Below are 56,757 nucleotides of genomic sequence, written 5' to 3'. Positions count from 1 at the left end.
GGTCATGGGCCTGCACCTGCCGGGCGCCAGCTTCGTCGCCCCGAACACGCCGCTGCGCGAGGCGCTCACCGACGAGGCCGGGCGCCGGATCGTGCAGGGCGTGCCGCCGGTCGCCGAGATCCTCGACGAGAAGGCATTCGTGAACGGCGTCGTGGCCCTGTTGGCCACCGGAGGCTCCACCAACCACACCCTGCACCTGCCCGCGATGGCCGCCGCCGCCGGAATCGAGCTGACCTGGGACGACTTCGCCGAGCTGTCCTCGGCGACCCCGCTGCTCACCCGGATCTACCCCAACGGCGGCGCCGACGTGAACCACTTCCACGCCGCGGGCGGCACCGGATTCCTCATCTCCGAGCTGCTGGACGCCGGGCTGCTGCACGAGGACGTCACGACCGTCACCGGCGAGGGGCTGGACGCCTACACCACGGTGCCCGTCCTCACCGAGACCGAGGGCCTGCTGTGGAAGCCCGCCCCGGAGGCCTCGGGGGACGAGGACGTGCTGCGGCCCGCCGCCCGCCCGTTCTCCGCCGACGGGGGCCTGCGCATGGTCGAGGGCAACCTCGGCCGGGGCGTGGTCAAGGTCTCCGCGGTCAAGCCCGAGCACCGGGTCGTGGAGGCCCCCGCCCGGGTCTTCTCCACCCAGGAGCAGATCCTCGCGGCCTTCGACGCCGGCGAGTTCGACTCCGACGTGGTCGTCGTCCTGCGCTACCAGGGCCCGCGCGCCACCGGCATGCCCGAGCTGCACAAGCTCACCCCGCCGCTGTCGGTGCTGCAGGACCGCGGCATCAAGGTCGCGCTGGTCACCGACGGGCGCATGTCCGGGGCGTCCGGGGCGGTCCCCGCCGCCATCCACCTGACGCCCGAGGCCGCGGCGGGCGGACCGCTCGCCCGGATCGCCGACGGCGACGTGGTGCGCTTCGACGCCGACTCCGGCAAGCTCGAGGTCCAGGCCGACCTCGACGGCCGTCCCGCCGTCGGCGCCGCGCCCTCCCGCCGGGAGTGGAGCGGCACCGGCCGCGACCTCTTCGCCGCCTTCCGCGCCTCGGTGGGCCCGGCGGAGCGGGGCGCGTCCGTCTTCTGACCAACTGGTGACTTCCCCGCGGGCCCGGCGAAAGCGGAGGGGCTCAGCCGGTTCCGCGGGGAGAGGCATCCTCGCGGGGCGGCCGTGGCGGAGGGGCCGCGACCGTCCCGCGAGGAGACAATTCGCTGTGAGCGCCGTGAGCGCGCCGCCGTGGCAGAGGGGCCACGGGGAAGGCGTGCCGCGGGCTCCGACACGCAGACCCGAGGAATGAACATGCGGACCCTGGACCTGATGAAGCTCGCACCCGTGGTGCCGGTCGTCGTGCTCGACGACGTGGACAGCGCGGTACCGCTGGCCCGCGCGCTGGTCGCGGGCGGCCTGCCGGTGATCGAGGTGACCCTGCGCACCGGGGCCGCGCTGGAGGGCATCCGCCGGATCGCCGCCGAGGTCCCCGACGCCGTGGTCGGCGCGGGCACCGTCGTCACGCCCTGGCAGGTGGAGGAGGCCGCGGGAGCGGGCTCCCGCTTCCTGGTCAGCCCCGGCTGCACCGACGCCCTGCGCGCCGCGATGACCGGCAGCGGGCTGCCCTTCCTCCCCGGGGTCTCCACCGTCTCGGAGGCCATGGCACTGCTGGAGCACGGCGTCACCGAGCTCAAGTTCTTCCCCGCGAAGGCGGCGGGCGGCGCGCCCTTCCTCAAGGCGCTCTACGGTCCGATCCCGGGCCTGTCCTTCTGCCCGACCGGCGGCATCACCCTGGATTCGGCGCCCGGCTTCCTCACCCTGCCCAACGTGCCCTGCGTGGGCGGCTCCTGGCTGACCCCCGCCGACGCCGTCGCCTCGGGCGACTGGGCGCGGATCGAGAAGCTCGCGGCCGAGGCCGCGTCCCTGGCGGACCCCGTCACGGCCTGAGCGGCCTCGGCGGGGCTGGGGGCCTCAGGCTCTCAGCGAGGCCGGCGTCCTCAACACGGCCGGGGGCCTCGGTGTGGACGGGGGCCTCGGCGGGGCCGGAGGCCTCAGGCTCTCAGCGAGGCTGGCGGCTTCAACACGGCCGGGGATCTCGGCGGGGCTGGGGGCCTCAGGCTCTCAGCGAGGCCGACGGCCTCAGCGCGACCAGATCCGGCGCAGGTGGCGGAAGAGCAGGCCGAAGAGCAGGGCGAAGAACAGGATCCTCACCAGGGTGAAGAGGAGCGGGGTGCTCGTGATCAGCGCCAGCGGGATGAAGACCACGAGGACCAGCGTCAGCGCCGCTCCGAAGAGGCGCGGCCTCCCGGGGTGACGGCGGTGGCGGAGGTCTCCGCCCCGCCGCGCCGTGGCGGGGAGCCACGGCGGGGGACCGGGCAGGTCCCGGACGACCTCCGACAGGTCGTGCTCGGTCCTGGCGGCCAGGGCGCGGTCCAGGCGTTCCTCGAGTTCGTCCCCGTCGAGCCGGCCCTCGGCGTAGTGCCGCTGCAGGGCCTCGGTCACGGCCGTGCGCTCGGTGTCCCCGACCCGGAGATCGGGGCGGGCGCCGCCGTCGACGGGCCACCCGCGCTGCTGGGCGGCCGCGATCCATCGCTGGGGTCCCTGGTGGCGGTCGTGGCGCATCGTCACTCCTCGTTCTCGTCGGGTTCGTCCGTCTCGTCGGCGAGGATCCCGTAGAGGCGACGCCGGGTGTCCCCGATGAGCTTCCGCGCCTCGGTGATCTGGGAGGGCGTGCCCGCCTGCACCACCTGGATCAGCGCCGTTCCCAGCTGCGCGGCCTCCTTGAAGACCGCTTTCACGTCCCCGGGCCACTCCTGCGGGTCCGCGTGCTCGGCCCAGGGCGCCTCCGGCGGGTTGGCCTCCACGTGCGCGCGGCCCTCGTCGGTCAGGGTGAAGGTCTTGCGGCCCTCGGACTCCTCGCCTCGGATGAGCCCTTCGTCGGTCAGCTGCTGCAGGGCGGGGTAGACCGCTCCCGGGCTGGGCTTCCAGGCGCCGCCGCTGCGCTCCTCGGCCTCCTGGATGATCTGGTAGCCGTTGCGCGGCTCCTCGGAGAGCAGCAGGAGGATCGCCGCCCGCACCCCGCCGCGCCTGGCCTTGCGGGGCGGGCCGCCGAAGGGGGGGCCGCCGGGACCCGCCCAGGGGCCGCGGCCCCGGCGCTCGCCCAGGCCGAAGAGGGACTCCGGCCCCGGGCCGTGCCACCCGCCGTGCCGTCCGCGCATCAGGTTCCTCCGATCGCTGTCGATATCGTAAAGATATATCGATAACGCGGATCCGGGAACTTTGGTTCCCGGATCCGCGAGCCGGCCCCCGGAAGGGGGCGCATGTCACTTCTCCTCGGCGGCGGTGCCGTCGGTGGGCTCGCCCCGGTCCTCGGAGAGGATGCCGTATAGGCGGCGGCGGGTGTCGTCGGCGAGCCTCCGGGCCTCGGCGAGCTGCTCGGGGGTGCCGTCCCTGGCCACCTGGACCAGCGCGGTCCCGATCCGGGCGGCGTCCTTGAGGACCTCGGCGAGGTCGCCCGGCCCGGCGGGGGCGTCCGTCCAGGGCGCCGTGGGCGGCTCGGCCTCCACGTGCGCGCGGCCCTCGTCGGTCAGGGTGAAGATCCTGCGGCCTTCGGACTCCTCGCCGCGGACCAGGCCCTCGTCGGCCAGCTGCTGCAGGGTCGGGTAGACCGCGCCGGGCCGCGGGCTCCAGAGCCCGCCGCTGCGCTCCCCGGCCTCCTGGATGATCTGGTGTCCGCTGCGGGGCTCCTCGGCGAGCAGCAGGAGGACCGCCGCCCGGGTCCTGCCGAACCCTCCGCCGCGCCGGCCCCCGCGGGAACCGCCGCGCCGTCCGGGGCCGAAGGAGAACTCGGGGTCGAGCAGGGCGAAGGGGGGCCGTCCCCCGTGTCGTCTTCCGTACATGGTGTTGCTCCGATCAGTCTCGTTTGTTCTTGATAGAGCTAACGATATATCGAGAATGTTCGCTTGGCAAGCGTCGACCCTCGCGGGAGGATGGTGGTTCTACTTGTGAGTAACTTGATGTCAAGACAAATCCTGGATACCTTGACGTCAAGAGAAAACCGGCCGAAGTTAGGCTTACCTGCGTTCTGAGTACGATCGGGACTACGGCAGGATTCTCGGGGAGAACACCCATCGCTTCGCCGCGCCGGACCGTGAAGGCCAGGCAGCGGTACGGGGAAGTTCGATCAGCGCCCAGGCAGATGTCCGGTGTGCCGCTCGGCGGCACACCGTGTAGGAGGAGGACGGGAAGTGTCCGCGAACAGCTTCGGCAGCAAGAGTGAACTGCGGGTAGGCGAGAAAACCTACGAGATTTACCGACTGGACGCCGTCGAGGGCTCGGCCCGCCTCCCGTACAGCCTGAAGGTTCTCCTGGAGAACCTTCTGCGCACCGAGGACGGCGCCAACATCACCGCCGACCACATCCGCGCCCTGGGCGGCTGGGACCCGAACGCCCAGCCCGACACCGAGATCCAGTTCACGCCCGCCCGCGTGATCATGCAGGACTTCACCGGTGTGCCCTGCGTCGTCGACCTCGCCACCATGCGCGAGGCCGTGCGCGACCTGGGCGGCGACCCGTCCAAGATCAACCCGCTCGCCCCGGCCGAGATGGTCATCGACCACTCCGTCATCGTCGACAACTACGCCTCGCCCCGGGCCTTCGGCCTGAACGTCGCCGTCGAGTACGAGCGCAACCAGGAGCGCTACCAGTTCCTGCGCTGGGGCCAGACCGCCTTCGACGAGTTCAAGGTCGTCCCGCCCGGCACCGGCATCGTGCACCAGGTGAACATCGAGCACCTGGCCCGCGTCGTGTTCGACCGCAACGGCGTCGCCTACCCCGACACCTGCGTCGGCACCGACTCCCACACCACGATGGAGAACGGCATCGGCGTCCTGGGCTGGGGCGTCGGCGGCATCGAGGCCGAGGCCGCGATGCTCGGCCAGCCGATCTCCATGCTCATCCCGCGCGTGGTCGGCTTCAAGCTGACCGGCGAGCTGCCGTCCGGCACCACCGCCACCGACCTGGTGCTCACCATCACCGAGATGCTGCGCAAGCACGGCGTCGTCGGCAAGTTCGTGGAGTTCTACGGCGCGGGCGTCGCCGCCCTGCCGCTGGCCAACCGCGCCACCATCGGCAACATGAGCCCCGAGTTCGGCTCCACCTGCGCGATCTTCCCGATCGACGGCGAGACCCTGAAGTACCTGCGCCTGACCGGCCGCTCCGACGAGCAGGTCGCGCTCGTCGAGGCGTACGCCAAGGAGCAGGGCATGTGGCTGGACCCCGAGGCCCAGCCGGACTTCTCCGAGCACCTCGAGCTCGACCTGTCCACCGTCGTGCCGTCCATCGCCGGCCCCAAGCGCCCGCAGGACCGCATCGAGGTCTCCAAGGCCAAGGAGACCTGGCGCCGCGACGTCCAGAACTACGTCAAGGACGCCGAGGACGAGGCCGGCGTGGAGTCCTTCCCCGCCTCCGACTCCCCGGCGGTCGGCACCGCCGCCGCCAACGAGAGCAACAACGACCGCCCGCACAAGCGGGTCCAGGTCACCCTGGCCGACGGCACCTCCTTCGAGCTGGACCACGGCGCGGTGACGGTGGCGGCGATCACCTCCTGCACCAACACCTCCAACCCGTACGTCATGGTCGGCGCGGGCCTCCTGGCCAAGAAGGCCGTCGAGAAGGGCCTCACCCGCAAGCCGTGGGTGAAGACCTCCATGGCGCCCGGCTCCCAGGTCGTCACCGGCTACTACGAGCGCGCGGGCCTCACCCCGTACCTCGACAAGATCGGCTACAACCTGGTCGGCTACGGCTGCACCACCTGCATCGGCAACACCGGCCCGCTGGAGCCGGAGATCTCCAAGGCGATCAACGACAACGACCTCGCCGTCACCGCGGTCCTGTCCGGCAACCGCAACTTCGAGGGCCGCATCAGCCCCGACGTGAAGATGAACTACCTGGCCTCGCCGCCGCTGGTCATCGCCTACGCGCTCGCGGGCACCATGGACATCGACATCCTCAACGACCCGATCGCCGAGGGCACGGACGGGCCGGTCTACCTCAAGGACATCTGGCCCAGCCCCGAAGAGGTCTCCGCGGTCGTGGAGAGCTCGATCTCCCAGGACCTGTTCGTCAAGGACTACGCCGACGTCTTCGCCGGCGACGAGCGCTGGCAGGGCCTGAGCATCCCGACCGGCGACACCTTCGTGTGGGACGAGAACTCCACCTACGTCCGCAAGGCCCCGTACTTCGACGGCATGCCGGCGCAGCCCGCCCCGGTCTCCGACATCCACGGCGCCCGGGTCCTGGCCAAGCTGGGCGACTCGGTCACCACCGACCACATCTCCCCGGCCGGCAACATCAAGGTCGGCACCCCGGCGGCTCAGTACCTGGAGACCCACGGCGTCGCGGTCAAGGACTTCAACTCCTACGGTTCGCGCCGGGGCAACCACGAGGTCATGATCCGCGGCACCTTCGCCAACATCCGGCTGCGCAACCAGCTGCTGGACGGCGTCGAAGGCGGATACACCCGCGACTTCACCGTCGAGGGCGGCCCGCAGGTCTTCATCTACGACGCCTCGGCCAACTACCAGGCCGCCGGCGTCCCGCTGGTCGTCCTGGCGGGCAAGGAGTACGGTTCCGGCTCCTCCCGCGACTGGGCGGCCAAGGGCACCGCGCTGCTGGGCGTGAAGGCCGTCATCGCCGAGTCCTACGAGCGCATCCACCGCTCGAACCTCATCGGCATGGGCGTGATCCCGCTGCAGTTCCCCGAGGGCCAGAGCGCCGACTCGCTGGGCCTGACCGGGAGCGAGACCTTCGAGATCACCGGGATCGAGAAGCTCAACGAGGGCGGCATCCCCCGGACCGTGACGGTCAAGGCCGACGGCAAGGAGTTCGAGGCGGTCGTCCGCATCGACACCCCGGGTGAGGCCGACTACTACCGGCACGGCGGCATCATGCAGTACGTGCTGCGGAGCCTGATCTCCAAGTAGGGATCAGGGAACCGCGCAGACCGCCGTCCGGGCCGACCGGACGGCGGTCTCTCCCTTCCGGGGGTGGTAAAAGTGGAATTCTCTTGTCAAGCTTTACGGACGGACCCGGCGCCCCACCGGTCGGGGATCCGAGATCGGACCACCGCCGGGCCTTGATTGACGGCGGTGAACCCTCATACTTCGGTTTGAGCCGGCCATCCGCTCGATGACGGGTCGAGTCAGGTGGGGAGTCAGGCGGACCCCGGGAGGAAGCGCGTGCAGGCGATCAGCGTGAGGCAGCCCTACGCCTGGGCCGTCGCCCGGGGCCATCGGCGGCTGTCCAACCAGTCGGAGCCCACGTCCTACCGTGGAACGCTCCTGATCCACGCGGCGATGCGGGTGGACCTCGACTCCTGCGGCCTGCCCCGGGTGCGCGCGGCGGGCTGGGACCCGTCCGACCCCCTGGCTACCCTCGGCGCGGCGATCGCCGTCGCCGAGCTCACCGACGTGTGCGACGGCGGCCCCTCCTGCGCCTGCGGGGAGTGGGCGCGTCAGGGCGAGCACCACTGGAGGCTGGAGGACGTGCGCCCTCTGCGCCGCCCGATCGTGGCGCTCGGCCGCCAGGGCGGGCTGTGGACGGTCCAGCCCTCCCTGGCCGCCGAGGTGGAGGCGATGCTCCTGGAGCCGCCCTCTCACCGGGAGCGCGTGCTCACCACCTGATGGCGGGCGGCAGCAGGCCCTCGTCGGCCTGCTCCCACTCCAGCGGGGGGCCGAGCTTCACCAGGTGCTCCATCTGCTCGATGAACCAGGGCGAGGCGCCGGGCTCGTGCACCAGGGCCTGGACGCCCTGCCAGTCCCGCCACTCGAACGCCTCGACCTCGTCGGGGTCGCGCACGGGCTCCTCGTCGACCCGGGCGCGCACGACGGGGCACCACTCGTGTTCCACCACCCCGTTCATCTCGGCCCGGTAGACGAAGCCGGGCAGGACGAGGGTGATGTCGCGGACGTCAAGGCCCAGTTCGCTCCTGACCCGCCGGGTGACGGCCTCGCGCAGGCCCTCGCCCGGAGCGGGGTGCCCGCAGGCGCTGTTGGTCCAGACCGAGGGGAAGCTCGCCTTGTGGTGGGCGCGCTGGCTGATCAGCACCCGTCCGGCGGCGTCGACCAGGTAGGACGAGAACGCCAGATGGAAAGGTGTATTTTTGTGGTGACTCTCCGCTTTTGGTGCTGTTCCGGTGGGTTGTCCTGCTTCGTCTAGCAACACTATCTTCTCGCCCATCTGAACTTTCTTCTCCTCGCTCCGCCAGTTCCGCCAACCCGCATTAAACTCTGGGCAACCATAAGCCGCAGGGGCCTGCTCCGGGAGCGTACAGAGCGCTGGAGGCCTCTACTCCAGAGGAGATGACCGCTTGAGCCTGCTTGAGTCGATCAAAGGCCCTGACGACCTCAAACGCCTCGACGCCGACAGCCTGCCCGAGCTGCACGCGGAGATCAGGGAATTCCTGGTCGAGGCCGTCTCCAAGACCGGCGGGCACCTCGGCCCGAACCTCGGCGTGGTGGAGCTGACCGTCGCGCTGCACCGGGTGTTCGACTCTCCGCGCGACCGGATCCTCTTCGACACCGGCCACCAAGCCTACGTCCACAAGATGCTGACCGGCCGCCAGGACTTCGTGCGGCTGCGCCAGAAGGACGGGCTCTCGGGCTACCCCAGCCAGGCCGAGTCCGAGCACGACACCATCGAGAACTCCCACGCCTCGACCGCGCTGTCCTACGCCGACGGCCTGGCCAAGGCGTTCCAGCTGCGCGGCGAGACCGGCCGCCACGCGGTCGCGGTGGTCGGCGACGGCGCCCTGACCGGCGGCATGTGCTGGGAGGCGCTGAACAACATCGCCGCCGGCAAGGACCGGCCGGTGATCATCGTGGTGAACGACAACGGGCGCTCCTACTCGCCGACCATCGGCGGCCTGGCCAGCCACCTGGCCGACCTGCGCGTCACCCAGGGTTACGAGAAGGCGCTCGACCTGGTGAAGAAGACCGTGCCCAAGGTGCCGGTCGCGGGCGAACTGGCCTACGAGGCGCTGCACGGCCTCAAGAAGGGCCTCAAGGACATGCTGCAGCCGCAGGCCATGTTCGAGGACCTCGGCCTGAAGTACATCGGCCCCATCGACGGCCACGACGAGCAGGCGGTCGAGCGCGCCCTGCGCAAGGCCCGCGACTTCGGCGGCCCGGTGATCGTGCACGCGATCACCGTCAAGGGCCAGGGCTACGGCCCGGCGCTGGCCAACGTCGAGGACCACATGCACGGCGGCGGGGCGTTCGACCCGATGACCGGCAAGGGCAAGGCCGGCGGCGGCGGGATCAGCTGGACCAAGGTCTTCTCGAACGAGATGCTCGAGATCGGCGCCGAGCGCGAGGACGTCGTAGGCATCACCGCGGCCATGCTGCACCCCGTGGGCCTGGCCGCCTTCGCCGAGGCCCACCCCGACCGCATCTACGACGTGGGCATCGCCGAGCAGCACGCCGCGACGTCGGCCGCAGGCCTGGCCCTGGGCGGGCTGCACCCGGTGGTGGCGATCTACGCGACCTTCCTCAACCGCGCCTTCGACCAGGTGCTCATGGACATCGCGCTGCACAAGCAGGCCGTGACCTTCGTGCTGGACCGCGCCGGGGTCACCGGCGACGACGGCGCCTCGCACAACGGCATGTGGGACCTGTCGATCCTGCAGCTGGTCCCCGGCATGCACATCGGCGTCCCGCGCGACGGCGAGCGGCTGCGCTCCCTGCTGCGCGCCTGCCTGGACATCGACGACGCCCCGTCGGCGGTCCGCTTCCCCAAGGGCCCGGTCTGCGAGGACATCCCGGCCGTCGGGAAGATCGGCTCCATGGACGTGATCGTCCAGGGCGAGCGCAAGGACGTGCTGCTGGTGGCGGCCGGCTCGATGGTCGCCTCCGCGGTGGAGGTCGCCGAGCGGCTCGTCAGCGAGGGCATCGCGGTGACCGTGGTCGACCCCCTGTTCGTCAAGCCGCTGGACCCGGCGCTGGCCGGGGCCGCCGAAGGTTACGAGCTGGTCGCCGTCGTGGAGGACAACGGCCGCACCGGCGCGGTGGGCGACGCGGTGGCCCGCCTGCTGCGCGACGCCGAGGTCGACGTCCCGATCCGCACGTTCGGCATCCCGCAGGAGTTCCTGGACCACGCCAAGCGGGCCGAGATCCTGGCCGAGATCGGCCTCACCCCGCAGGACCTGGCCAAGGAGATCACGGCCGCGCACGCCAAGGTCGTCAAGAGGGGGAGCGGGCCTTCTCGCGCATCCTGACGCGAACCGTTACGGTGTGTGTGGAGTTAGGCGCACACCGTGACGAGGAGCGTGGATGGGCACTCTGTTCCGTACCAAGACGGTCGAGCGTTCCATCAGGGAGACCGAGGTGTCGGGCCACCGGCTCCGCAAGGACCTGACGGCGCTCGATCTGACGGTCTTCGGCATCGGCGTCATCGTCGGCACCGGCATCTTCGTGCTGACCGGCCGGGTCGCCCGCGAGTACGCGGGCCCGGCCGTCGCGGTGTCGTTCGTGGTCGCCGGGGTCGTGTGCGCCCTGGCGGCCCTGTGCTACGCCGAGTTCGCCTCGACCGTGCCGGTGGCGGGCTCCGCCTACACCTTCTCCTACGCCACCATGGGCGAGTTCCCCGCCTGGATCATCGGCTGGGACCTCATCCTGGAGATGGCGCTCGGCGCGGCGGTGGTCGCCGTCGGCTGGTCGGGGTACTTCGCCTCGCTGCTGTCGGGCCTGGGCGTCGACCTGCCTTCCTCGCTGGCGGGGGAGACCGCCCGGTTCAACCTGCCGGCGGTGCTCATCGTGCTGGCGGTGACCGCGGTGCTCACCCTCGGGATCAAGATCTCCTCCCGGATCAACGCGCTGATGGTCGTGGTGAAGCTGGCGGTGGTCGCGCTGGTCGTCATCGCCGGGCTGTTCTTCGTGAAGGCCGCCAACTACATCCCGTTCATCCCGCCTCCGGAGAGCACCGACACCGTCGAGGGCGTGCGCGCCCCGCTGATCCAGGTGCTCTTCGGCGTCACGCCGGTCGCGTTCGGCTGGTTCGGCGTCTTCGGCGCGGTCGCCATCGTCTTCTTCGCCTACATCGGGTTCGACGTGGTGGCGACCACCGCGGAGGAGGCCCGCAACCCGCAGCGCGACCTCCCCGTCGGCATCCTGGGCTCGCTGGCCATCTGCACGCTGCTGTACGTGGCGGTCTCCCTGGTCGTCGTCGGGATGCAGTCCTACACCGAGCTCAGCGAGTCCGCGCCGCTGTCGGACGCCTTCAAGTCGGTCGGCCACCCGTTCTTCGCCGGGATCATCAACGTCGGCGCCATCTTCGGGCTCACCACGGTGGTGCTCATCCTCATGCTCGGGCAGAGCCGGGTGTTCTTCGCGATGAGCCGGGACGGCCTGCTGCCGCCGTGGCTGGCGCACGTCCACCCCAAGTACGGCACGCCCGCCAGGTCGACGGTGTTCATGGGCGTGGTCGTCGCCCTGCTGGCCGGGCTGATCCCGTTGTCGGCGCTGGCGGAGCTGGTGAACATCGGCACGCTCTTCGCCTTCGTGCTGGTCTCCGTCGGCGTGCTGGTGCTGCGCCGCACCCGCCCCGACCTGCACCGGGCGTTCCGCACCCCGCTCGTGCCGCTGGTCCCGGTGCTCTCGGTCCTGGGCAGCCTGTTCGTGATGGCGAACCTCCCGGTCGAGACCTGGATCCGGTTCGTCGTCTGGATGCTAGTGGGCACGGTGATCTACGCGTCGTACGGGCGCAGGCACAGTAAGCTACTGACGGCGCCCGAGAAAAGCTCCCGATCCGTGATCTAGCTCACCATGTTCACGCAATGTGATTGCAGGCACAATGCCGAGTGTGACGGACTTTAAAGTCGCCGTGATCGGTGCCGGTCCTGCCGGACTGTACACGGCTGAAGCCCTGGTCAAGAACGGGGTGGAGGTCGATGTCTTCGACCGCCTGCCCACTCCCTACGGTCTCGTGCGCTACGGGGTGGCCCCGGACCACAAGTCGATCAAGGCGATCGCCCGGTACCTCCAGCGGGTGCTGGAGAGTCCCGGCGTGCGCTTCTTCGGCGGCGTGGAGCTCGGCAGGGACATGAGCCGGGAGGACCTGCTCGCCTGCTACGACGCGGTGGTCTACAGCACCGGAGCGATGGTCGACCGGAAGCTGGGCGTCCCCGGGGAGGACCTTCCCGGGTCGATCGCCGCCACCGACTTCGTCAACTGGTACTGCGGCCACCCCGACGCCTCGGGGCACTCCTTCGACCTGTCGGTCGAGGAGGCCGCGGTCATCGGGGTCGGCAACGTCGCGGTGGACGTGGTGCGCATCCTGGCCAAGACCCCCGAGGAACTGCACGAGACCGACATCCCCGTGCACGTGATGGAGGCGCTGTCGCGCAGCCGGATCAAGCGCGTGCACCTGATCGGCAGGCGCGGCCCCGCGCAGGCGAAGTTCACCACCAAGGAGGCCAGGGAGCTCGGCGAGCTGCCCCACGCCTCGATCCATGTGCGCCCCGAGGACATGGAGCTGGACCCGGCGAGCGCGGAGCTGGCCGGGACCGACCGGCACGTGCGCGGGAACGTCGCGGCGATGAGCGCCTGGACGGGGGAGCCCAAGCCCGCGGACCGCCGGATCGAGCTGAGGTTCTGGCTGGCGCCCGCCGAGATCCTGGGCTCCGACCGGGTGGAGGGCCTCCGGCTGGAGAGGACGGCCCTGGTGGACGGGCGCGTCACCGGCACCGGGGAGTTCGAGACGCTCCCGGTGGGCATGGTGATCCGCTCGGTCGGCTACCGGAGCGTCCCGCTGCGGGGCGTGCCCTTCGACGAGCGCGCGTCGGTCATCCGCAACGAGAAGGGCAGGGTGGCCGAGGGCGAGTACACGGCGGGCTGGATCAAGCGCGGTCCGAGCGGGGTGGTGGGCACCAACAAGTCCGACGCCGCGGAGACCGTCCAGACGCTCCTGTCGGAACTGGGGTCCCGTCCGCGTCCGGAGGGGGACATGGCGGAGCTGCTCCGCTCCCGAGGTGTTGAAATCGTCACATATCGGCATTGGTTGGGTCTGGACGCGGCGGAGAGAGCACTGGCAGAGTCTCTCTCACGTGGTGAAAGCGTCAAGCTGGGCACCTGGGAGGCCATGCGTTCCGCTTGCGTGATCCACTGACCGTCCTTTGATTCGCAAGACCATCGGGGGCCGTTGATCGCCATGGCCCCCTCGGGGTCGGAGCAGGGAAGTGGTGCTGGTGACTACCCTCGACGTGAGGTTCCGCGACCTGACCGGCAGCCCTCAGCTGTACGGTTTCCCACCTCCCGAGCTCCTTCCCGGACTCCGATGGCTCGGCTCGGACTATTCGGCCCTGCTCGCCCGCGACCTCGAGCGGGGACTGCTCAGGCAGGCGCCCGGCACCCGGCTGCGGGCGGTGCGCTGCGAGTCCGATCCGCTGCTCAGGACCGTCGGCGTCGACCGCGCCGGCGTCCCGCGCGCCCAGGACGCGGCCTTCTCCCTGGAGATCCTCCTCCTCGACGGAGCGGGCCGCTCCTGGCGGCTGCGGGGCCGCTGGACGTACACGGGCCGGGATCTGGGCACCTTCCAGTCCCGGGTCGGCCACTACTGGGAGCTGTTCTCCGCGGACAGGGTCTGACCGGCTCGGCCGGTTCCCCGGCGCGACGGCGGGCGCCGCGCCGAGTGCCAAGCCATCTTTGTTCAATGAGAGATCGTTGGAGACCTGAGGCAAGTGACGGCTAAGTAGCCTGGTTGAGACAGTGAACGCAAGGAATCGGGGGATTTCTGTGGACGCGTCGCAGCTCGCCGGCCTGCATGCACCTCGGCCGTTCCCGGCCGTCTCGCTCATCATGCCGACCCACCGCCGCCTCCCGGAGCGCCGGCAGGACCAGATACGGCTGAAGGTGCTCCTGGACGAGACCCGGAACCGGCTGCGCGAACTGGAGCTGGAGAACCGGGTCGTCGAGGAGCTCATGGACGACCTGGAGAAGGCCGCCGCGCAGGTCGACTTCGACCACACCGCGGAGGCGCTGGTGCTGCTGGCCGCCCGCGGCAGGGAGATCCACTCCTTCGTCCTGCCCTACGTCGACGTCGTCGAACGGGTGATCATCGACGACAGCTTCGCCACCCGCGACCTGGTCGCCATGCTGGAGAACACCTGGAAGTACCGGGTCCTGGTCCTGGGCAGGAAGACCCGCCTGCTGGAGGGCGAGGGCCTGCGGATCGACGAGGCGCGCAACGCGCTGTTCCCGATGGTCTACGACGAGGCGGTCCCGCTCCCCGAGGAGAAGGGACGCTTCAGCCCGCGCGAGTTCCCGGTGGAGGAGGAGCGGCGCATGCAGTTCCTGCGCCAGATCGAGAGCAACCTCCTCGAGACGCTCAAGCAGGACCCCCGTCCGGTCGTGGTCGTCGGGGTCCAGCGGCACGTCACGTCCTTCCTGGAGAGCATCCGCCCGGTCCTGGCCGAGTCGGTCATGGGCTCCGTCGAGGGGAGCTTCGACAACGCCACGCCCGCGGAGATCGCCGCGGTCGTCGCGCCCGTCCTGGTCGAGGAGCGCGAGCGGGCGCAGCGGAGGGCGCTGGACGAACTCGACGGGGCCCGCTCGTCCCGCAGGTTCGCCGGAGGCCTGGAGGAGTGCTGGGAGCTGGCGGGGACCGGCCGCATCCGCCACCTGCTGGTGGAGGAGCACTACCTCGCTCCGGCCCGCCTCCAGGACGGCCGCCTGGCGGAGGCCGGCGGGGGCGACGGCGAAGGCGAGTTCGTCAACGACGCGGTGGACGACCTGATCGAGGCCGTGCTGCGCGGTGACGGCGCGGTCAGCTTCGTTCCGGACGAGTCGCTGGCGGAGAGCGGCCGCGTCGCCGCGATCCTGCGCTACTGAGGATCCGCGTGGGCGCTCATCGGTGCAGCGCGGACTCCCACGGGTTGGAGTCGCCGGACGACCAGGGCAGGGCCAGCAGATCGAGCGAGGCGATCGGGCCGTAGGACGCGGGCACGGTCGCCTCGACCTTGAACGGGGTCGAGCCGTGCGCCGGCAGCCCCTCCACGAAGGTCATCTCGCCGCTGACCAGGGCGCCCCTGGCGTCGCGGAACAGCACGACCAGCGCCACCTCCTCGATCCCCATGGGGTAGGGGTTGAGGATCTCGCCGGTCACCTCGCACTCCTGGCCCCTGAGCTCGAACTGCACGGCCTGGTAGGTGAAGGGCGGGAAGTCCTCGGGCCGGGAGTCGGTCGGGTACCAGTCCGCCGGCCTGGGGGTGATCTCCAGGGTGTGCGGTCGGTTGCCGGTGATCTCCAGCGCGCTGGCCCAGCCGATGCGGGCGCCGGGCGGCAGCGCGGTCAGCACCTGCTCGTGCTGGCCGAGCAGCTGCCCGTGCTCGTCGCGCACGGTGATCTGGACGGTGGGGAACTCGCACCAGTAGAGCGTGTTGGGGTTCTCCAGCACCACGGCCCAGTGGATCCAGTGCTCGCCCGGCACCCACTCGCTGGCCTCGCCGGTCCAGCCGGTCTCGGCCACGACGAACTGCCGCAGCAGCTCGGGTCCCGGCTCCGGTTCGGGCACGGGAGGCGCGGGAGGCGCGGGAACCGGCGGGGCCACGGGGACCGGGCCCCGCGGCGGGATCGGCACGGTGACCAGCGCCTGCGGTTCGACGTCCGGCCGGGGCGCCTGCTCCACGCGGGTCGCCGGTCCGGCTCCGGGCGGCGGAGGCGGATGGGCCGCCGGCGGCCCGGGCATGGCGGCGGGTACCGGGGCCACGGGCGGCTGGGGCGCCGCGTGTCCCGCGGGGCCCCCCGGGTGCGTGACGGCGGCCTGAGGCCCGGAGACGGCCGGGGCGCCCGGGTGCGCTGCCGCCTGAGGTCCGGACACGGCCGGGCCGCCGGGGTGGGCGACGGCGGTCTGGGGGCTCGAGACGGCGGAGGAGGGCGGGGGAGCGGCGGACGGGAGCAGGGCGCGGGCCGGGTCCAGCCGCAGCTGGATCACCGCCCACCGGACGTGCTCCTCCTGAGGGGCGTTGATCTCCAGCGCGGGGGCGAGCCCGGCGGCCTCGGTCAGCCGGAACTCGATGCCGTGCAGCTCCCAGACCTCCTGGAGGCTCTCCTGCCGGCCGCTGGTGACCAGGCCGAGCCCCTCGAGGATCTGCCAGGCCGCCTCGAAGTCCTGCACCCGCACCTCACGGGTGGCCTGGTCGCCCCGCATCAGCGCCAGCACGTGGTTCTCGCCGTCCGACCGGAGCCCGCCCCAGACCCCGCCCTGCGGTCCCGTCAGCGCGACCTTGCGGACGTGGTGGGGAGGTTGCCGGCACCAGGCCCCGAGGGCGTGCAGGCGCTGCCGGACGGCATCCGGGTCGAGCTCGAAGTAGCGGATTCCGAATCCCACGACTCCCCCAGACGACTTCAGCGGGCTCCTATGGTGTCCTAACGGACATCCCTCATCAATAAGCCTCGCCGACTCAGTGCTCTGACCCGACGCCGAGGCAACGAAAAGCGTCCCGTGTCACGAAGACACGGGACGCCTCCCGTTAGCCGGACCGGTAACCCCCCAGTCCCGTGTCCGGCGGTCCATCGGGACATTCCCTATCCCACAGTTGCAACGCCCGGGGCGAGGAAACGGTTCCCGTTCACCTTCTCCGAAATTCCGGTGCGGTCCAGGTAGGGGGTGATGCCGCCGAGGTGGAAGGGGTAGCCCGCGCCCAGCAGCAGGCACAGGTCGACGTCCTCGGGCGCTGCGACGACCCCCTCGTCCAGCATGAGGCGGATCTCCTGGGCCAGTCCCTCGACCGCGCGGGCCAGCACCTGCTCCTCGGTGGACGGCCGGTCGCCGCCGCTGAAGATCTCCACCGCCTCGGGGTCGAGGGTGAGGTCCGGGAGGTAGACGCCGCTCTTGCCGGACTCGACGAACTTCCGGAACCTCTCCGAGACGGGGAACCGCTCGGGGAAGACCGCGTTGAGTGTCTCGTTGACGTGCAGCGCGATCGCCGGACCGACCAGCCCGAGCAGGACGAACGGGCTCATCGGCAGGCCCAGCGGCTGCGCGGCGCGTTCGGCCGTCTCGATCGGGGTGCCCTCCTCCACCGCGCCGACGATCTCGGCGAGCAGGCGCAGCAGGACGCGGTTGACCACGAACGCCGGGGCGTCCTTGACCAGCACGCAGGACTTCTTCAGCTGCTTGCCGACGGCGAAAGCGGTGGCCAACGTCACATCGTCTGTGCGGCCCGCGCGGACGATCTCCAGCAGCGGCAGCACCGCGACCGGGTTGAAGAAGTGGAAGCCGACGACCCGCTCGGGGTGCTCCAGCCCGCTCGCCATCTCGGTGACCGACAGGGACGAGGTGTTGGTCGCCAGCACGCACTCAGGCGAGACGACCGCCTCGACCTCGGCGAACACTCGCTGCTTGACCGACATCTCCTCGAAGACGGCCTCGATGACGAAGTCGGCGTCGGCGAAGGCGTCCTTGGTGAGCGAGCCGGTGATCAGGCTCTTGAGCCGGTTGGCCTTGTCGGCGGTGACCCGCCCCTTGGCCGTCAGCTTGTCGACCTCGCCGCGGGCGTAGGCCACGCCCCGGTCCAGGCGCTCCTGGTCCAGGTCGGTCATGACGACCGGCACCTCGAGGCGCTGGGCGAACAGGAGCGCCAGCTGCCCGGCCATCAGGCCCGCGCCCACCACGCCGACCTTGGAGACCTTGCGGGCCAGCGACTTGTCCGGCGCGCCGGCGGGGCGCTTGGCGCGCTTCTGGGTCAGGTCGAAGGCGTACAGGCCGGCCCGCAGCTCGTCGGACATGATGAGGTCGGCCAGCGCCTCGTCCTCGGCGGCGAAGCCCTCGTCGCGGGTGCGGTCCTTGGCGTGGCGGACCAGTTCCAGCGCGCGGACGGGCGCGGGGGCCGAGCCGTGCAGCCTGCCCTCCAGGACGAATCCGGCCATGTTGACCGCGTCGTCCCACGCCTTGCCCTTGTCGACGGCGGGCCGCTCGACCTTGACGTCCCCGTTGAGGACCCGCGCGGTCCACGCCAGGGACTCCTCGAGGAAGTCGGCGGTGTCGAAGATCGCGTCGGCGATGCCCAGTTCGAAGACCTGCCGCCCCTTGATGGCCCGGTTCTGCGCCAGGGGGTTGTCGATGATGAGCTTGAGCGCCTTCTCCGCGCCGATGAGGTTCGGCAGCAGGTAGGTGCCGCCCCAGCCGGGCACCAGGCCCAGGAACGCCTCGGGCAGGGAGAACGCCGGGACGCCGCGCGAGACCGTGCGGTAGGTGCAGTGCAGGCCTACCTCGACGCCGCCGCCCATGGCCGCGCCGTTGTAGTAGGCGAACGACGGGACCTCCAGCTCGCCGAGCCTGCGGAACACGTCGTGGCCGAGCCTGCCGATCGCCAGCGCCTGCTCGCGGTCCCGGATCAGCGGGATGCCCTTGAGGTCGGCGCCGACGGCGAAGATGAACGGCTTGCCGGTGAGGCCCACGGCCGCGATCTCCCCGGCGGCGGCGCGGGCCGCGACGGCGTCGAGGGCCCTGCCCAGCTCGTTCAGGCCGTTCGGCCCGAAGGTGCTGGGCTTGGTGTGGTCGAATCCGTTGTCCAGCGTGATGAGGGCCAGGGTGCCCGCGCCGCGGGGGAGTTCGACGTCGCGGACGAGGGCCTTGGTGACCACTTCGTCGGCGAAGATCTCGTTGAGGTCGCTCACTTCTCCGCGCCTTCCCAGTTCGGGTTCTCCCAGAGAACGCTGCCGCCCATGCCCATGCCGACGCACATGGTGGTGAGGCCGTAGCGCACCTCGGGGCGCTCGGCGAAGTGGCGGGCGAGCTGGTTCATCAGCCGCACGCCGGAGGAGGCCAGCGGGTGGCCGACGGCGATCGCGCCGCCCCACGGGTTGACCCGCGGGTCCTCCTCGTCGATCTTGAAGTGGTCGAGGAAGGCCAGCACCTGCACGGCGAAGGCCTCGTTGATCTCGAACAGGCCGATGTCCTCGACGGACAGGCCGTTGCGGGCCAGCAGCTTCTCCGTCGCCGGGACGGGGCCGATGCCCATGACCTCGGGCTCGACGCCCGCGAAGGCGAAGTCGATCAGGCGCATCCGGGCCGGAAGGCCCAGCTCCCGCGCCACTTCCTCGGCCATGAGCAGGCAGGCGGTGGCTCCGTCGTTGAGCCCGGCGGCGTTGCCCGCGGTCACGTTGCCCGCGACCCGGAACGGGGTCTTGAGCTTGGCGAGGTCCTCGACGGTGGTGCCCGGGCGCGGCGGCTCGTCGGCCGTGGCCAGGCCCCAGCCCTTGTCCGCCGAGCGGATCGCGGTCGGCACCAGGTCCTGCTGGATCTTCCCCGCGGCGTAGGCGGCGGCGATCTTCTCCTGGGAGCGCACCGCGTAGGCGTCGCAGCGCTCCTTGGTGACCTCCGGGTAGCGGTCGTGCAGGTTCTCCGCGGTCAGGCCCATGACCAGCGCGGACGGGTCCACGATCTTGTCGGTCAGGAACCGCGGGTTGGGGTCGACGCCCTCTCCCATGGGGTGGCGGCCCATGTGCTCGACGCCGCCCGCGATGACCACGTCGTAGGCGCCGAAGGCGACGCCGGAGGCGGTGGTGGTGACCGCGGTCATCGCGCCCGCGCACATGCGGTCGACGGCGTAGCCCGGCACCGACTTGGGCAGCCCGGCCAGCACCGCGGCGGACCGGCCGATGGTCAGGCCCTGGTCGCCGGTCTGGGTGGTGGCGGCGATGGAGACCTCGTCCACCCGCTCGGGCGGCAGGCCCGGGTTGCGCCGGATGAGTTCTCGGATGGCGCGGACGACCAGGTCGTCGGCGCGGGTCTCGGCGTACAGGCCCTTGGGCCCGGCCTTGCCGAACGGCGTGCGTACGCCGTCGACGAACACGACATCACGTGCGATACGGGGCACGATCAGGTCTCCTCTGGCTTCAATGCTCGGATCCGATGAGGCTACCCATCGGTAACAGAGCATGTTACTAGTCAGTAATCACTGACGGGGGCGATGGCCGGACTTCGCCACCCGGACGTAAGAACCCCCGCTCTTTTGGGGTTATGGCCACTTGTGGATCAGGCCACGCGTGGTTACGTTGGCGGAAAGTCGCAGGGAGGGCGCGGTGGTGCACGCGAGGCCTGCTTACCGGCCCGGGCCGGGGCGCCGGCTGGGGCATGCGCTCGATCTCCTCTTCGCGCTGCTCGGATCGGGAATCGTGCGCTTCGCACACCCCGTCCGGACGGTGCGCGCCGTGAACGCCCTGCAGGAGTGGGGCACCACGCTCGGCGGCCTGGTCAAGGCGGCGGCGCTCGCGCAGCCCGGCAAGCACGCGGTCATCGACGACACCGGCTCGCTCACCTACGCCGAGCTCGACGAGCGCACCGACCGGCTCGCGCTCGCCCTGCCGCTGAGCGGGCCCCGGCCCCGGGTCGGCGTCCTGTGCCGCAACCACCGCGGCCTGGTGGAGACGCTCGTGGCCTGCGGCAAGCGCGGAGCCGAGACCATCCTGCTCAACACCGGCTCGGGACCCGGCCAGCTGCGGTCTGTGCTCACCGAGTTCCGGCCCGACCTGCTGGTCTGCGACGCGGAGTTCGCCGCGATGCTGGCGGCCTGTCCGCCCCCGCTGCGCGAGTCCGTCATCTGGGCCGACGAGCCCATGCCCGGCGGCCCGCTGCTGGAGCGGCTCATCGCCGGCACCCCGGCCGCGCGCGTGGAGCCGCCGCGCTCCGACGGCCGGGTCATCATGCTCAGCTCCGGCACCGGAGGCCGGCCCAAGGGCGCCCGCCGCAGGCCCCGCCCGGGAATGGGCCCGCTGGGCTCGATCCTCTCGCGGATCCCGCTGCGCGGCCGGCAGACCTTCGTGGTGGACGCGCCCGTCTTCCACATGTGGGGGTTCTCCGCGCTCCAGCTCGGGCTGGCTCTGCGGGCGACGCTCGTCCTGCACCGCCGGTTCGACCCCGAGCAGACCCTGTCCGAGCTGGGCCGGTGGCGCAGGTGCGCGCTGTTCGCCGTCCCGGTCATGATCCAGCGCATCATGGAGCTGCCGACGGCGGTCCGGGACTCCTACGACACCCGCGGCCTGCGGGTGGTCGCGCTCAGCGGCTCCTCACTGCCCGGAGACCTGGCCCACCGGTTCATGGACGTCTTCGGCGACCGCCTGTACAACGTCTACGGCTCCACCGAGGCGAGCTGGGTGAGCATCGCGGTCCCCAAGGAGCTGCGCGTGAACCCCGCCACCGCCGGCCGCCCGCCGCGCGGCACGTCCGTGGCCGTCGTCGGGAACGCGGGCGAGCGGCTGCCCCGCGCGACCATCGGCCGCGTCTTCTCCGGGAACGAGAACGCCTTCGAGGGCTACACCAGCGGGGACCCCACCGAGGTGTGGGAGGGCCTGATCTTCACCGGCGACCTGGGCCACCTGGACTCCCGGGGCCTGCTGTACGTGGACGGCCGCCACGACGGCATGGTCGTCTCGGGCGGGGAGAACGTGGTGCCCCGCGAGGTCGAGGACGCGCTCGCCCGCCTTCCCGAGGTCCGCGAGGTCGCCGTCAGGGGAGTCGAGGACGCGGAGTACGGGCAGCGCCTCGCCGCCTACATCGTCCTGCGCCCCGGGGCGAGGCTGGCCGAGGAGGACGTCCGCGAGCACGTCCGCCGCCAGATCGCCCGCCACGCGGTGCCCCGGGACGTCCTGTTCATCCCCGAGCTGCCCAGGAACGCCACCGGCAAGATCGTCTACCGCTGGCTGGACGGCCTGCGCTCCGGCAGGGTCCGCACCCCCGAGGGCCGGGTCGCGTTCTGGCCGGAATCCGGGGACCTGGACCTGGACCTGGCCGCGGCGCCCGTCCACGACGGTCCCGACGGGCGTACCGGGACCTGACGGCGGGGACGGGCGAGCCCGGCGGCCTCCGGTCCGGCGAGGACGGGGAGACCGTCCGGTCCTACAGCTCGCCCTTGGTCTCCAGGCGGAGCCAGGACTTGGCCAGGGGGACGGACACGAGGTCGGCCTGCCAGGGTCGGGCGCCCAGGGCGAGGAGGGCGGCCCTGATGGCCTCCGGGTCCGGGGCGGCCGGAGGGGACCAGGAGAGGCGGCGGACCAGGTCGGGCTGGACCAGGTTCTCGCTGGGCAGGACGTGCTCGTCGGCCAGGGCCGCGACGACGGTGCGGGCCGAGGAGAGCCGGGCGGCGGCCTCGGGGTCGCGCTCGGCCCAGCGGTGGGCGGGAGGCGGGCCCTCGCCCGGGAGGTTCTGCTCGGGCAGCGCGGAGTCCGGCAGCTGGCGGCCGCGGGAGACGGCGCGCAGCCACAGCGTGGTGTGGCGGCGGGCGTTCCGGCCCTTGACCGCCGGGATCTCGAACAGCTCGGCCATCGTGCGGGGCTGCCCCAGCGCCATGTCGACGATCGCGCTGTCGGGAAGCACCCGGCCGGGGGAGAGGTCCAGCTCCCGGGCGAGCTTCTCGCGGGCCTCCCACACCTCGCGGACGATGCCCAGGCCCCGCCGGTTGCGCACCTTGTGGATCCCGGACGTGCGCCGCCACGGGTCGACGCGCGGCTGCCGGGGCGGGGCCTCGGCGATGGAGGCGAACTCCTGCAGCGCCCACTCCAGCTTGCCCGCGGTGACCAGCCAGCTCGGCGTACAGGACGTCCCGCAGCTCCACCAGCAACTCGACGTCCAGGGCCGCGTAGCGCAGCCAGTCGGTGGGCAGCGGGCGGGTCGACCAGTCCGCGGCGGAGTGGCCCTTCTCCAAGGTGTAGCCCAGCACCGTCTCGACCATCGCGCCCAGCCCGACCCGGGGATAGCCCAGCAGCCGCCCGGCCAGCTCGGTGTCGAAGAGCGTCTGCGGCACCAGACCCAGCTCCGCCAGGCACGGCAGGTCCTGGTTGGCGGCGTGCAGCACCATCTCGGTGTCGGCCAGCGCCCGGTTCAGATCGTGCAGGTTCGGGCAGGCGACCGGGTCGATCAACGCGCTGCCCGCTCCCCGGCGGCGCAGCTGCACCAGGTAGGCGCGCTGCCCGTAGCGGTATCCCGAGGCACGCTCCGCGTCCACCGCGACCGGCCCGGTGCCCGCGGTGAACGCCGCGACGACCTCGTCGAGCGCGGCGTCGGAGGCGACGACGGGCGGGATTCCCTCCCTGGGTTCCAGCAGTGGTGATGGTGCCGTCCGACCTTCTTCCACTCGGCTACCGTACGTCCTTCAGATCGCGGACTCCGCGCGGGGGGAGCCCGGCCGCCATGCACATCACCTCGGACCAGGCCCGCACATGATCTCTCATGTCCTGCCCGGCAGGGGACCATGATGCCCTGAGTTCCAGTTCCGTGGCGGCGGGTTCGTCCTGCTTGGTACCGAAACTCTCGCTGACCGCCCGGGTGATGGTGCCCGACTCGGCGGACGAGCCCGCCTCGGCCAGGGCCTCGGTGAGCCAGCTCCAGGCGACGCTGCCGATCAGCGGGTCCTCGGCGATCTCCGGCTCCAGCTCGGCCCGCACGTAGGCGACCAGCCGGAACCGGCCGTCCCAGCCGGGGCGGCCCTGGGGGTCGTGCAGCAGGATGAGCCGGCCGACGGCGAGTTCGGTGTCGTCCCTGACGACCGCGGCGGACAGGGCGGCGGAGTGAGGGGCCAGCCGCTGGGGGGCGGGCATCTCCTCGAATTCGAGTTCCGGCCGTTCGGGGTCTCCGTCCAGCACGGACTTGAAGCTCTCGACCGCCCGCTGGAAGGAGGCGGGAGGCTCGTTCGGGGGCGTCATCTGCCGAGAGTAGATCTCGGGCACCCTTGAGGGCGGCGATGCCACGCCGGTGGGACCACTGGGGAATGGAGGCACTTGCGACCTCAGCTCACGTGTACGTCGACGATCTTCGGGGCGTACCCGGTGTTCGCCAGGGATTTACCGCCGGGACCGAAAATGCCAGCAGCACGCGGTTTATCGCGGGATATTGCGCGGCGTGTCCTGAATCTCTGCGAAAGAGGTAAAGGCTCACCCCGGCTCACCGCACCCGCGCGCTCGTGGGAACATGGGGTATGCCCGCTGAAGAGTCCGCGTTCCTCCGCGCCTGCCGCCGCCAGCCGGTACCCCACACCCCTGTCTGGTTCATGCGCCAGGCCGGTCGCTCGCTGCCCGAGTACCTGCGGGTTCGCGAGGGGATCCCGATGCTGGAGGCCTGTGCGACACCCGACCTCATCGTCGAGATCACGCTGCAGCCGGTGCGTCGCTACGCCGTCGACGCGGCGATCTTCTTCAGCGACATCGTGGTCCCGCTGCGCGCCGTGGGCATCGACCTCGACATCAAACCCGGCGTCGGCCCCGTCATCGCCGACCCGATCCGCGACAGGGCGGACATCGCCCGGCTGCGCCCGCTGACGACGGACGACGTCCCCTACGTCACCGAGGCGATCACGAGCCTGGTGTCCGAACTGGGCGACACCCCGCTGATCGGCTTCGCCGGCGCGCCCTTCACCCTGGCGTCCTACCTCATCGAGGGCGGGCCGTCCAAGAACCACGACCGCACCAAGGTCATGATGTACGCCGAGCCCGATCTGTGGCACGCGCTGATGGAGGCGCTGACCCAGATCACCATCGGTTTCCTGCGCACCCAGGTGGACGCCGGAGCCCGCGCGATCCAGCTCTTCGACAGCTGGGTCGGCGCGGTCGCCCCCGACGACTACCGCCGCTACGTCATGCCCTACAGCGAGCGGATCTTCGCCGCGATGGCCGACGTGCCGCGCATCCACTTCGGCGTGGGCACCGGCGAGCTGCTGGGCCTCATGGGCGAGGCCGGCGCCGACGTGGTCGGCGTCGACTGGCGGGTCCCGCTGGACGAGGCCGCCCGCCGGGTCCCGGTCGGCAGGGCGCTGCAGGGCAACCTCGACCCGTCGCTGCTGATGGCCCCCTGGGAGGTCACCCGGGAGCGCGCCCGCGACGTCCTGGAGCGCGGCCGCGCCGCCGAGAGCCACATCTTCAACCTGGGCCACGGCGTGCTCCCGTCCACGGACCCCGACCAGCTCGCCCGCCTGGCCGACTTCGTCCACACCGAGTCCGCCCGCCTCGCCGAGGGCTAGACCGCCTCGCGCTCCACGGCGCGCAGCGTGCCGAGCCCGGCCAGGCGGCCCAGGGCGCGGGCGGTCTCGGCGTCCGCGCCCCGGTAGACCAGGAGCCGCTGGTCGCCGCTGGACAGGGACTCGTAGCGGAGGCGGAGCAGCCCCGCCTCCGGGTGCCTGAGCAGTTCGGAGCCGAAGGGCTCCAGAGACGTGGGCGGCGCCGTCCGGAACTTCTCGGTGAACTCCGCGCCCCGGACGGCGGCGATCTCGTCGACCAGCTCTCGCAGGTGGTGGTCGTGCGGCGGGCTCTCATGCCGGACGGTGAGCAGGCGCGCGTCGGCCACGGACTCCCACTCGGGGTAGGCCTCCCGGGCCCGGGGATCGGTGAAGGTGAAGCGCAGCAGGTTGGGGCGGGGTCCGTCCAGCAGCCCGAGCGGCCCGGCCAGCCGCCCGAACGCCGGGGTGTGGGCCAGGACGTCGCCGATCCGGTTGCACAGCAGGGCCGGCGCGGGCTCCAGGGTCTCCAGGACGGCACGCAGGCCCGTGCGCGCCTCCGCGGTCGGCGGTTCGGCGTTCGGGCAGGACATGAAGGAGTCACCCGCGGCGCTCTTGGCCGAGACCTTCAGGTAGAACCGCTCGTCGTCGTTCAGCAGCAGGGCGTCGGCCAGCGCGTTCAGCACCTGCGCGGAGGGGTTGCGGTCCCGGCCCTGCTCCAGCCGGGTCAGGTACTCCACGCTGACCCCGGCGAGGGTGGCCAGCTCGCTGCGGCGCAGTCCCGGCGTGCGGCGGCGGGGCCCCGAAGGCAGCCCCGCCTGCTCGGGGGTGAGCGACTCCCGGCGGGCGCGCAGGAAGGCGCTGAACTCGATGTCGGGCATGGGGGTGAATCTACCCGCCGGCCCCGGCCCGATCGTGGCCCTGGCGGGGCCAGTCTCGGCGCGGTCTCCCTGGGACCGGGCGGCCGGGGCAGCCTGGAGCCATGACAACGGATCCCATGCGTCTCGCCATCATCGTCAGCAGCGTCCGGGAGGGCCGGTTCGCCCCGGTCGTCGCGGACTGGTTCACCTCTCGGGCCGGTTCGGTCTTCGACCCCGACGTCGTCGACCTCGCCGAGATCGACCTCCCGCTCGCCCTGCCCGCCAAGGGGGGCGAGCCGGCCCCCGCGACGGCCGCCGTCCTGGCCGGGCTCACCCCCCGGCTGGAGCGGGCCGACGCCTTCGTGGTGATCACGCCGGAGTACAACCACAGCTACCCGGCCTCGGTCAAGAACCTGATCGACTGGCACTTCACCCAGTGGCAGGCCAAGCCCGTCGGCTTCGTCTCCTACGGCGGGGTCTCCGGCGGCCTGCGGGCGGTGGAGCACCTCCGCGGGGTCTTCGCGGAGATGCACTCGGTCACCGTCCGCGACCAGGTGAGCTTCGCGAACTACTGGGAGGTCTTCTCCGAGGACGGGCAGCCGGGCGAGGCGGCGGACGCCGCGGCCAAGACCATGCTCGACCAGCTCGACTGGTGGGCCCGGTCGCTGCGGGAGGCCAGGGACAGGCGCCCCTACGCCGCCTGACGGCGGGCGCGGCGCCTGCGGACCAGGAAGCGTCCCAGGAAGAAGAAGGCGATCAGCAGGGGGGAGAAGGGCAGCAGCCACCCGAAACCGGTCAGCAGGCCGGAGACGAAGTCGGTGAGGTCGTCCCAGCCCGCCTTGAGCCCGCCGAGGAAGCCGGAGTCGTCGTCCTCGGCGGGCTCGTCGTCCCGCTCCGAGACGACGACCAGGGTGATCGAGGCCTCCTTGACCCGCTGGGAGAGGCTCTTCTGGCGGGCCTTCAGGGCGTCGAGGTCGGCCTGGCGCTGGTCGAGCTCCTCGGAGACCTGCAGCACCTCGCCGACCGTGTTCGCGCGGGAGAGCAGGGCTCGCAGCCGCTTCAGCGCGGCCTCCGCGGACTCGACCCGGCTGTCGACGTCGGCGATCTGCTCGGTGACGTCCTCGGCGGACTGCTCCAGGGAGACCTTCTTCCCGAGCTGCTTCGTCAGGGCGTCGAGCAGTCCGGAGTACCCGTCCGCGGGGACCTGGAAGTTCAGCCGCGCCGACGGGGGAGCGCCGTAGGTCTGCTCCTTGGCCACGTAGCCGCCCGCGGCCTGGATGAGCTCCTTGGCCTTGGCGGTGGCCGACTCCACCTTCTCCACCCGGACCTTCAGGTTCGCCGTGTAGGCGATGGCCCGCCCCTCGCCGGGCTCACCGGGCTTCTGGGCGGCGGTCGCCGACTTGCTGTTCTCCGGGCCACCCGCTCTGGAGGCTTGGGGGGCCGCCTCGGAGTCCAGGTTGACGGCGGGGCGTTCCTGGGCGGAGGTGCTGTACACGGATCCGGAGTCCGAGGAACCGGAGCAGCCGGTCAGGAGGAGGAGCGCGGCTACGGCGCAGAGGGCTTTTCGCATGACCTTAGGACGGGTCCGGAATGTCTCCGCGTTGCAGCCCGAGGCCCCGAAGACGGCGACGAAAAGGTCACGATCGTGGTGACGCCCATCTCACACTGCGAGATGGCGCCGATGGCCGCGGGGCTCTGCCAAGGTGGAGAGGTGAATGCCAAGCATGTGGTGGTCGTGGGCGGCGGGATCTCCGGGCTCGCCGCGGCGTGGTACCTGCACCGCGAGGGAATGCGGGTGACGGTGCTGGAGGGCTCCCCGTCGGTCGGCGGGAAGCTGCGGACCAGCGAGATCGCCGGACAGCACCTGGACGAGGGCGCGGAGTCGGTGGTCACCCGGCGGCCCGAGGGCCTGGACCTGATCGAGGACTTGGGCCTGTCGGACGAGCTGATCCATCCGGGGGCCGCGGGCTCCTCGGTCTACAGCCACGGCGGGCTGCGGCCGCTGCCCGCGGGGCAGATCATGGGCGTCCCCTCGGACCTGGTGGCGCTCGCCCAGTCCGGGGTGGTCTCCCAGGCGGGAGTCGCCCGCGCCGCCCTCGACCTGGCCAAGCGGCCCACCCCGCGCGGTTCCGACGTCTCGGTCGCCGACTACGTCGCCGACAGGCTGGGCCGCGAGGTCCTCGACCGGCTGGTGGAACCGCTGCTGGGCGGCGTCTACGCCGGCCGGGTCGAGCGGTTGTCCTTCGAGGCGACGCTGCCGCAGTTCGCGCAGGCCGCCCACACCCAGCGCTCGCTGATCATGAGGGCCCGCGAGCTCAAGGAGGCCTCCTCGGCGCAGAGCGGGCCGGTGTTCGCCACCCTGCGCGACGGCATGGGGGCGCTGCCCGTCCTGATGGCCGGGATCCTGGCCAAGGAGGGCGTGAACCTGCGCACCGAGGCGATGGTCCGGGAGCTGGGGCGCACGCCGGAGGGCTGGCGGGTGGTGATGGGCTCCGCCCAGGCCCCCGAGGTGCTGGAAGCCGACGCGGTGGTGCTCGCGGTGCCCGCGAGCCCGGCCGGCAGGCTGCTGTCCGGCACCGTCCCGGCCGCCGCCTCCGAGCTGGCCGGCATCGAGTACGCCAGCATGGCGATCATCTCCCTGGCGTACCACTCGACCGCGTTCCCCTCGTTCCCCAAGGGCACCGGATACCTCGTCCCCTACGTGGAGGGCAGGGACGTCAAGGCCGTCACGTTCAGCTCGGTCAAGTGGCCCGGCCGCCGCGGCCACGACCCGGGGACGGTGCTGGTCCGCGCCTCCATCGGCCGGTTCGGCGAGGAGCACGCGCTGCAGCGCTCCGACGCCGAGCTCAAGGCGGCGGTGATGGCCGAGCTGGCCACCACCTGCGCGGTGAGCGAACTGCCGGTGGACGCCCGGATCACCCGCTGGGGCGGGGCGCTCCCGCAGTACGACGTCGGGCACCTGGACAGGGTCGCGCGCGTCCGCGCGGCCGTGGCGGGGCACCGGGGGCTGGCCGTCTGCGGGGCGGCCTACGATGGGGTCGGCATCCCCGCCTGCATCTCCACGGCGCGGGCGGCGGCCGCTCGCATCATCGATCAGCTGAGAGAAGAAGAACCGTGAGTGACAAGCCGAAGGCCCGAGACCTCAACCAGGTGATCAGGTACACGATGTGGTCGGTGTTCAAGGCCGACCGGCTCCCCGAGGACCGCACGGCCGTCGCCGCCGAGGTCCAGGAGCTGATCGACGGCTACGCCGCCAAGGACGTCACCACGCGGGGTCTGTACGACGTGGCGGGGCTGCGGGCCGACGCCGACTACATGTTCTGGTGGCACGCCGAGGACAGCGACGACCTCCAGGAGGTCTACAGCCGGTTCCGCCGCACCGAGCTCGGCCGCCTGTCCACCCCGGTGTGGTCGAACATGGCGCTGCACCGCCCGGCGGAGTTCAACAAGAGCCACATCCCGGCCTTCCTGGCCGACGAGGAAGTGCGCGACTACGTCTGCGTGTACCCGTTCGTCCGCTCCTACGAGTGGTACCTGCTGGAGGACTCCGAGCGCCGCAGGCTGCTCGCCGAGCACGGCCAGATGGCGCGCGGCTACCCGGACGTGCGGGCCAACACCGTCCCCAGCTTCGCGCTGGGCGACTACGAGTGGCTGCTGGCGTTCGAGGCGAACGAGCTGCACCGCATCGTCGACCTGATGCGCCACCTGCGCGGCTCCGAGACGCGTCGGCACGTCCGTGAGGAGATCCCCTTCTACACGGGTCGTCGCAGGTCCGTCACGGAACTGGTCGAAGCGCTTCCTTAGGGCTTTTCCAGGCGAACAGCGTCGGCGCGGGTCGTTTCGGAAGGGTAGAGTTCCGGGCCGTGACCCGCGCCCCCTCTCGCCATGGAAAGCCGCGTTCCGCCGCGAAACGCTTGCTCGACCGGTTGGTCGACGCCCGCCGCAGGACGCTTCCCGCGCTCGTGCTGGCGGCGGTGGTGCTGGCCGTCGCGGTCTTCGCCGCCTACCGGTGGGCGGGGGACGGCTCCGCCGAGAGCACCGGCGAGCGCAAGCCCTCCGCGCGCGGCTCGGCCGTCCCCACGCTGGCGGTCTCCGACCTCCTGTCGGAGGAGGGCGACCCCGAGGCCGATCCGCACGCCGAGGCCCGGCTGCGCGAGAAGGCGCCGGAGCACCTGGAGTCGGTCCGCTGGAGCGGGGACTTCCTGCGGGTCTATACCGACCTGGATGAAGGCGACATCGAACATCCCGCCGCGCGTGAACTGTGCGAGATCGCGGTGAGATATCTGAAGGACACCTATACCGACACCTACAAGGACGACGATCCGGTGGTCTTCGTCCACGCCGAGCGCAGCGGCAACGGCCATGTGGTGCTGGTGAACAGCGTCACCGGCCCCTGCCGCCCGGTCGAGACGAGATAGGGCGTCAGGCGCGGCCGAAGGTGCGGTGCAGCCAGGTGCGTTTGGGTCCGTGGACGACGCGGGCGACGCGGCGCCCCACGAACAGGTAGGCCAGCAGCACGCCCGCCGTGTTCAGGATGATGTCGTCGACGTCGAAGGTGCGTCCGCTGACGGTCGTGCCCTGGACCGCCTCGATGGCCAGCGAGACCAGCGCCGCCAGGATCGTCAGCCGCAGCGCCCCGCGCATCCGCCGCGAGGCCATCGGCAGCAGCACTCCCATCGGGGCCAGGAGCAGGAGGTTGCCGCCGATGGCGATGGCGGCCTCCTTGACGTTGGGCCGGTCGAGGTAGAACCTCAGGGTCTTGCCCGGTTCGGTGTTCCCGACGGCCCAGCCACGGGGGTCGGGGACCGGTGTGAGGGTGAAGACGTAGGCCCAGTACGCGAAGACGGCCAGTGCCGCCAGCGCGACGAGGATCGCCGCCACCCTGACCAGTCGTCGTCCCCAGCCCGGTCCGCCCGAGACCGGGCTGGTCTCTTCTGCTTTCGTAGTCACGCTGCCTCCCGAGCGCCTATGCCCGGGGTCTTCGCCATATAAGCGAAACAGCAACAGTTGAGGGATGTTGAGGGGTTTGTCAGGTCTCCTCGAGACGGAGGGAGACGCTGTTGATGCAGTATCTGTCGTCCGTGGGTGTGGCGTATCCCTCACCGTGGAAGACGTGCCCCAGGTGCGACTCGCAGCGCGCGCAGAGCACCTCCACCCGCCGCATGCCCAGCGAGACGTCCTCCCGCAGGATCACCGCGTCGGACTCGCCGGGCTCGTAGAAGGACGGCCAGCCGCAGTGCGATTCGAACTTGGCCTGCGAGCGGAACAGCTCGGCGCCGCACGCCCGGCAGTGGTAGACGCCTTCGGTCTTGGTGTCGGTGTACTCGCCGGTGAAGGGACGCTCCGTGCCGGCCTGCCGCAGCACCTGGAACTCCTCGGGCTTGAGGATGGCCCGCCACTCGTCCTCGGTCTTCCGGATCTTCTCCATGCCTTCACGGTACTTCGCCCCGAGGGCGGCTCGTAGCGGTCGCGGCGACCCCGCGACAGAGGTCGGGTGGCATTTTCGGACATCCGTAACCCACTGATTGTCCTGTCCTCACGCTGGGTAAGGGGCGAATCAGGAAACCTCTGGGGGCGAGTCGGATGGCCAAGACGACCAGCAGCACGACCAAGGGCAAGAGCACGACCAGGAGCACCGGCACGGGCCGCGCGGGCACCCGGACGACCGGGCGCACGACGGGCAAGGCCGGGGGGAGGACGGCTGCCAAGCCGGGCACCAGGGCCCGGGCCGCCTCGGTCTCGGGCACCGCCACCGCCACGGTGCGCAGGCGCGCGGCCCAGGGAGCCGAAGAGACCGCCGGCACCGCCCGCCGGACCACCGCCAAGACGGCCGGCACCGCCCGCCGGGCCGGCACGCGGACGGCGGGAACCGCCACCCGGGCCGCCGGTGAGACGGCGAGTACCGCTCGTCGGGCCACCGCCAGGACGGCGGGCACCGCTCGCCGGGCCGCTGCTGAGACGGCCGGCACCGCCCGCCGGGCCACCGCGCGGACGGCCGGTACCGCCACCCGGGCCGCCGGTGAGACGGCGAGTACCGCTCGTCGGGCCACCGCCAGGACGGCGGGCACCGCCCGTCAGGCCGCTGCTGAGACGGCCGATACCGCTACCCGGGCCGCAGGCGAGACGGTCGGTACCGCTCGCCGGGCCGCCGGTGAGACGGTGGCCGCCGCCCGCAGGGCCGCCACGGGGAAGAAGCCCGCCCGCAGGGGTTCCGGTCAGCGGAACTCCGGGATCAGCGTGCCGGTGCTGACGCCCCGGCTCTCGGTCCACCGGGTGCAGATCCCCACGTTCGGGGTCGCCGAACTGGGCGGCGGCCTGGTCGCCGCGGCGAGCCGGTCGGTGGCCGGGCACATGCCGTCCAGGGAACGGCTCGGCTACTACGCGGGGCTGGGCGCGCTGGCCGCGGTCGGCGTGATCGAGTGGCCGGTCGCCGCCGTGATCGGCGTCGGCATGGCCGTCGCCCGCCGCACCGCCTCCGAAGACCGTGCCCGGCACCGCCCCGTGACCCGTTCCGTGGCCACCCGCCCGCGCGCCGCCGAATCGAAGGGCTGAGAGCAGCCGACATGGTGTTCCGCCGCATCCTCGACACCGCCTCCCGAATGCTGCCGGCGGTCACCGGCGCACGCCTGGGAAGGAGGATCCACCGCGTACCGGGCCGGGCCGAGATCGCGATCCGCGGCGCGCACCTGCCCGAGGCCCAGGACATGGTCGCCCACCTCGAAGCCAGGCTGAACCGGATCAAGGGGGTCCACCGGGCCGAGGTCAACGCCGTACTGGGAACGGTGATGCTCTTCCTCGACGACGACGAGGAGTCGCTGGACGACGATGTGCTCGAGGCGGTGGAGGAGGCCGAGTCCCGCTACGGCCGGGAGAACGACGACTTCGCCGAGATGCCGCGGCCGGGTGACGAACGGGCGATGGCGGTCGAGGCCCTGCTCGCCGGGACCGCCTTCGCGGGATCCGGGCTGGCGCTGGTGGCCGGGTTCACCGGGTTGCCGCGGTTGTCTCCGCTCCTGCCCACCGTCCTGGCACTGGCCGACACGATGCCCCAGGCCCGTTCACTGCTGAACCGCGTGGTCGGGGAGACCTCCGTCGACGCGGTGACCACCGCGGGCGGCCTGCTCGCCCAGTCCCTGGCCCAGCAGCCCCTCGGGCTCGCCGTGGAGGGAGTGCAGCGGCTGGTCCGGCTCGGCGGGGCCTACACCCAGTGGAGGACGTGGACCAGGGAGTTCGGGGAGCTCGACGCGCTGCCGGGCGCCCACCGGGTCGAGGCCCACGCGCGGGCCCCGCGTCCGGTGCCGCTGCCGCCGGGGCCCATCGAGAGGCTCGCCGGCCGCATCCCCTACGGGCTGCTCCTGGCGGGCGGGACGTGGGCCGCGACCCGCAGCCCGTTCCGGGCGGAGGGGGTGCTGCACTCGCTGCTGCCCAAGCCCGCGTTCGCCTGCCGTGACGCGTTCGCCGTGCACCTCGCCCGTGTCGCCGCCTACCGGAACATCCCGGTCGCCGATCCCGCGGTGCTGCGCAGGCTGGACCGGGTGGACACCGTCGTCGTCGACGGCGCGGCCCTGCGCACCGGCGAGTACGCACTGGAGGAGATCATCCCCTTGGGAGAGATCCTGGCGGAGGGCCAGGACCTGGAGACCCTGGACGAGCGGGCCCGCGGGCTGCTCGACTGGCGGCGCCCTCGGGCCAGGCGGAGCGGTGACGGCTGGTCGGTGGCCCCGCTGCGGGCCGCGGATGTGGAGCGGGAGGTCACTGGCCGGGCGCGGGCGTGCGCCGCACGCGGCTGCGTGCTGGTCTCCCTGCTCAAGGAGGGCGAGCCGGTCGCGGTCCTGGCGCTGGCCGAGGAGCTCGACCACTTCAGCGAGGTGTTCGTCGCGGCGGCCCGCAGGATCGGCGAGGTCCACCTGGCCGGGCGGTCCCGGGGGCTGGAGCGGCGGGTGCCGGCGAACGGGAGGCTGCCCGGCTCCGACCTGACCGCCTCGGTCCGCTCCCTCCAGGCCGAGGGCAGGGGGGTGCTGCTGGTCTCCCGGCACCACGGCGAGGCGCTGGCGGCCGCGGACGTCGGAGTCGGCCTGCTGGACCAGGCGGGCCTCCCGCCGTGGGGCGCGCACCTCTTCTGCCGGCTGGACGGCGCGGTCCTGATCACCGACGCGGTCCTGGCGGCACGCGCCGCCAGCCGGCGCGGCGTGCGGATCGCGATGATCGGCGCGGCCACCGCGGCGACCGCGGCGCTGACCGCCCGGCAGGGCGCCGCCTTCTCCCGGTCCCGGCTGGTCGTGGACTTCACCAGGCTGGTCGCGATGGGCACCGGGCTCTGGACCGCGACCCAGCTCTCGCGGGAACCCGCGCCCCGGCCCCTGGACCGCACCCCCTGGCACGCCTGGCCGGTCGCCGCAGTCCTGGAGCGGCTGGGCTCGTCCCGGGAGGGGCTGCCCGAGCGCGAGGCGCAGGACAGGCGCGCCGCGACCGGCGAGGAGGAGCGGCCCGCCGCGGTCGGCCTCGTGCGGCGCACCATCCAGGAGCTCGACAACCCGCTCACGCCCGCCCTGGCGACCGGCGCGAGCGTCTCGGCCGTGATCGGCTCGGCGGTGGACGCCGGGCTGATCGGCGCGGTGCTCGGGCTCAGCGCGGTGATGTCGGGCTTCCAGCGGGTCGCCGCCGACCGCGCCGTGCGCAGGCTGGTCGAGCAGGTCACGGTCCCGGTGCGGCTGCGCAGGTCGGGCGGGGAGCTGGCGGCCACCGCCGAGCAGCTCGTCCCGGGTGATGTGATCATGCTGGCGGCCGGGGACATGGTGCCGGCCGACTGCCGGGTGGTGTGGGCTGTGGGCCTGGAGGCCGACGAGGCGAGCCTCACCGGGGAGTCGCAGCTGGTCGGCAAGACCGCCGAGCCGACGATGGCCGGGATGGTGGCCGAACGCTCCTCCATGCTCTACCGGGGCACCAACGTCGCCGCCGGGGAGGCGGTCGGAGTGGTGGTGGCCACCGGGTCCGACACGGAGGCCGACCGGACCCTCACCCTGGTCACCGGCGCCTCCCGGCCGAGCGGGGTGGAGACGCGGCTGGAGCAGCTCACCAAGGTGACGCTGCCGACCTCGCTGGGCGCGGGCGGGGTGCTGCTGGGCTCGGGGCTGCTGCGCGGGCGGGGGCTGAGCGGGGTGCTGAGCTCGGCGATCGGGCTGGCCGTGGCGGCGGTGCCCGAGGGGCTGCCCTTCGTGGCGACGGTCGCCGAACTGGCGACCGCCCGGCGGCTGTCCCGCCAGGGCGCGCTCGTCCGCAGCCCCGTCACGATCGAGGCGCTCGGCCGGGTCGACGTGCTGTGCTTCGACAAGACCGGCACCCTGACCGAGGGGCGCCTGCGGCTCGGCATGGTCTCCGACGGCAGGACGAGCAGCCCCGTGGACGAGCTGACGCCGCGGCTGCGCTCGGTCGTGTCGGCGGCGCTGCGGGCCACGCCCGAGGGAAGGCGGCTGGCGCACCCGACGGACCGCGCGGTGTCGGGCGCGGCCGGACGGCTGAGCGTCGACCGGCATCTGGACCTGGGACGCTGGCGGCGCACCGAGGAACTGCCCTTCGAACCGGCCCGCGGCTACCACGCCGTGCTGGGAGAGGGGGACGACGGGGCTCGGCTCAGCGTCAAGGGCTCGCCGGAGGTGGTGCTGGAGGCGTGCGCGTTCTGGGCCCCGGAGGGCGTGCCGGAGCCGATCGACGACCTGGCGCGCAAGGCCCTGGTCCGCGAGGTGGAGCGGCTGGCGGGGCTCGGGCACCGGGTGCTGGCCGTGGCCGAGGGGCTCGATCCCCGGGGTCCCGCGCTGCGGGACCTGTGCTTCCTGGGCCTGCTGGGACTGGCCGATCCGGTGCGCCCCACCGCGGCGCGGGCCGTCGGTCGGCTCATGGAGGCGGGGATCCGGGTGTGCATGATCACCGGAGACCACCCGATCACCGCCACCGCGATCGCCGCCGAGCTCGACCTGCTCGACGGTGCCGACGGGCAGGACGGCCATGTGATGACGGGCCTGGAACTCGAGGCCCTCGACGACGAGACGCTGGCGGGGCGGCTGGCGGAGGTGCACGTCTACGCCAGGATGAGCCCGGCGCAGAAGGTCAGGATCGTGGAGGCGCTGCACCGGGCAGGGCACGTCGTGGCGGTGACGGGGGACGGCGCCAACGACGCCCCCGCCATCCGGCTGGCCGACGTGGGGATCGCGCTGGGCACTCGGGCGACCCCGGCGGCCCGCGACACCGCCGACATCGTGATCGCCGACGACCGGATCGAGACGATCGTGGCGGCCATCGCGCAGTGCCGCGGGATGTGGAAGTCCACCCGCGACGCGCTGGCCGTCCTGCTGGGCGGCAACCTGGGCGAGATCGCCTTCACCGCCGGATCCGGGCTCCTGCTGGGGGAAAGCCCGCTCAACGTGCGCCAGCTGCTCCTGGTGAACCTCTTCACCGACCTGCTGCCCGCCATGGCGCTGGCGGTGCGCGAGCCGGGGGAGACGGCGGAGGAGGCGCTGCTGGCGGAGGGGCCGGAGGCGTCCTTGGGCGAGGTGCTGAACCGGAGCATCGCCGCCCGGGCCGTCACGACGGCGCTGAGCGCCCAGACGGCCTGGTTCCTGTCCCGGCTCTGGGGCACCCGGGGGCAGACCGACACCACGGCCCTGGTGGCGCTGGTGGCGGCCCAGCTCATCCAGACGCTGATCGCGGGCGGCCGCAGCCGGCTGGTGCTGGCGGCGTCCCTGGGCTCGCTGGCGGCGCTGGCGGTGGTGGTGCAGACGCCGGGCCTGAGCAGGCTGTTCGGCTGCCGTCCGCTCGGTCCGCACGGCTGGCTGATCGCCATGGGCAGCGCGGCGGGGCTTTCACTGGCGGGCGCCGTCACCGAAAGGTTCTGGAAGGTTCACCTGGGCGACATCTTCCCGACTGTCCTCGGAGGAGACAAAGAGGTATAAAAAGGATAAACGGACATCCTGAAAGGTCTCCTCCCGTGCCCGAATTCCTGTCCTCCCTGCTGAGCAAGGTGCTGATGTCGGTCCTCCAGACCATCGTCAGCGAACTGGCCATGATGATCTTCCGCACCACCTACGCCAGGTACGGGAGGACGGTCCCGGCCGCGGCCTTCTGAACGGGCCGCTCGGTAAGGTCAGATCAGGATCCGGTCGAGGTCGTATCCCGCCGGGTGTTCCAGCTGCCCGTATCCGCAGGACTCGGGGGTGCGGTCGGTCCGCCAGCGCCGGAACTGCACGTTGTGCCGGAAACGCAGGCCCTCCATGTGGTCGTAGGCGACCTCGCACACCAGTTCGGGGCGCAGCGGCACCCAGGACTGGTCCTTCTTGCCGGTCCAGCGGGAGACCGCGCCCGGCATGCGCTCGTCCTCCCGCTGGGTGGCCCAGGACGCCCAGGGGTGGCCGGCGAAGCCGTCCATCCGGTAGGGCTCCAGCAGCTCCACCAGGCCCCGGCGCCGCTCCATCGTGAACGAGGCCGCCGCCCCCGCGAACTGCAGCCCGTCGGTGTTCCACAGGCCCAGCAGCAGCGAGCCGACGACGGGGCCGCTCTTGTGCCACCGGTACCCGGCCACCACGCAGTCGGCGGTCCGCTCGTGCTTGACCTTGAACATCGTCCGCCTGTCGGGCGTGTAGGGGGCGTCCACCGGCTTGGCGATCACCCCGTCCAGGCCCGCCCCCTCGAACCGTTCGAACCACCGCAGGGCCTCCTCGCGGGAGGTGGTGGCCGAGGTGAGGTGCACCGGGGCGTGCGCCCCTTCCAGCGCCCGGACGAGCCGGGCCCGCCGTTCGGCGAAGGGGGCGTCCAGGAGGGCCTCGCCGTCCAGGGCCAGCAGGTCGAAGGCCACATAGGAGGCCGGGGTCTCCCGCGACAGCAGCCTGATCCGCGACTCGGCGGGGTGGACGCGCTGGGAGAGCGCGTCGAAGTCCAGCCTGCCGCCCCTGCGGACGACCACCTCGCCGTCGACCACGCACCGCTCGGGCAGCTCCCGGCGCAGGGCCTCCACCAGTTCGGGGAAGTACCGGGTGAGCGGACGCTCGGCGCGGCTGGACAGCTCGACCTCGTCGCCGTCCCGGAAGACCAGGCACCGGAACCCGTCGAACTTGGGCTCATAGGAGAAGTCGCCTTCCGGCAGGGCCTTCACGGCCCTGGCGAGCATCGGCGCGACGGGCGGGCTGAGCGGCAGGTCCATGAGCCCAAGATAACCGGGAGCGACCTCGCGATAACCTGGGGGAATGAGGCGCCTCCTGCCAGAGCCCGCGGCCGAGATCGACCCGTACGAGGAGTACCGGGTCGCCGGCCCCTGGCTGAGGGTGGGCATGGTCGCCAGCCTCGACGGTTCGGTGACCGACGAGGAGCACTGGTCGGACGGGTTGGGCGGCAAGGCCGACCAGCGGGTCTTCCGCACCCTGCGGGCCCTCGCCGACGGGATCATGGTCGGTGCGGGGACCGTGCGGACCGGCAGGCTCGGCCCGGTGAGGCTGCCCGCGGAGCTGGCCGCCAGAAGGGGGCGCCCGCCCGCCCCGCTCATCGTGGTCAGCCGCTCCCTGGACCTGGACTTCTCGGCGCCGCTGTTCACCGAGAGCGAGCCGATCCTGGTGACGTCCGACTCCGCCAGGCCGCCGGCGCACGTCCGGGTCGTCTCGGCGGGGGAGGGCGACATCGACCTGCCGCTGGCGCTGCGCCGGCTCCAGGGCGAGCACGGCCTGGGGCACCTCTTGTGCGAGGGAGGCCCGGCGCTGGCGACGTCCCTGCTGGAGGCGGACCTCGTCGACGAGCTGTGCGTCAACATCGCGCCGACCCTCATCGGCTCGCGGCACCACACCCGCATGGTCTGCGACCTGGAGCGCCGCGAGCTGTCCCTGGATTCCGTCTACGCCGACGAGGACGTGCTCTTCCTCAGGTACCTGACGAACCGCCCGCGTCCATGAGCCTGCTGCCTCTGTGCCGCGCCCACCACGCGAGCACCGCGGTGCCCGCGAGCAGCCACGGGACGCCGCCCCATCCCGGTCCCGGACGGGCGGACAGCACCGGCCAGGCCACGGCGAGCAGCCCGAGGAATCCCGAGGCGTGCCAGGCGAGCATCTGGACGGGCGCGCTGTTGCCGAACGGGGTGTCGAAGCCGAGCATCAGATGGGCGGGCAGCACGCCCCGGTAGATCCCGGCCAGCGCCGCCGCGGCGGCTGCGGGAAGACAGGCGAGCGTCCAGAGCGTTCCCGGCGACGGCCCGCCGAGGACCGTGAGGACGGCGCACCACGCCAGGCCCGCCAGGAGCACGGCGAGCAGCGGGCTCACTCCGTGGGCGAGCGCCAGCCGCCCCGGAGGCAGGAGGAAGTAGCGGGCGCGTCCCGGATCGGACGTGTACGCCCGCGCCCCGCCCATGAGCCCGCCGACCGCCAGGTACGCGCAGAGCGGGACGGCGACGGTGAGCGCCGTCCGCAGGGAGACGGGCAGTTCCAGGTCCGTCCGGGCGAACAGGAGGCCCAGCCCGGTGAGGAGGAGGGCGCGGACCAGGGCGGAGCCGTCGCGCAGGATGCCCTGCAGATCCCGCCAGGGGACGAGCAGACGGGCGTCCTTCGGAGGACGCAGCCCCCTGCGGGCGGAGAAGTCGGCATACCTGGAGTCGCCGAGCGTGGCGCGGAACCAGTTCGCCTCGGTGAGCCACAGCCCGGCGCGGATCCCCGACGCGAGGTGCGCGCCGGAGCGCAGCCGGCGAGGGTCGAGCGAGGGCAGCAGCCTCACCCCCGCGACCGCCGCGGCCAGGGCGAGGGCCGCGAGCGCGGCCATGGGCGGCCACAGCGGCCCGGACCCCAGGACCAGCAGGCTCGCCCATCCCCAGGGGCCCGACCAGAGGACGGGATCGACGGCGTCCGGCGGCACCCGTCCCGTCCAGACGAGCGCGGACAGGATGAGCAGGGCGAAGAGCAGCAGGTGGAAGAGGGGCCGGAGCCTGCCGACGAGTCCGCCGCCGTCGTGGGCGGCGAGGACGCCGGCGCCCGAACCGAGCACTCCCAGCAGAGCCCCCGCCGAGGCCGCCCGGACGAGCGCCGCGACGGCGTCGTCGGGCATGGGCAGCGCGGTCCGCCACAGGAACAGCAGGAGCAGGCAGCTTCCGGTCAGCCAGAGCGCGGCCGAGGCCAGGGCCGCGCGCAGCAGGGCGGGCCGCAGGAACGCGTTCCTGGGCAGCGGCAGGGGGAGCACCCAGTCGATGAACGGCACGGAGAGCCGCACCGGCCCGCGCAGAGCCGCGTCCCGGAGCGCGGTCCACGACCCGACGAGCACCGCCGCGGTCAGGGCGAGGGGAAGGACGCGGAGGACCTGGTCGGGAAGGTCCGGCGGCGAAGCGGGGGCGCGGAGCGCGTCCCGGAACGTGAACGCCACGATGGGGACGGCCAGAGCGGCGGTCAGCAGGAAGAAGTACACCCGGTACGCCAGTTCGCCGCGCCCTCCGGTGGAACGCCCGCTCCGGACCAGGCGAAGGACCTCCCGCGTACTGTCCGGAACGGCCTCAGCCATCCGCGGCCCCGCCCGCCTCGCCGCCGACCTCCACCACCCGGTCGGCCACGGCCCGCACGAGCTCGCCGCTGTGCGAGGCGAAGAGGACGGCCGTCCCGGAACGCTTCCGTGCCGTGAGGACCTCGCCCAGCCAGATCCGTGCCGAGCCGTCCAGATGCCGTTCGGGCTCGTCCAGGACGAACAGTTCGGGCTCCGGCGGGAGGAGCAGCGCGGCGATCGCCATCAGCTGCCGCAGCCCGCTGCTCAGCTTGTACGGGCTGAGGTCGCGATGCCCGGCGAGGCGGCACTCCTCCAGCACCTCGTCCACCCGCCGGTCCGCGGCACGGCCCAGCCCGTGCCCCACGGCCACCAGCATCAGGTGCTCCCGCACGGTGAGGTCGGGGAAGTGGCTCACCTCGTCGAGGACCAGGACCCGCCGCCGGAACTCCAGGTCGTGCGGTCTCGGCTCCTCGCCCCGCACCCGTACCGCGCCCTCGTCGGGTCGGTCGATCCCGCACGCGACGCGCAGCAGGGTCGACTTTCCCGAGCCGTTGGGACCGGTCAGCGCGACGCCTTCGCCGGCGGCCAGGACGAGGTCCACCGGCCCGATGGCGCGGGCTCCCCCGTAGGTCCGGACGACTCCGTCGAATTCCACGATCATGCGGTCGTCTTCGGTCGGCGGTTGATCACGTCGGCCAGGCTATCCGGATAAACCATGACCACCTGGCCATCACAGGTCATCTCGGTATCTTGATCTTGACTTGTCCGGTCGTGGATCTTCGTTGTTAGGAAGTTTCCGTAGATCGTATGAAGGAGTCTCCCGTGCGCAAGGCGCTTCTCGCCCTGGCCACTTCCTCCGTGCTGGCTCTGGGGCTCGCCGCGCCGGCCCAGGCCGCACCGCCGCCCTTCGAGGACAATGCCGAGAAGGCGGTGTCCGAGGTCGATCCGACGCTCCGGTTGAGCGAGAGCACGGAGCTGGAGAGCGATTCCTCCCTGGATCCGAGCCAGAAGGTCAAGACCGATGATGTGACGTTCCGGGGGTCGGGAAAGGTCGTCTCCGTGCTGCGCTCGGTCGGCGCCGTCCGGAAGGTGACCGGTGACACGACGGTCGGCAGGGTGCTGCAGAAGAAGAAGGTCAAGCGGGCGAAGGCGGGTGCCCGCGACGTTCTCATCTCCAGCACGGCCGACCAGTACGGGCCGGGGCTGACCATCGCGGCCTGGACCGAACGGACCGGGGTGAACTACCAGGTGATCTCCCGGGACGGCCTCGACCGGGCAGGCCTGCTCAAGGTGGTCAAGGCGCTGCCCGCCGACGACACGAAGGCGTCCCGGAAGGCCAGGCGCGCCGTGGAGTCGGCGCCTCCGGCCCGCAAGCGGGTCGAGTCGCGTTCGGCGAGCAGCCTTTACGTGGACGGCGCGGGAGTCGCCACGGACGACTGGGGGGACGAGGGCACGCTCTGCAACGGCTGCTCCTACTCCACCAGCAACTACACGTTCATGTGGCAGAAGGTCCTGTGGGCCGACAACCGTCTCGCGGCGGGGTCGGTCGACTGCAGCTTCGGTTCGCAGACCGCTTCGGCGACCGTGAACTGGCAGAACTGGATGGGCGTGAGCGCGGACGGGATCGTGGGCGCGACCACCCGGGGCCGCGCGGACAACTACCTCTCCCAGCTCGAGACCGAGAGCGTCCGCTACGCGGGTTATTCGCAGATCCTCTACTTCACCCGGAACTCGAGCAACAACCGCTACATGTTCAACGGCCGTTACTTCGGCTACACCTACACCACTCTCTGCTGAAATCCAGCACAAAAGTAGGAATACCCCTGGGATCGATGATTCCAGGGGTATTTGCGTGACAACCTTCCGGCCGCGGCGGGCGTGTAGTGGATGTCGGTGTGCGGGAGGAGGGCGCGTGAACGAGGCGGAGGCCGATTTCACGAAGTTCGTGCGGGAACGCGGAAGCGGGCTGCTTCGGTTCGCCACCGCGCTCACCGGAGACCGCCACCACGCGGAGGACCTGCTGCAGGCGGTCCTGGAGCGGGCGTACTCCCGCTGGACGAGGATCGCCAGGCGCGGCGACCCCGAATGGTACGTGCGCAGGTCGATCGTCAACGCGGCCAAGGACGGCTGGCGCGGCGACCACCGCAGGAGCGCCGTGCTCGAGAGGCTGGGAGCCGAGGAGGAGTACGCCTACGCGCCGTTCGACGACTACGTGACGCGCGACGCGGTGCGCCGGGCGCTGCACGGCCTGTCCGCGGGGCAGCGCACCGTGCTCGTCCTGCGGTACTGGGAAGGACTGAGCGAAGCCGAGGCGGCCGAGCTCATGGGTGTTTCCGTGGGCACGGTCAAGAGTCAGACCCACCGTGCCGTGAAAGCGCTGCGGACCTCGCTGGAACTGCGTGAGGAGTCCGTCGCCAAACCGGCCGGGAGGAAGCCGTGAGCGATGACCAGCGTCTCGAGTCCATGATCAGGTCGTGTGTGGACCACGAGGTCCGCGAGGTGCTGCTGCCGGCGGGGTTCGCCGAGCGCATCACGGGGCCCCGGCGGCCGAGGCGGTGGCGGACCCCCCTCGGGCTGGTGGCGGCGGTCGCGGTGACCGCCGCGCTGGTCGGGCCGGTCTCGTCCCGGTTCGCACCTGCTGACCCGCTTCCGGCGACCGTGCTGGTGACGCCGAAGCCCAGCGAGCTGGAAGGCAGGGTGAGCGTCACGTACCTCCCTCCGGGGGCGAGGTACCTGAAGGGCGAGACCCGGAAGCGCATGAGCCATCTGCCGGCCCACGAGAACAATTCGGTGTGGATGGGCGCCTACCGGCTGCCGGGACCGGGGACGCGGCTCGCGTGGATCTGGGTGTTCAGCGGCGAGGTCGCCGTCCATGACGTCCTGGTGGACTACCAGATCATTCCCAGGGGGGCGGACCTGAGCCGGGCGCAGGTCTCGAAGGGCGACGCGCTGGTCGGGGAGCACGGGGGGGAGCCGGTCAGGCGCACCGTGCTGCTGGAGCTCGGACCGGGCCTGGTGGTGGCGGTAGAGGCTCTGGGCGTCGATCGCGCCCAGGTGGTGCGGATGGCGGAGGGGGTGAGAATCGGATGAACAGCAGGATCCACTTCACGCGTCGATAACCCCTCCTGATCCCGGCGCTACGCGCCCGGCGGGCCCGCCGCGGTCCGGACGGTCAGGGGTGGGTCGTCCGGACCGTGGCCAGGTTCGCCATGAAGAGCGTGGTGCAGCCGTCGACGAGCTCCTCGCGGGTGGTCTCCAGATCGCCCTGGAGCCAGGCGGTGAGGGCCTCGGCGAAGCCCCCGACGATGAAGCGGGCGGCCAGCACCAGCTCGGGCGAGGCCTCGTGGCCGACGGCGCGGCCCGACATCAGGTCGGTGAACATGTGCGAGGTGTCGAGCCTGCGCCGCATCAGGGCGGTGCTGGCCATCGCCTCGGCCAGCACGAGCCTTCCCTTGCGCGGGTCGTCGCCGAAGTGGTGCACGATGGTGGCGATCACCGCGTGCACGCGGACCCGGGTGTCCTTGGGCGCGTCCAGCAGCGCGGTGACCGAGGCGTCCCGCAGCTCGGCGACGACCGCGTCGTAGACCTCGACGATGAGGGCGTCGAGGTCGGTGAAGCTCTCGTAGAAGTACCGCGGGGTGAGCTTCGCCTGCTCGATCACCCCGCGGACCGTGGTGCCGTGCAGCCCCACGGTCCCCAGCAGTTCGAGACCGGCCTCCATGAGGCGGGCGCGGCGCTCGGCCACCCGGGCCTCCGCGCTCGCGCCGCCGTAGGAACGTCGTCGCCTTGGTCCGGAATCCATCCCCGTATCCTGACAGAAACCTTTATCCAAAGTGAGCCGCGGACGGCGGGGAGACCCGCGAACCGGAACCGGCGCCTACAGGATCGCGCCGGGAGCGTAGGCGGCGGCCTCCGGATACCGCTTGACCAGTTCGTCGACCCGGGAGACGACCGCGCTCACCTGGGCCGCCGCGGCGCCGGTGAAGGACAGCCGGTCGGCCATCAGCTCGTCGAGCGCGGCGCGGTCCAGCGGCAGCCGCTCGTCGGCGGCGAGCCTGGCCAGCAGCTGGTTCTCGGCGGCGCCCTGCTCGCGCATCGCCAGCGCCGAGGCCACGGCGTGCTCCTTGATGACCTCGTGCGCCTCCTCGCGGCCCACCCCGGCCTTGACCGCAGCCATCAGCACCTTGGTGGTGGCCAGGAACGGCAGGTAGCGGTCGAGCTCGCGGGAGACGACGGCGGGGAAGGCCCCGAACTCCTCCAGGACGGTCAGGAACGTCTCGATCAGGCCGTCGGCGGCGAAGAACGCGTCGGGCAGCGCGACCCGGCGCACCACCGAGCAGGAGACGTCGCCCTCGTTCCACTGGTCGCCCGCGAGCTCCGCCGTCATCGACGCGTAGCCGCGCAGGATCACCATGAAGCCGTTGACGCGCTCGCAGGAGCGGGTGTTCATCTTGTGGGGCATGGCCGAGGAGCCGACCTGCCCCTCCTTGAAGCCCTCGGTGACCAGCTCGTGCCCGGCCATCAGCCGGATCGTCTTGGCCAGCGACGACGGCCCGGCCGCGACCTGCACGAGCGCCGAGAGCACGTCGTAGTCCAGCGAGCGCGGGTAGACCTGGCCGACGCTGGTGAAGGCGGTGCCGAAGCCCAGGTGCTCGCTGACCCGCTTCTCCAGCTCCGCGAGCTTGGCGGAGTCCCCGCCGAGGAGGTCCAGCATGTCCTGCGCGGTGCCGACCGGGCCCTTGATGCCGCGCAGCGGGTACCGCGCGATGAGCTCCTCCAGCCGCGCGAACGCCACGCCGATCTCGTCGGCCGCGCCCGCGAACCGCTTGCCCAGCGTGGTGGCCTGCGCCGCGACGTTGTGCGAGCGCCCCGCGATCACCAGCTCGGAGTACTGCGACGCCAGCGACGCCAGCCGCGCCAGCACCGCCACGAGCCGGTCGCGCACGTGCTCCAGGCTGAGGCGGATCTGCAGCTGCTCGACGTTCTCGGTGAGGTCGCGCGAGGTCATGCCCTTGTGCACGTGCTCGTGCCCGGCCAGCGCGTTGAACTCCTCGATCCGCGCCTTCACGTCGTGGCGGGTGACCTTCTCCCGCTCGGCGATCGAGTAGAGGTCGACGTCCTCCAGCACCCGCTCGTAGTCGGCGAGGGCCTGCTCGGGCACCTCGATCCCGAGCGCGGCCTGGGCGCGCAGCACGGCCAGCCACAGCCGCCGCTCCAGCACCACCTTCTGCTCCGGCGACCAGAGCGAGGCGAGCTCCGGCGAGGCGTACCGACCGGCGAGGACATTGGGGATACGAGGCTTGACAGTCACGTTCCCTGAGTCTATCCCGCCTGCTCACCCCCGCCGGAGCACGGGTCCCCGGCAGGGGCGGGCGGGGCGGTCTCAGGCCGCCAGGACCGTGCGGGCGAGGCGGGCGCGGTGCCAGGCGGGGGTGCCGAACAGCTGGGCGGCGCTGTGGGCGCGCTTGAAGTACAGGTGGGCCTGGTGCTCCCAGGTGAAGCCGATGCCGCCGTGGAGCTGGATGGCCTCGGCCGCGCACGTCTGGAAGGCCTCGGCGCAGTAGGACTGGGCCATGGCGGCGCGCTCGGCGTGGTCGGGGGCGTCCTCGGCCAGGGCGCGGGCGGCGTCGCGGCTGAGGGAGCGGGCGGACTCCACCAGGACGTACATGTCGGCCAGGCGGTGCTTGATCGCCTGGAAGGAGCCGATGACGCGGCCGAACTGCTCGCGGGTCTTGACGTACTCGAGGGTCAGCTCCAGGCAGCGTTCGGCGCCGCCGAGCTGCTCGGCGCTCAGGGCGACCGCGGCCACGGCGAGGAGGCGCTCCAGGACGGCCTCGCCGTCGGTGCCGAGCAGGACGGCGGGGGAGCCGTCGAAGGTCACGCGGGCCTGGGGGCGGGTCTGGTCCATCGGGACGAGGGACTCGACGGACGCGGCGGAGGCGTCCACCTCGAAGAGCGCGAGGGAGCCGTCGAGCAGGGCCGGGACGAGGAAGAAGTCGGCCTCGGCACCGTCCAGCACGTGCTCCTTCACGCCGTACAGCCTGCCGTCGCGGACCTCGGCGCGGATCGCGGCCGGGTCCCAGGTGTTGCTCTCGGCCCAGGCGAGCGCGCCGGTGACGGAGCCCTCGGCGAGGTCGGGCAGCCGGTCGTGCGCGCCGGCGGCCAGCAGCGCCTGCGGCACCAGGACGGCCGAGTTCAGGTAGGGCACGGGTGAGACGGCGCGGCCGATCTCCTCGCAGACGATGTGGGTCTCGGCGAGGGTGCAGCCGATGCCGCCGTGCTCCTCGGGGATGGCCAGGCCGAAGGCGCCGAGCTGTTCGGCCAGGACGGCGGCGGCGTCGTCGCGCTGCAGGGCCGAGCGCACCGTGGCGCGGAGCTCGTCCCGCTCGTCGGGGGTCATGGGAGGTCCTCCAGTGGTCTTTCGATGGGTCTTCGGGCCGTCACAGGACCCGGGCGCGCAGTTCGGGCTTGACGACCTTGCCGCCGGGGTTGCGGGGCAGGGCGTCCACGACGTGGAAGTGCCGGGGCACCTTGAAGTTGGCCAGCCGCTCGCGCAGCCAGGAGGTCAGCTCGGCCGGCTCGACGGGGGCGCGGGTGACGAGGAAGGCGGCGCCGACCTCGCCCATCCGCTCGTCGGGCACGCCGATCACCGCGGCGTCGACGACGGCCGGGTGGGTGACGAGCACGTTCTCGATCTCGGCGGGGTAGGCGTTGAAGCCACCGACCACGAACATGTCCTTGAGCCGGTCGGTGATCGTCAGGTAGCCGCGCCCGTCCAGGACGCCGATGTCGCCGGTGTGCAGCCAGCCGTCGGGGTCGATCGCCTCGGCGGTCGCCTCGGGGTCGTCCAGGTAGCCCCGCATCACGTTGTAGCCGCGGACGCAGATCTCACCGAGCTCGGAGATGCGGATCTCGGTGCCGGGGATCGCCGGGCCGGTGGTGGTGGCGACGGTCCGGGCGTCGGAGTCCGGCGGGCACATGGAGACGACGCCGCACTCCGTCAGCCCGTAGGCGGTGACGATGGAGGGAATGCGCAGGTCCTCGCGCATCCGGCGGACGAGGTCCTCGGGGACGTTCGCGGCGCCGGTGACGGCGATGCGCAGGGAGTGCCGGAGCTCGTCGGCCTTCTCCAGCAGGGAGAAGAAGACGGTCGGCGCCCCGGCCAGGACGGTGATGTCCTCGTTCGCGAGCCGGTCGAACACCACGTCGAGGTCGAAGACGGGTTCGGGCACCATCGTCGTGCCGCTCAGCATGCAGACGAAGATCCCGGCCTTGTAGCCGAAGGTGTGGAAGAACGGGTTGACCAGCAGGTAGCGGTCTCCGGGCTGGAGCCCCACGACCTCGGCCCACACCTGGAAGGTCCGCATGTTCTGCTCGTGGGAGCTGAGCACGCCCTTGGGACGGCCCGTCGTGCCGGAGGTGAAGATGATGTCGCAGATGTCGGCGGGGGCGACTTCGGGCAGCGGCCCGGCCCCCGCCGAGCAGGACATGCTGTAGTCGTCGACCATCACGGTCTGCTTCAGGTCGGGCAGTTCCTCGCCCTTGAGCAGGTCGGGGTAGTCCACGCCGAGGAAGCCGGTGACGGTGTACAGCGCGACGGCCTTGCTGCGGCGCAGGATGTCGGCGGCCTCAGGGCCCTTGTAGCGGGTGTTGAGCGGGATGAGGGTGGCGCCCGCGAGGGAGAGGCCGAGGGCCTGCACGATCCAGTGCCTGCTGTTGGGTGCCCAGAGGCCGACCCTGTCGCCGGCTCCGATGCCGCGCGAGACGGCGGCGTGGGCGGCGCGCCGGACTTCGGCGGCGAGCTCGGCGAACGTCCAGCGGACCTCGCCGTCGACGAGGGCCTCGCGATCGCCGTGGGTGGTGGCGGCGTACTCGACGAGCGCCGGGACCGTGTTCGGAACCATCCGGCCTTCTCTCCTCACATCCGACGTGCCCCGGATCTCAGGCCACGCTGCTCTTCCGAGTGGAACAGCGGACGAACTGCGGCCTCACCCTAGGGGCAGGGGGAGCCCGGAGGTCAATGGCCCGTCCCGTGCAGCGGGACGGAGGGGGCCCGAGGCCGGTTCGCGGCCTCCGCCGGGCCCCGGCCGTCCGGTTCCGGGAAGGGCTCCCACGGAGTGGGACCGGGACCCGATTCTTTCTAACAACCGTTTGGTAGAGTCGCGGGCATGAACGAGACGCCCGAGGACAAGGCCTTCCGCGAAGAGGTGCGCGCCTGGCTCGCCGAGCACCTGAACGGCGACTTCGCCCACGCCCGCGGGCTGGGCGGCCCCGGACGCGAGCACGAGGCCTTCGAGATCCGGTCCGAGTGGGAGCGCCACATGGCCGCCCACGGCTGGACCTGCGTGGGCTGGCCGGTGGAGTACGGAGGCCGGGGCGCCTCGGTCGAGCAGCAGGTCATCTTCCACGAAGAGTACGCGCTGGCCGACGGCCCCGCCCGGGTCAACCACATCGGCGAGAACCTCATCGGGCCGACGATCATCGCCTACGGCACCGAGGAGCAGAAGAAGCGCTTCCTCCCGCCGATCGTCGCCGCCACCGAACTGTGGTGCCAGGGCTACTCCGAGCCCAACGCCGGCTCCGACCTGGCCAACGTGCAGACCAAGGCCGTCCTCGACGGCGACGTCTGGAAGGTCACCGGGCAGAAGGTCTGGACGTCGCTGGCGCTGGAGTCCCAGTGGTGCTTCGTCGTCTGCCGCACCGAACCCGGCTCGTCCCGCCACCACGGGCTGTCCTACCTGCTGGTCCCGATGGACCAGCCCGGGGTGGAGATCCGCCCGATCATCCAGATCACCGGCACCAGCGAGTTCAACGAGGTCTTCTTCGACGACGCCGTCACCGACGCGTCCCACATCATCGGCGCGCCCGGCGAGGGCTGGAAGATCGCGATGGCCACCCTCGGCTTCGAGCGCGGCGTCGCCACCCTCGGCCAGCAGGTCGGCTTCCGCCGCGAGTTCGAGGGCGTCGCCGAACTGGCGCGCAAGACCGGCGCGATCGACGACCCGCTGCTGCGCGACCGGCTCACCCGCTCCTACATCGAGCTCGAGGCGATGCGCCTCAACGCCGTCCGGATCATGGAGGGCGTCGCGGCGGGCGCGCCGGGCCCCGAGTCGTCGATCTCCAAGCTGGTCTGGGGCACCTGGCACCGCGACCTCGGCGAGATCGCCATGGAGGTCCTCGGCGCCGCGGGCACCCTCGCCCAGGGCGAGCCCTACGACCTCGACGACTGGCAGCGGCTGTTCCTGTTCTCCCGCTCCGACACCATCTACGCGGGGTCGAACGAGATCCAGCGCAACATCATCTCCGAGCGGGTGCTCGGCCTTCCCCGCGAGGCGCGTCCGTGAGAGCCCGCGCAGCCGTGCGGGCCCTCCGCGCCGCCTCGCACCCGCAGGAGTGCCATGTGCGCGCGCCGGCGTGATGCCGAAGGCACCGCCGCCACGCGGGCGACGCGGAGGGCCGAACTGCTCTCCGCGATCGCCGAGGTCTTCGCCGACCGCGGATACGCCGCGACGACCGTCAGGGAGGCCGCGGAGGCCGCCGGGATCCTCGGAGGCAGCCTCTACTACCACTTCGACTCCAAGGAGTCGATGGTCGACGAGGTCCTCTCGACGTTCCTGAACGAGATGTGGGGCGACTACGACAAGGTCCTCGCCTCGGGCATGGACGCGACCGCGACGCTCCGGGCGCTGGTCGCGTCGTCGTTCAAGAGCATCGAACGGCACCGCGCGGCCGTCGTCATCTACCAGAACGAGTCCAAGCACCTGGCGCAGAACGAGCGCTTCGGATACCTGACGGAGTCCCAGCGCAGGTTCGAGAGCACCTGGAAGGGCCTCCTGGCGCAGGGCGTCGAGGAGGGCGCTCTGCGCTCCGACCTCAACACAGGGTTGATCTACCGGTTCATCCGCGACACCGTCTGGGTCGCGGCCTCCTGGTACCAGCCAGGCGGGCGGCTCGACGCCGAGGAGATCGCCCAGCAGTACCTCGCCATGGTCCTCGAGGGGATCCAGGCGAACCAGCACCCCGCGACGTAAGGAGAACCCCCATGGCCGAGGCATACATCGTCGACGCCGTCCGCACCCCCGTGGGCCGCCGCGGCGGCTCGCTGTCCGGAGTGCACCCGGCCGACCTGGGCGCGTACGCGCTCAAGGCCCTGATGGAGCGGACGGGCATCGACCCGGCCGCCGTCGAGGACGTCGTGTTCGGCTGCGTCGACAACGTCGGCCCGCAGGCCGGCGACATCGCCCGCACCGCATGGCTGGCCGCCGGCCTCCCCGAGGAGGTCCCCGGCGTGACCGTCGACCGCCAGTGCGGCTCCTCCCAGCAGGCCGTGCACTTCGCCGCCCAGGCCGTGCTCTCCGGCACGTCCGACCTCGTCGTGGCGGGCGGCGTGCAGAACATGTCGCAGATCCCGATCTCCTACGCGATGCTCGCGGGCGAGCCCCTCGGCTTCACCCAGGGCCCGTTCGTCGGCTCCAAGGGCTGGGTCGCCCGCTACGGCGACGGCGAGGTCTCCCAGTTCAACGGCGCCGAGATGATCGCCGCGCAGTGGGACATCTCCCGCGAGGCGATGGAGGAGTTCTCCTACAACTCCCACCAGCGCGCCATCAACGCCATCGACAACGGCTACTTCTCCCGCGAGACCATCGAGGTCGAGGGCCTCACCCAGGACGAGTGCCCGCGCCGCGACACCACCATCGAGAAGATGCGCGGCCTGAAGACCCTGGTCGAGGGCGGCCGCCTCACCGCCGCGCTCTCCTCCCAGATCTCCGACGGCTCCGCCGCCCTGCTGATCGCCTCCGAGGAGGCCGTCCGCACCCACGGCCTCACCCCCCGCGCCCGCATCCACCACATCAGCGCCCGCGGCGAGGACCCCATCCGCATGCTGAGCGCCCCCATCCCGGCCACCGCGTACGCGATGAAGAAGACCGGCATGACCATGGACCAGATCGACTCGGTCGAGATCAACGAGGCGTTCGCCCCCGTCGTCCTGGCCTGGCTGAAGGACACCGGCTACGACCCCGCCAAGACCAACCCCAACGGCGGCGCCATCGCCCTCGGCCACCCCCTCGGCGCCACCGGCGCCCGCCTCATGACCACCCTCCTGCACGAACTCGAGCGCACCGGCGGCCGCTACGGCCTCCAGACCATGTGCGAAGGCGGCGGCCAGGCCAACGTCACCATCCTCGAACGCCTCTGACCCCACCCATCTTGAGGAGGTAGCCCCGGCGCGGGGGCTGCCTCCTCTTGTCCTTCCACCGGCCTGAGCTGCCCCGCACGTCCTGCGGCTTTCGTGGCCTGTTCGACCGAGTGGGGCGCCAGGGCGTCCGGCGGCCGCTTTCAGGAAGCCGCGCCCGGGTCGAGGAGCGTCTCTCCGCACGCGGCCCGCCCGGCCACCGCCGGAAAGGCGGTCAGAGAGAGGCGGGCAGGGGGCCGAAGAGCCAGTTGCCGGGGGAGTGCTCGTCGGGGCTGCGGAAGTACTGCTCGTTGGCGAGGTGGAGTTCCTCGCGGCTGAGCCAGCCGTTGGAGTCCAGGTCGAGGTGGTCGAACGCGGCCTGCCCGTCCGTCTCGGTCATCCGGAAGGCGCTTCCCGCCATGCGGAGGTACTCGGTGCGGGTGATGCGGCCGTCGCCGTCGGTGTCCATCAGGTCGTAGAAGGCGTCGGCGACCGGCGCGATGTGCTCGCGGTACCCCTCGCCGCGTGCGGTGACGAACGTGTCGAATCCGGCCGCGAACTCCGCGACGTCCACCCTTTCGTCGCCGTCGGCGTCCATGGGGAGCGTCACCTCGTCCCACAGTTTGGCGTACCGCTCCCGGACCCGCCGAGACTCGGCCGAGCCGGGCGCGAACCCGAACGCGGTGACGAGGCGGTCGGCCGAGGCGGTGTAGTCCATCTTGTCGACGGTCCCGTCGTCGTCGACGTCCAGGAGGGCGAACAGGTGGGCCATCTTGCGCCGCAGCACGTCGTTGGGCATGAAGTGAACTCCCCTCGGAAGACTGATTACTCTAACCGTTCGAGAATTTACTATCCGTTAGCACTCGTGGGAACCTGGCCCGGTGGCCATACATGTGATTGATGGGGCGAACGGTTTCGTGGGCTCCCACTTGATCGGGGCCCTGCTGGCGCGCGGGGACGAGGTGGTCGGCCTGGCCCGGGCATCCCCAGAGGTGGTGCGTCGCAGAGTCTCGGACGCCCTGTTCTGCCTCGGCCTCGACGAAGCGCTCACCGGCCGGCTCCGGGTGCGGGGGCTCGCGCTGGACCGGCCGGACCTCGGCCTGGCCTCGGAAGACCTCGCGGAGGTCTTCGCCGAGCCCTGCGTCTACTGGCACAACGCCGCACTCATCACCTTCTTCCCACGCCGCGAGGAGGAGCTCCTCGCCGTCAACGTGACGGGTTCGGCGAACACCCTGGCGGCCTACGAACGGCACGCGCGGCCCGGATCGCGCTACATCTCCCTCGGCACGGCCTACCAGTGCGGGCTCGACACCCGGGACGTCCCCGAGAGCTGGCCCGTCCACGCCCCGCCGGAGAGGTTCCGCAACTTCTACGAGTACTCCAAACGCGAGGCGGAGATCGCGCTGGCCCGCTCGCGGACGGCCGCCGCGGGCGACGCGCTGGTGGCCAGACTCGGCGTGATGGCGGGCCACTCCCGGACGGGCAGGGCCCTGACCGACTACGGGCTGTACGACTTCCTCCGGGTGATGGCCTTCTTCGCCCGCCGCAGCCCCGGCGGACGGGTCCGGCTGCCCTGCCACCCGGACGCCAACGTGCACCTGACGCCCGTCGACACCACGGTCGCCCGGCTGCTCGCCCTCGCCGACGGGGACTTCGACCGTCCCGTCTGCCATGTGGTGAACGGGACGGGTGTGCGAGTTCGCGACCTTTTCGCCGCGATCAGCGCCCGGCTGCCGATCGAGCTGGTGCCGGCCGCCCCCGAGGAGATCGAGGCCGAGCCGTTCGACCGGTTCGAGGCGGTGGTCAACATGCGCGCCAAGTACACCGCGACGTACTTCCGCCACCACTACGACTTCGCGTGGCACCAGGCCGCGGCTCCGCCCGCGGTCACCGCCGAGACCGTGGACCGCCTGGTCTCCTGGTACGTCAAGGAAGGACTGCCGGAATGAGCGACTTCGTCTCCCACCTGCGCGGACGGCTCCGCGACGACCGCGCGTTCGTCTTCGTCCAGGACGACCTGCGGACGGTGCGCCTCACCTTCACCGAACTGGACCGGCGGGCGCGGGCCGCGGCGGTGCGGCTCACCGAACTCGGCATGACCGATCAGCCCGTGCTGCTGCTCTACCCGGCCGGTCTCGACTTCACCGTCGCGTTCCTCGGCTGCCTGTACGCCCGCGCGCTCGCCGTCCCGGCCCCCCTCCCGCAGGCGGGGGCGCAGCATGCGGCCCGCGTACGCGCCCTCGCCGAGGACTCCGGCGCCCGCCTGGTCCTCACCGACGCGACGCACGAGTCGGCGTTCGACGGCCTTCCGGCCATGGTCCTCGAAGAGACCGCCGACCCGGACGCCTGGATCCCGCCCGCGATGACCGGCGACACCATCGCCTACCTGCAGTACACCTCCGGCTCGACGAGCGAGCCGCGCGGAGTCGAGGTCTCGCACCGCGGACTCCTGCACAACCTCGGGCTGTTCCGGAGGCTGTCCGGCGACGTCCCGCCCCGGCGGCTCGCCGGATGGCTGCCGCACTACCACGACATGGGGCTGGTCGGCCTGCAGTTGCAGGCACTGCACACGGGCGCCGATCTGGTGTTCATGTCGCCGAACGCCTTCGTCGCACGCCCGGTGCGCTGGCTGGAGATGATCAGCAGGTACCGGGCCGATTGGACGGTGTCTCCGGATTTCGGATACTCCTGGTGCACCCGCAGGATCACCGACGGGGAACGCGCCGGCCTGGACCTGTCCTCCTTGGCCATGGCGCTCAGCGGAGCCGAGCCGATCAACCCCGGCACGCTCGCCGGTTTCGAGCGGAAGTTCGCCCCCGCCGGTTTCCGCCCGACCACCTGGAACCCCGGATATGGCCTGGCGGAGTGCACCCTGATGGTCACCTGCACACCACGGGGCCTGGGCCCGACCATCCGCGGCTTCGCCCCCGCCGCACTCGAACGCCGCCGGGCCGTCCCCGCCGACGATGGTGTCCCCCTGGTGGCGTGCGGCTCGCCCAACGGCCTGGACCTGCGGATCGTCGACCCGGACGGCCTCGCCCCGCTGCCCGACGGCCGGATCGGCGAGATCTGGGTGGCCGGTCCGAGCGTGGCCGCCGGTTACCGAGGCCACCTGGACGCCACCCGCGAGACCTTCCGCACCACCGGCGACGGCCGCTGGTTGCGCACCGGCGATCTGGGCTTCCTCTTGGAAGGACAGCTCTACGTCACCGGACGGCTCAAGGACGTCATCATCGTCCGGGGCCGCAACCTCTACCCGCAGGATCTGGAGGAGGCGGCCCGCGAGGCCCATCCCGCGTCCGGACGCGGCGCCGCGTTCGGCGTCGTGAACCCGGATGCCGGAGAACACGTCGTCCTGGTCCAGGAGATGCGCCGGGGCCGGCAGGAGCACGCCGGCGAGGTGGCCGACCGGATCCTGGACCGGCTGGCCGAACGGTTCGGCGTCCCGGTGAGCCTGGTCCTGGTGGGCCACGGCGAGGTGCGCCAGACCACCAGCGGCAAACTCCGCCGACGGCACATGCGGGACCTCTTCCTCCGGGGAGAACTCCCCTTCGTGCACGCCGAACTGGAACCCCCGCTGAAAGGCCTGCTGCACGCCGGTTCGTGAGTGGTGTCCGATCCTGGAGAAGCCCATGTCCGACCCCGACCTGCGCCGGTGGCTCACCGAGAAGGTGGCCGAATACCTCGGCCTTTCACCCGCCGAGATCGACCCGGCGGCCAAGCTCCGCGGCTACGGCCTGGAATCGGTGCACGCGCTGATCCTGTGCGTGGACATCGAGGAGACCACGGGCCTGCTGGTCGACCCGGCCCTCCCCTGGGACCATCCCACCGTCGACGCCCTCGCCGCCCACCTGACCGGGCTCTTGGCCCAGAACCCACCGAACGAATACGACGACCGGCACGAGGACGCGGAATGAATCCCTTCATCACACACTGACCTGGTGGTTCTGTAGGACGTGGCGGCCGGCGCGGTGGAGACAGCGGTGTAGTTCGGCCAGAACCTTGTTCGAACTGCACGTTCGCATGACGCCCCGGTTCCGAGGCGTCGGGTGAGTGTCACCTGCGGTAGGTGCGTGTCCTCCCGTACGGGCGGAAACCCATTCCCCGGTACAGCTCCTGGGGCACGGGGTAGGCGGCGTCGCCTCGCGGGCAGACGATCGCGCGTTCTCCGCCCGCCTCGGCCAGGGCGTGCAGGGCGGCGAGGCAGACGGCGCGGGCGAGGCCGAGGCGGCGGAACTCCGGGTCGGTGCCGACCGGTTCGATGAGGCCGACGCGGTGGACGTCGTCGTACCAGATCAGGCAGTTGCTGGCGAAGTGTCCGTTCGGGGCTTCGACCACCCAGTCCAGGCCGGTCCGATAGGGCCAGACCGTCATGAGCGTGCCGTAGGACTCCCGGGTCACTTTGGTGGAGTTCCAGGCGGCCTGGTGCACGGCCACCCGCCTGTCCAGGTCTTCCACGCCCCGGACGGCCCGTGCCGTGAAGCCCTCCGGCAGCACCGGATCCGGCAGGTCGTCGAGCTCCCGGACGTGATGGGCGAAGAAGGGCGCGTCGTCGTCCACCGGCTCGTATCCGCGCTTCAGCAGCGCCTCTCGTACGTCGTTCTGCGCGTCCAGCGGGTTGATCTCACGGGTTCCGTCGCCGGCCAGTTCGTCGAACCAGTCCAGGACCTCCGCCGGCAACCCGGGATACGCCGGATCGATCTGCAACCGCAGGTCGTCGGGGAGCTGCGCCCATGCCCAGGCGACGACCCGGCCGTCGTCCTCCCACAGTGCGATCGGCCAGTCGGCCTGCTCGGCGGGGAACATGAACCGCCCCCAGGCGAGGTCTCCGACGTGGTGAGGGTCGGCGAGGGACCAGACCCGCTGTGTCAGTTCCTGCATCGCCCTCAGATCGCGCACGCCTTCGTACTTCCGCATGGTGACCGCCATATCGGCTGATATTTCCACACGGGATTGCTCCGCCGCCCGGTCATTCTCCCCGGCCGCCCGGCATGATCCTGGAGAACATCAGCATGTCCTTCCGCTCACAGGCGACCTCCTGCCGGGATCTGAGCAGGCCATCGTCCGTGAAACCGGCATGGAGCGCGGTCGCCTTCGAATCCGAAGGCGGGCATCTTCAACTCTTCGTGCGTGGCCGAAGTCCGACCCTGGTCGGGGACGGCAGAGGGCCGGCCCGACGAGAGGCGGCCAGGGAGCCGGTACGCGCCCTCGCGGTCCTCGAAGGTCTCCGCTTCCGTCGACCGGAGCGTTCGTCGGCGGCGCCTTCGCCGGG

At 71.8% G+C, this 56,757-nt stretch carries 49 protein-coding genes and 1 pseudogene (1 of these 50 only partly in view); 28 read left to right on the top strand and 22 right to left on the bottom strand.

The window, feature by feature from the left end:
- Both edd and eda read left to right on the top strand, forming a co-directional pair.
- Positions 1-1,081, top strand: partial view of a phosphogluconate dehydratase gene (gene edd, locus ABD327_RS17705; RefSeq protein ID WP_344451514.1) — the 3' portion only. The gene continues 713 nt to the left of window position 1, outside the view; the window shows 1,081 of its 1,794 coding nt (coding positions 714-1,794); the start codon falls outside the window, past its left edge; it ends in the stop codon at positions 1,079-1,081.
- Positions 1,082-1,294: 213 nt separating this feature from the next.
- Positions 1,295-1,930 carry a bifunctional 4-hydroxy-2-oxoglutarate aldolase/2-dehydro-3-deoxy-phosphogluconate aldolase gene (gene eda / locus ABD327_RS17700; protein WP_425547137.1) on the top strand — a complete coding sequence of 212 codons (636 nt, stop codon included), beginning with the start codon at positions 1,295-1,297 and terminating at the stop codon, positions 1,928-1,930.
- Between the two features lie 192 nt (positions 1,931-2,122).
- Here eda and ABD327_RS17695 read toward each other — a convergent pair whose 3' ends face one another.
- The 3 genes from ABD327_RS17695 to ABD327_RS17685 all read right to left on the bottom strand — a co-directional run bounded on the left by ABD327_RS17695 (position 2,123) and on the right by ABD327_RS17685 (position 3,882).
- On the bottom strand, positions 2,123-2,605 hold the full coding sequence (locus tag ABD327_RS17695) for a DUF1707 SHOCT-like domain-containing protein (RefSeq protein ID WP_344451512.1): 483 nt from the start codon (positions 2,603-2,605) through the stop codon (positions 2,123-2,125).
- Between the two features lie 2 nt (positions 2,606-2,607).
- Positions 2,608-3,201, bottom strand: coding sequence for a PadR family transcriptional regulator (locus ABD327_RS17690; RefSeq protein ID WP_344451511.1), 594 nt, complete (start codon positions 3,199-3,201; stop codon positions 2,608-2,610).
- A gap of 105 nt (positions 3,202-3,306) precedes the next feature.
- Positions 3,307-3,882, bottom strand: coding sequence for a PadR family transcriptional regulator (locus ABD327_RS17685; protein ID WP_344451510.1), 576 nt, complete (start codon positions 3,880-3,882; stop codon positions 3,307-3,309).
- A gap of 348 nt (positions 3,883-4,230) precedes the next feature.
- Here ABD327_RS17685 and acnA point away from each other — a divergent pair, with 348 nt between their 5' ends.
- The gene (acnA, locus tag ABD327_RS17680) at positions 4,231-6,966 is read left to right on the top strand and encodes an aconitate hydratase AcnA (RefSeq protein WP_344451509.1); all 2,736 of its coding nucleotides are present in this window, start codon (positions 4,231-4,233) and stop codon (positions 6,964-6,966) included.
- A gap of 255 nt (positions 6,967-7,221) precedes the next feature.
- Positions 7,222-7,665, top strand: coding sequence for an ASCH domain-containing protein (locus ABD327_RS17675; RefSeq protein WP_344451508.1), 444 nt, complete (start codon positions 7,222-7,224; stop codon positions 7,663-7,665).
- On the opposite strand, the gene idi is transcribed toward ABD327_RS17675, so the two are convergent.
- Entirely contained in the window at positions 7,655-8,221 is a 567-nt protein-coding gene (gene idi / locus ABD327_RS17670; protein WP_344451507.1) for an isopentenyl-diphosphate Delta-isomerase, read from the bottom strand. The two genes, ABD327_RS17675 and idi, sit on opposite strands and share 11 nt — an antisense overlap.
- Positions 8,222-8,351: 130 nt before the next feature.
- Between idi and dxs the strand changes: the two genes are divergently transcribed.
- The 5 genes from dxs to ABD327_RS17645 all read left to right on the top strand — a co-directional run bounded on the left by dxs (position 8,352) and on the right by ABD327_RS17645 (position 14,865).
- Complete coding sequence (gene dxs / locus ABD327_RS17665) at positions 8,352-10,256, top strand: 1-deoxy-D-xylulose-5-phosphate synthase (protein ID WP_344451506.1); 1,905 nt, start codon at positions 8,352-8,354, stop codon at positions 10,254-10,256.
- A 55-nt stretch (positions 10,257-10,311) separates the two neighbouring features.
- Entirely contained in the window at positions 10,312-11,796 is a 1,485-nt protein-coding gene (locus tag ABD327_RS17660) for an amino acid permease (protein ID WP_344451504.1), read from the top strand.
- Positions 11,797-11,830: 34 nt separating this feature from the next.
- Positions 11,831-13,144: an FAD-dependent oxidoreductase gene (locus tag ABD327_RS17655; RefSeq protein WP_344451503.1), complete on the top strand. Its 1,314-nt coding sequence runs from the start codon at positions 11,831-11,833 to the stop codon at positions 13,142-13,144.
- A gap of 70 nt (positions 13,145-13,214) precedes the next feature.
- A complete protein-coding gene (locus ABD327_RS17650) occupies positions 13,215-13,622 on the top strand; it encodes a hypothetical protein (RefSeq protein ID WP_344451502.1) in 408 nt (135 codons plus the stop codon).
- 148 nt (positions 13,623-13,770) lie between these two features.
- A complete protein-coding gene (locus tag ABD327_RS17645) occupies positions 13,771-14,865 on the top strand; it encodes a baeRF3 domain-containing protein (protein ID WP_344451501.1) in 1,095 nt (364 codons plus the stop codon).
- Positions 14,866-14,881: 16 nt separating this feature from the next.
- Here ABD327_RS17645 and ABD327_RS17640 read toward each other — a convergent pair whose 3' ends face one another.
- The 3 genes from ABD327_RS17640 to ABD327_RS17630 form a co-directional block, all read right to left on the bottom strand.
- Positions 14,882-16,363 (bottom strand): hypothetical protein, encoded by a 1,482-nt coding sequence (locus tag ABD327_RS17640; protein WP_344451500.1) that lies wholly within the window; start codon positions 16,361-16,363, stop codon positions 14,882-14,884.
- Positions 16,364-16,560: 197 nt separating this feature from the next.
- Complete coding sequence (locus tag ABD327_RS17635; RefSeq protein ID WP_344451499.1) at positions 16,561-18,654, bottom strand: 3-hydroxyacyl-CoA dehydrogenase NAD-binding domain-containing protein; 2,094 nt, start codon at positions 18,652-18,654, stop codon at positions 16,561-16,563.
- Positions 18,651-19,856 carry a thiolase family protein gene (locus ABD327_RS17630; RefSeq protein WP_344451498.1) on the bottom strand — a complete coding sequence of 402 codons (1,206 nt, stop codon included), beginning with the start codon at positions 19,854-19,856 and terminating at the stop codon, positions 18,651-18,653. The genes ABD327_RS17635 and ABD327_RS17630 overlap by 4 nt, the downstream gene beginning before the upstream one ends.
- A gap of 205 nt (positions 19,857-20,061) precedes the next feature.
- Between ABD327_RS17630 and ABD327_RS17625 the strand changes: the two genes are divergently transcribed.
- Positions 20,062-21,813 (top strand): AMP-binding protein, encoded by a 1,752-nt coding sequence (locus ABD327_RS17625; RefSeq protein ID WP_344451497.1) that lies wholly within the window; start codon positions 20,062-20,064, stop codon positions 21,811-21,813.
- A gap of 61 nt (positions 21,814-21,874) precedes the next feature.
- Here ABD327_RS17625 and ABD327_RS17620 read toward each other — a convergent pair.
- Positions 21,875-23,108: pseudogene (locus ABD327_RS17620) on the bottom strand (ribonuclease D).
- A 4-nt stretch (positions 23,109-23,112) separates the two neighbouring features.
- Entirely contained in the window at positions 23,113-23,676 is a 564-nt protein-coding gene (locus tag ABD327_RS17615) for a DUF3000 domain-containing protein (RefSeq protein ID WP_344451496.1), read from the bottom strand.
- 272 nt (positions 23,677-23,948) lie between these two features.
- On the opposite strand from ABD327_RS17615, the gene hemE reads away from it, so the two are divergent.
- Complete coding sequence (gene hemE, locus ABD327_RS17610; protein WP_344451495.1) at positions 23,949-24,986, top strand: uroporphyrinogen decarboxylase; 1,038 nt, start codon at positions 23,949-23,951, stop codon at positions 24,984-24,986.
- Here hemE and ABD327_RS17605 read toward each other — a convergent pair.
- The gene (locus ABD327_RS17605; RefSeq protein WP_344451494.1) at positions 24,983-25,840 is read right to left on the bottom strand and encodes a helix-turn-helix domain-containing protein; all 858 of its coding nucleotides are present in this window, start codon (positions 25,838-25,840) and stop codon (positions 24,983-24,985) included. The two genes, hemE and ABD327_RS17605, sit on opposite strands and share 4 nt — an antisense overlap.
- 101 nt (positions 25,841-25,941) lie before the next feature.
- On the opposite strand from ABD327_RS17605, the gene ABD327_RS17600 reads away from it, so the two are divergent.
- Positions 25,942-26,523, top strand: a complete 582-nt coding sequence (locus ABD327_RS17600; protein WP_344451493.1) for an NADPH-dependent FMN reductase — start codon at positions 25,942-25,944, stop codon at positions 26,521-26,523.
- Here the strand turns inward: ABD327_RS17600 and ABD327_RS17595 are convergent.
- Positions 26,511-27,389 (bottom strand): DUF4349 domain-containing protein, encoded by an 879-nt coding sequence (locus ABD327_RS17595; protein ID WP_344451492.1) that lies wholly within the window; start codon positions 27,387-27,389, stop codon positions 26,511-26,513. The genes ABD327_RS17600 and ABD327_RS17595 overlap by 13 nt on opposite strands.
- Positions 27,390-27,530: 141 nt before the next feature.
- Here ABD327_RS17595 and hemG point away from each other — a divergent pair, with 141 nt between their 5' ends.
- From hemG to ABD327_RS17580, 3 genes are all read left to right on the top strand, one after another.
- A complete protein-coding gene (gene hemG, locus ABD327_RS17590) occupies positions 27,531-28,937 on the top strand; it encodes a protoporphyrinogen oxidase (RefSeq protein WP_344451491.1) in 1,407 nt (468 codons plus the stop codon).
- Positions 28,938-28,984: 47 nt separating this feature from the next.
- Positions 28,985-29,623 (top strand): hydrogen peroxide-dependent heme synthase, encoded by a 639-nt coding sequence (hemQ, locus tag ABD327_RS17585; protein WP_344451594.1) that lies wholly within the window; start codon positions 28,985-28,987, stop codon positions 29,621-29,623.
- A 122-nt stretch (positions 29,624-29,745) separates the two neighbouring features.
- A complete protein-coding gene (locus tag ABD327_RS17580; RefSeq protein ID WP_344451490.1) occupies positions 29,746-30,237 on the top strand; it encodes a hypothetical protein in 492 nt (163 codons plus the stop codon).
- A gap of 4 nt (positions 30,238-30,241) precedes the next feature.
- On the opposite strand, the gene ABD327_RS17575 is transcribed toward ABD327_RS17580, so the two are convergent.
- Both ABD327_RS17575 and msrB read right to left on the bottom strand, forming a co-directional pair.
- Positions 30,242-30,769 carry a VanZ family protein gene (locus tag ABD327_RS17575; protein ID WP_344451489.1) on the bottom strand — a complete coding sequence of 176 codons (528 nt, stop codon included), beginning with the start codon at positions 30,767-30,769 and terminating at the stop codon, positions 30,242-30,244.
- A 79-nt stretch (positions 30,770-30,848) separates the two neighbouring features.
- Positions 30,849-31,247, bottom strand: a complete 399-nt coding sequence (gene msrB / locus ABD327_RS17570; protein WP_344451488.1) for a peptide-methionine (R)-S-oxide reductase MsrB — start codon at positions 31,245-31,247, stop codon at positions 30,849-30,851.
- A 155-nt stretch (positions 31,248-31,402) separates the two neighbouring features.
- Between msrB and ABD327_RS17565 the strand changes: the two genes are divergently transcribed.
- Genes ABD327_RS17565 through ABD327_RS17555 form a run of 3 tightly spaced genes read left to right on the top strand, consistent with a single transcriptional unit; the run spans position 31,403 to position 36,938 of the window.
- Entirely contained in the window at positions 31,403-32,371 is a 969-nt protein-coding gene (locus ABD327_RS17565; protein ID WP_344451487.1) for a hypothetical protein, read from the top strand.
- An 11-nt stretch (positions 32,372-32,382) separates the two neighbouring features.
- Entirely contained in the window at positions 32,383-36,765 is a 4,383-nt protein-coding gene (locus ABD327_RS17560; RefSeq protein WP_344451486.1) for a cation-translocating P-type ATPase, read from the top strand.
- 35 nt (positions 36,766-36,800) lie between these two features.
- Positions 36,801-36,938, top strand: a complete 138-nt coding sequence (locus tag ABD327_RS17555) for a hypothetical protein (RefSeq protein WP_344451485.1) — start codon at positions 36,801-36,803, stop codon at positions 36,936-36,938.
- An 18-nt stretch (positions 36,939-36,956) separates the two neighbouring features.
- Here the strand turns inward: ABD327_RS17555 and ABD327_RS17550 are convergent, their stop codons facing one another.
- Complete coding sequence (locus ABD327_RS17550; protein ID WP_344451483.1) at positions 36,957-38,009, bottom strand: ATP-dependent DNA ligase; 1,053 nt, start codon at positions 38,007-38,009, stop codon at positions 36,957-36,959.
- 43 nt (positions 38,010-38,052) lie between these two features.
- Here ABD327_RS17550 and ABD327_RS17545 point away from each other — a divergent pair, with 43 nt between their 5' ends.
- Complete coding sequence (locus ABD327_RS17545) at positions 38,053-38,748, top strand: dihydrofolate reductase family protein (protein WP_344451482.1); 696 nt, start codon at positions 38,053-38,055, stop codon at positions 38,746-38,748.
- On the opposite strand, the gene ABD327_RS17540 is transcribed toward ABD327_RS17545, so the two are convergent.
- Positions 38,717-40,333 carry a DUF6297 family protein gene (locus tag ABD327_RS17540; RefSeq protein ID WP_344451481.1) on the bottom strand — a complete coding sequence of 539 codons (1,617 nt, stop codon included), beginning with the start codon at positions 40,331-40,333 and terminating at the stop codon, positions 38,717-38,719. The two genes, ABD327_RS17545 and ABD327_RS17540, sit on opposite strands and share 32 nt — an antisense overlap.
- Positions 40,326-40,973, bottom strand: a complete 648-nt coding sequence (locus tag ABD327_RS17535) for an ATP-binding cassette domain-containing protein (protein ID WP_344451480.1) — start codon at positions 40,971-40,973, stop codon at positions 40,326-40,328. The genes ABD327_RS17540 and ABD327_RS17535 overlap by 8 nt, the downstream gene beginning before the upstream one ends.
- A 161-nt stretch (positions 40,974-41,134) precedes the next feature.
- Here ABD327_RS17535 and ABD327_RS17530 point away from each other — a divergent pair, with 161 nt between their 5' ends.
- The 3 genes from ABD327_RS17530 (at position 41,135) to ABD327_RS17520 (ending at position 43,402) form a co-directional block, all read left to right on the top strand.
- On the top strand, positions 41,135-42,109 hold the full coding sequence (locus tag ABD327_RS17530) for a peptidoglycan-binding domain-containing protein (protein ID WP_344451479.1): 975 nt from the start codon (positions 41,135-41,137) through the stop codon (positions 42,107-42,109).
- Between the two features lie 115 nt (positions 42,110-42,224).
- Positions 42,225-42,752: a SigE family RNA polymerase sigma factor gene (locus ABD327_RS17525; RefSeq protein WP_344451478.1), complete on the top strand. Its 528-nt coding sequence runs from the start codon at positions 42,225-42,227 to the stop codon at positions 42,750-42,752.
- Positions 42,749-43,402: a hypothetical protein gene (locus ABD327_RS17520; RefSeq protein WP_344451477.1), complete on the top strand. Its 654-nt coding sequence runs from the start codon at positions 42,749-42,751 to the stop codon at positions 43,400-43,402. The genes ABD327_RS17525 and ABD327_RS17520 overlap by 4 nt, the downstream gene beginning before the upstream one ends.
- Positions 43,403-43,484: 82 nt before the next feature.
- Here the strand turns inward: ABD327_RS17520 and ABD327_RS17515 are convergent, their stop codons facing one another.
- The 4 genes from ABD327_RS17515 to ABD327_RS17500 form a co-directional block, all read right to left on the bottom strand.
- A complete protein-coding gene (locus tag ABD327_RS17515; RefSeq protein WP_344451476.1) occupies positions 43,485-44,114 on the bottom strand; it encodes a TetR/AcrR family transcriptional regulator in 630 nt (209 codons plus the stop codon).
- A 75-nt stretch (positions 44,115-44,189) separates the two neighbouring features.
- A complete protein-coding gene (gene purB / locus ABD327_RS17510; protein WP_344451475.1) occupies positions 44,190-45,623 on the bottom strand; it encodes an adenylosuccinate lyase in 1,434 nt (477 codons plus the stop codon).
- Between the two features lie 72 nt (positions 45,624-45,695).
- The gene (locus ABD327_RS17505) at positions 45,696-46,712 is read right to left on the bottom strand and encodes an acyl-CoA dehydrogenase family protein (protein ID WP_344451474.1); all 1,017 of its coding nucleotides are present in this window, start codon (positions 46,710-46,712) and stop codon (positions 45,696-45,698) included.
- A gap of 40 nt (positions 46,713-46,752) precedes the next feature.
- Positions 46,753-48,216: a FadD3 family acyl-CoA ligase gene (locus ABD327_RS17500; RefSeq protein WP_344451473.1), complete on the bottom strand. Its 1,464-nt coding sequence runs from the start codon at positions 48,214-48,216 to the stop codon at positions 46,753-46,755.
- Positions 48,217-48,480: 264 nt separating this feature from the next.
- Here ABD327_RS17500 and ABD327_RS17495 point away from each other — a divergent pair, with 264 nt between their 5' ends.
- Genes ABD327_RS17495 through ABD327_RS17485 form a run of 3 tightly spaced genes read left to right on the top strand, consistent with a single transcriptional unit; the run spans position 48,481 to position 51,509 of the window.
- Positions 48,481-49,656 carry an acyl-CoA dehydrogenase family protein gene (locus tag ABD327_RS17495; RefSeq protein WP_344451472.1) on the top strand — a complete coding sequence of 392 codons (1,176 nt, stop codon included), beginning with the start codon at positions 48,481-48,483 and terminating at the stop codon, positions 49,654-49,656.
- 54 nt (positions 49,657-49,710) lie between these two features.
- Positions 49,711-50,343 carry a TetR/AcrR family transcriptional regulator gene (locus ABD327_RS17490; protein WP_344451471.1) on the top strand — a complete coding sequence of 211 codons (633 nt, stop codon included), beginning with the start codon at positions 49,711-49,713 and terminating at the stop codon, positions 50,341-50,343.
- Positions 50,344-50,354: 11 nt separating this feature from the next.
- Positions 50,355-51,509: an acetyl-CoA C-acetyltransferase gene (locus tag ABD327_RS17485; RefSeq protein WP_344451469.1), complete on the top strand. Its 1,155-nt coding sequence runs from the start codon at positions 50,355-50,357 to the stop codon at positions 51,507-51,509.
- A gap of 211 nt (positions 51,510-51,720) precedes the next feature.
- Here ABD327_RS17485 and ABD327_RS17480 read toward each other — a convergent pair whose 3' ends face one another.
- Entirely contained in the window at positions 51,721-52,284 is a 564-nt protein-coding gene (locus ABD327_RS17480) for an EF-hand domain-containing protein (RefSeq protein WP_344451468.1), read from the bottom strand.
- A gap of 82 nt (positions 52,285-52,366) precedes the next feature.
- Between ABD327_RS17480 and ABD327_RS17475 the strand changes: the two genes are divergently transcribed.
- The 3 genes from ABD327_RS17475 to ABD327_RS17465 are packed head-to-tail and all read left to right on the top strand — an operon-like array spanning position 52,367 to position 55,402.
- On the top strand, positions 52,367-53,434 hold the full coding sequence (locus ABD327_RS17475) for an SDR family oxidoreductase (RefSeq protein WP_344451467.1): 1,068 nt from the start codon (positions 52,367-52,369) through the stop codon (positions 53,432-53,434).
- Positions 53,431-55,092: a fatty acyl-AMP ligase gene (locus ABD327_RS17470; protein ID WP_344451466.1), complete on the top strand. Its 1,662-nt coding sequence runs from the start codon at positions 53,431-53,433 to the stop codon at positions 55,090-55,092. Before ABD327_RS17475 ends, ABD327_RS17470 begins: the two co-directional genes overlap by 4 nt.
- A 25-nt stretch (positions 55,093-55,117) precedes the next feature.
- On the top strand, positions 55,118-55,402 hold the full coding sequence (locus ABD327_RS17465) for an acyl carrier protein (protein ID WP_344451465.1): 285 nt from the start codon (positions 55,118-55,120) through the stop codon (positions 55,400-55,402).
- A 139-nt stretch (positions 55,403-55,541) separates the two neighbouring features.
- Here the strand turns inward: ABD327_RS17465 and ABD327_RS17460 are convergent, their stop codons facing one another.
- Positions 55,542-56,402, bottom strand: coding sequence for a GNAT family N-acetyltransferase (locus ABD327_RS17460; protein ID WP_344451464.1), 861 nt, complete (start codon positions 56,400-56,402; stop codon positions 55,542-55,544).
- Between the last annotated feature and the right edge of the window lie 355 nt (positions 56,403-56,757).

Origin of the sequence: Actinocorallia aurantiaca (genome assembly GCF_039533685.1) — a bacterium.
Classification (GTDB): Bacteria; Actinomycetota; Actinomycetes; order Streptosporangiales; family Streptosporangiaceae; genus Actinocorallia; species Actinocorallia aurantiaca.
This window is presented reverse-complemented; position numbering and strand designations above follow the sequence as displayed.

What these genes read in the sequence shown, in the direction of transcription:
- eda (WP_425547137.1), top strand. Translation starts at nt 1,295, where the DNA reads ATGCGGACCCTGGACCTGATGAAGCTCGCACCCGTGGTGCCGGTCGTC.
- ABD327_RS17695 (WP_344451512.1), bottom strand. Translation starts at nt 2,605, where the DNA reads ATGCGCCACGACCGCCACCAGGGACCCCAGCGATGGATCGCGGCCGCC.
- ABD327_RS17690 (WP_344451511.1), bottom strand. Translation starts at nt 3,201, where the DNA reads ATGCGCGGACGGCACGGCGGGTGGCACGGCCCGGGGCCGGAGTCCCTC.
- ABD327_RS17685 (WP_344451510.1), bottom strand. Translation starts at nt 3,882, where the DNA reads ATGTACGGAAGACGACACGGGGGACGGCCCCCCTTCGCCCTGCTCGAC.
- idi (WP_344451507.1), bottom strand. Translation starts at nt 8,221, where the DNA reads ATGGGCGAGAAGATAGTGTTGCTAGACGAAGCAGGACAACCCACCGGA.
- ABD327_RS17660 (WP_344451504.1), top strand. Translation starts at nt 10,312, where the DNA reads ATGGGCACTCTGTTCCGTACCAAGACGGTCGAGCGTTCCATCAGGGAG.
- ABD327_RS17655 (WP_344451503.1), top strand. Translation starts at nt 11,831, where the DNA reads ATGCCGAGTGTGACGGACTTTAAAGTCGCCGTGATCGGTGCCGGTCCT.
- ABD327_RS17615 (WP_344451496.1), bottom strand. Translation starts at nt 23,676, where the DNA reads ATGACGCCCCCGAACGAGCCTCCCGCCTCCTTCCAGCGGGCGGTCGAG.
- hemE (WP_344451495.1), top strand. Translation starts at nt 23,949, where the DNA reads ATGCCCGCTGAAGAGTCCGCGTTCCTCCGCGCCTGCCGCCGCCAGCCG.
- ABD327_RS17605 (WP_344451494.1), bottom strand. Translation starts at nt 25,840, where the DNA reads ATGCCCGACATCGAGTTCAGCGCCTTCCTGCGCGCCCGCCGGGAGTCG.
- ABD327_RS17600 (WP_344451493.1), top strand. Translation starts at nt 25,942, where the DNA reads ATGACAACGGATCCCATGCGTCTCGCCATCATCGTCAGCAGCGTCCGG.
- ABD327_RS17595 (WP_344451492.1), bottom strand. Translation starts at nt 27,389, where the DNA reads ATGCGAAAAGCCCTCTGCGCCGTAGCCGCGCTCCTCCTCCTGACCGGC.
- hemQ (WP_344451594.1), top strand. Translation starts at nt 28,985, where the DNA reads ATGTGGTCGGTGTTCAAGGCCGACCGGCTCCCCGAGGACCGCACGGCC.
- msrB (WP_344451488.1), bottom strand. Translation starts at nt 31,247, where the DNA reads ATGGAGAAGATCCGGAAGACCGAGGACGAGTGGCGGGCCATCCTCAAG.
- ABD327_RS17565 (WP_344451487.1), top strand. Translation starts at nt 31,403, where the DNA reads ATGGCCAAGACGACCAGCAGCACGACCAAGGGCAAGAGCACGACCAGG.
- ABD327_RS17560 (WP_344451486.1), top strand. Translation starts at nt 32,383, where the DNA reads ATGGTGTTCCGCCGCATCCTCGACACCGCCTCCCGAATGCTGCCGGCG.
- ABD327_RS17550 (WP_344451483.1), bottom strand. Translation starts at nt 38,009, where the DNA reads ATGGACCTGCCGCTCAGCCCGCCCGTCGCGCCGATGCTCGCCAGGGCC.
- ABD327_RS17545 (WP_344451482.1), top strand. Translation starts at nt 38,053, where the DNA reads ATGAGGCGCCTCCTGCCAGAGCCCGCGGCCGAGATCGACCCGTACGAG.
- ABD327_RS17540 (WP_344451481.1), bottom strand. Translation starts at nt 40,333, where the DNA reads ATGGCTGAGGCCGTTCCGGACAGTACGCGGGAGGTCCTTCGCCTGGTC.
- ABD327_RS17535 (WP_344451480.1), bottom strand. Translation starts at nt 40,973, where the DNA reads ATGATCGTGGAATTCGACGGAGTCGTCCGGACCTACGGGGGAGCCCGC.
- ABD327_RS17515 (WP_344451476.1), bottom strand. Translation starts at nt 44,114, where the DNA reads ATGGATTCCGGACCAAGGCGACGACGTTCCTACGGCGGCGCGAGCGCG.
- ABD327_RS17505 (WP_344451474.1), bottom strand. Translation starts at nt 46,712, where the DNA reads ATGACCCCCGACGAGCGGGACGAGCTCCGCGCCACGGTGCGCTCGGCC.
- ABD327_RS17500 (WP_344451473.1), bottom strand. Translation starts at nt 48,216, where the DNA reads ATGGTTCCGAACACGGTCCCGGCGCTCGTCGAGTACGCCGCCACCACC.
- ABD327_RS17495 (WP_344451472.1), top strand. Translation starts at nt 48,481, where the DNA reads ATGAACGAGACGCCCGAGGACAAGGCCTTCCGCGAAGAGGTGCGCGCC.
- ABD327_RS17490 (WP_344451471.1), top strand. Translation starts at nt 49,711, where the DNA reads ATGTGCGCGCGCCGGCGTGATGCCGAAGGCACCGCCGCCACGCGGGCG.
- ABD327_RS17485 (WP_344451469.1), top strand. Translation starts at nt 50,355, where the DNA reads ATGGCCGAGGCATACATCGTCGACGCCGTCCGCACCCCCGTGGGCCGC.
- ABD327_RS17480 (WP_344451468.1), bottom strand. Translation starts at nt 52,284, where the DNA reads ATGCCCAACGACGTGCTGCGGCGCAAGATGGCCCACCTGTTCGCCCTC.
- ABD327_RS17470 (WP_344451466.1), top strand. Translation starts at nt 53,431, where the DNA reads ATGAGCGACTTCGTCTCCCACCTGCGCGGACGGCTCCGCGACGACCGC.
- ABD327_RS17465 (WP_344451465.1), top strand. Translation starts at nt 55,118, where the DNA reads ATGTCCGACCCCGACCTGCGCCGGTGGCTCACCGAGAAGGTGGCCGAA.
- ABD327_RS17460 (WP_344451464.1), bottom strand. Translation starts at nt 56,402, where the DNA reads ATGCGGAAGTACGAAGGCGTGCGCGATCTGAGGGCGATGCAGGAACTG.